Origin of the sequence: Streptomyces longwoodensis (genome assembly GCF_001514125.1) — a bacterium.
In the GTDB taxonomy this organism is placed as follows: Bacteria; Actinomycetota; Actinomycetes; order Streptomycetales; family Streptomycetaceae; genus Streptomyces; species Streptomyces longwoodensis.
Genome location: NZ_KQ948564.1, coordinates 1408 through 59078, shown reverse-complemented (window position 1 = coordinate 59078; position 57671 = coordinate 1408). Strand labels below are relative to the sequence as shown.

Annotated in this window: 47 protein-coding genes, 2 tRNA genes and 1 pseudogene (1 of these 50 running past the window's edge); 4 read left to right on the top strand and 46 right to left on the bottom strand. The window is 71.9% G+C overall.

The window, feature by feature from the left end:
* The 18 genes and pseudogenes from AQJ30_RS32695 to AQJ30_RS32615 form a co-directional block, all read right to left on the bottom strand.
* Positions 1-1277 carry the 5' portion of a glycosyltransferase family 2 protein gene (locus AQJ30_RS32695; RefSeq protein ID WP_067241145.1) on the bottom strand. Its footprint begins 418 nt before the window's first position, so the window shows 1277 of its 1695 coding nt (coding positions 1-1277); it begins with the start codon at positions 1275-1277; its stop codon lies beyond the left edge, outside the window.
* Between the two features lie 223 nt (positions 1278-1500).
* A complete protein-coding gene (locus AQJ30_RS32690; protein ID WP_067241143.1) occupies positions 1501-2523 on the bottom strand; it encodes a Gfo/Idh/MocA family protein in 1023 nt (340 codons plus the stop codon).
* Positions 2520-3635, bottom strand: a complete 1116-nt coding sequence (locus tag AQJ30_RS32685) for a DegT/DnrJ/EryC1/StrS family aminotransferase (RefSeq protein WP_107119760.1) — start codon at positions 3633-3635, stop codon at positions 2520-2522. Before AQJ30_RS32685 ends, AQJ30_RS32690 begins: the two co-directional genes overlap by 4 nt.
* A 452-nt stretch (positions 3636-4087) precedes the next feature.
* Positions 4088-8395 carry a ribonuclease E/G gene (locus AQJ30_RS32680; RefSeq protein ID WP_067241140.1) on the bottom strand — a complete coding sequence of 1436 codons (4308 nt, stop codon included), beginning with the start codon at positions 8393-8395 and terminating at the stop codon, positions 4088-4090.
* A gap of 280 nt (positions 8396-8675) precedes the next feature.
* Positions 8676-9458 (bottom strand): TIGR03936 family radical SAM-associated protein, encoded by a 783-nt coding sequence (locus tag AQJ30_RS32675; protein ID WP_067241139.1) that lies wholly within the window; start codon positions 9456-9458, stop codon positions 8676-8678.
* Between the two features lie 46 nt (positions 9459-9504).
* Positions 9505-10599 (bottom strand): hypothetical protein, encoded by a 1095-nt coding sequence (locus AQJ30_RS32670; RefSeq protein ID WP_425424176.1) that lies wholly within the window; start codon positions 10597-10599, stop codon positions 9505-9507.
* Between the two features lie 295 nt (positions 10600-10894).
* Positions 10895-11029, bottom strand: a pseudogene (locus AQJ30_RS40145) (PAS domain-containing protein); the annotation flags it as partial.
* Positions 11030-11321: 292 nt separating this feature from the next.
* Entirely contained in the window at positions 11322-13271 is a 1950-nt protein-coding gene (locus tag AQJ30_RS32665; RefSeq protein WP_067241137.1) for a TIGR03960 family B12-binding radical SAM protein, read from the bottom strand.
* A 78-nt stretch (positions 13272-13349) separates the two neighbouring features.
* Positions 13350-14879 (bottom strand): CYTH and CHAD domain-containing protein, encoded by a 1530-nt coding sequence (locus AQJ30_RS32660; protein WP_067241136.1) that lies wholly within the window; start codon positions 14877-14879, stop codon positions 13350-13352.
* A gap of 75 nt (positions 14880-14954) precedes the next feature.
* On the bottom strand, positions 14955-16154 hold the full coding sequence (rodA, locus tag AQJ30_RS32655; RefSeq protein ID WP_067241134.1) for a rod shape-determining protein RodA: 1200 nt from the start codon (positions 16152-16154) through the stop codon (positions 14955-14957).
* Positions 16151-18436, bottom strand: a complete 2286-nt coding sequence (gene mrdA / locus AQJ30_RS32650; protein WP_067241133.1) for a penicillin-binding protein 2 — start codon at positions 18434-18436, stop codon at positions 16151-16153. The genes rodA and mrdA overlap by 4 nt, the downstream gene beginning before the upstream one ends.
* 131 nt (positions 18437-18567) lie before the next feature.
* Positions 18568-19239: a rod shape-determining protein MreD gene (mreD, locus tag AQJ30_RS32645; protein ID WP_067241131.1), complete on the bottom strand. Its 672-nt coding sequence runs from the start codon at positions 19237-19239 to the stop codon at positions 18568-18570.
* Between the two features lie 15 nt (positions 19240-19254).
* The gene (gene mreC / locus AQJ30_RS32640; protein ID WP_067241130.1) at positions 19255-20211 is read right to left on the bottom strand and encodes a rod shape-determining protein MreC; all 957 of its coding nucleotides are present in this window, start codon (positions 20209-20211) and stop codon (positions 19255-19257) included.
* Between the two features lie 156 nt (positions 20212-20367).
* Positions 20368-21387 carry a rod shape-determining protein gene (locus AQJ30_RS32635; RefSeq protein WP_030779466.1) on the bottom strand — a complete coding sequence of 340 codons (1020 nt, stop codon included), beginning with the start codon at positions 21385-21387 and terminating at the stop codon, positions 20368-20370.
* Between the two features lie 374 nt (positions 21388-21761).
* Positions 21762-22175, bottom strand: a complete 414-nt coding sequence (gene ndk / locus AQJ30_RS32630) for a nucleoside-diphosphate kinase (protein ID WP_067241128.1) — start codon at positions 22173-22175, stop codon at positions 21762-21764.
* 81 nt (positions 22176-22256) lie between these two features.
* Complete coding sequence (locus AQJ30_RS32625; protein ID WP_067241126.1) at positions 22257-22613, bottom strand: DUF4233 domain-containing protein; 357 nt, start codon at positions 22611-22613, stop codon at positions 22257-22259.
* A gap of 9 nt (positions 22614-22622) precedes the next feature.
* On the bottom strand, positions 22623-24140 hold the full coding sequence (folC, locus tag AQJ30_RS32620) for a bifunctional tetrahydrofolate synthase/dihydrofolate synthase (protein ID WP_067241125.1): 1518 nt from the start codon (positions 24138-24140) through the stop codon (positions 22623-22625).
* A gap of 237 nt (positions 24141-24377) precedes the next feature.
* Positions 24378-27002: a valine--tRNA ligase gene (locus AQJ30_RS32615; RefSeq protein ID WP_067241123.1), complete on the bottom strand. Its 2625-nt coding sequence runs from the start codon at positions 27000-27002 to the stop codon at positions 24378-24380.
* A 136-nt stretch (positions 27003-27138) separates the two neighbouring features.
* Here AQJ30_RS32615 and AQJ30_RS32610 point away from each other — a divergent pair, with 136 nt between their 5' ends.
* Positions 27139-28125, top strand: coding sequence for a hypothetical protein (locus tag AQJ30_RS32610; RefSeq protein WP_067241121.1), 987 nt, complete (start codon positions 27139-27141; stop codon positions 28123-28125).
* Positions 28126-28208: 83 nt separating this feature from the next.
* Here the strand turns inward: AQJ30_RS32610 and clpX are convergent, their stop codons facing one another.
* The 5 genes from clpX to AQJ30_RS32585 form a co-directional block, all read right to left on the bottom strand.
* On the bottom strand, positions 28209-29495 hold the full coding sequence (gene clpX, locus AQJ30_RS32605) for an ATP-dependent Clp protease ATP-binding subunit ClpX (protein ID WP_067241120.1): 1287 nt from the start codon (positions 29493-29495) through the stop codon (positions 28209-28211).
* A gap of 176 nt (positions 29496-29671) precedes the next feature.
* Positions 29672-30352 (bottom strand): ATP-dependent Clp protease proteolytic subunit, encoded by a 681-nt coding sequence (locus AQJ30_RS32600; protein ID WP_067241118.1) that lies wholly within the window; start codon positions 30350-30352, stop codon positions 29672-29674.
* Positions 30353-30476: 124 nt separating this feature from the next.
* Positions 30477-31085, bottom strand: coding sequence for an ATP-dependent Clp protease proteolytic subunit (locus AQJ30_RS32595; protein ID WP_055623941.1), 609 nt, complete (start codon positions 31083-31085; stop codon positions 30477-30479).
* 299 nt (positions 31086-31384) lie between these two features.
* Positions 31385-32776, bottom strand: a complete 1392-nt coding sequence (gene tig, locus AQJ30_RS32590) for a trigger factor (protein WP_067241116.1) — start codon at positions 32774-32776, stop codon at positions 31385-31387.
* Positions 32777-32973: 197 nt separating this feature from the next.
* Positions 32974-33050 (bottom strand) — tRNA-Pro (locus AQJ30_RS32585).
* A gap of 165 nt (positions 33051-33215) precedes the next feature.
* Between AQJ30_RS32585 and AQJ30_RS32580 the strand changes: the two genes are divergently transcribed.
* Positions 33216-33289, top strand: a tRNA-Gly gene (locus AQJ30_RS32580).
* 68 nt (positions 33290-33357) lie between these two features.
* On the opposite strand, the gene AQJ30_RS32575 is transcribed toward AQJ30_RS32580, so the two are convergent.
* The 12 genes from AQJ30_RS32575 to AQJ30_RS32525 all read right to left on the bottom strand — a co-directional run bounded on the left by AQJ30_RS32575 (position 33358) and on the right by AQJ30_RS32525 (position 39966).
* The gene (locus tag AQJ30_RS32575) at positions 33358-34503 is read right to left on the bottom strand and encodes a tyrosine-type recombinase/integrase (protein ID WP_067241114.1); all 1146 of its coding nucleotides are present in this window, start codon (positions 34501-34503) and stop codon (positions 33358-33360) included.
* The gene (locus tag AQJ30_RS32570; protein ID WP_067241113.1) at positions 34503-34712 is read right to left on the bottom strand and encodes an excisionase family DNA-binding protein; all 210 of its coding nucleotides are present in this window, start codon (positions 34710-34712) and stop codon (positions 34503-34505) included. The genes AQJ30_RS32575 and AQJ30_RS32570 overlap by 1 nt, the downstream gene beginning before the upstream one ends.
* The gene (repSA, locus tag AQJ30_RS32565; protein WP_067241111.1) at positions 34705-36099 is read right to left on the bottom strand and encodes a replication initiator protein RepSA; all 1395 of its coding nucleotides are present in this window, start codon (positions 36097-36099) and stop codon (positions 34705-34707) included. Before repSA ends, AQJ30_RS32570 begins: the two co-directional genes overlap by 8 nt.
* Positions 36099-36341, bottom strand: coding sequence for a hypothetical protein (locus tag AQJ30_RS32560; RefSeq protein ID WP_067241330.1), 243 nt, complete (start codon positions 36339-36341; stop codon positions 36099-36101). Before AQJ30_RS32560 ends, repSA begins: the two co-directional genes overlap by 1 nt.
* Before the next feature lie 5 nt (positions 36342-36346).
* On the bottom strand, positions 36347-36541 hold the full coding sequence (locus AQJ30_RS32555; RefSeq protein ID WP_067241110.1) for a hypothetical protein: 195 nt from the start codon (positions 36539-36541) through the stop codon (positions 36347-36349).
* Positions 36542-36635: 94 nt separating this feature from the next.
* Entirely contained in the window at positions 36636-36953 is a 318-nt protein-coding gene (locus AQJ30_RS32550; protein WP_067241108.1) for a SpdD protein, read from the bottom strand.
* Positions 36954-36968: 15 nt separating this feature from the next.
* Positions 36969-37124, bottom strand: a complete 156-nt coding sequence (locus tag AQJ30_RS38190; RefSeq protein WP_107119753.1) for a hypothetical protein — start codon at positions 37122-37124, stop codon at positions 36969-36971.
* A gap of 17 nt (positions 37125-37141) precedes the next feature.
* Positions 37142-37330, bottom strand: a complete 189-nt coding sequence (locus tag AQJ30_RS32545) for a mobile element transfer protein (RefSeq protein WP_067241106.1) — start codon at positions 37328-37330, stop codon at positions 37142-37144.
* 17 nt (positions 37331-37347) lie between these two features.
* A complete protein-coding gene (locus AQJ30_RS32540) occupies positions 37348-38013 on the bottom strand; it encodes a DUF2637 domain-containing protein (RefSeq protein ID WP_067241104.1) in 666 nt (221 codons plus the stop codon).
* Positions 38014-38105: 92 nt separating this feature from the next.
* Positions 38106-38288 (bottom strand): hypothetical protein, encoded by a 183-nt coding sequence (locus AQJ30_RS32535; protein WP_067241102.1) that lies wholly within the window; start codon positions 38286-38288, stop codon positions 38106-38108.
* A gap of 5 nt (positions 38289-38293) precedes the next feature.
* Positions 38294-39634 carry an FtsK/SpoIIIE domain-containing protein gene (locus tag AQJ30_RS32530; RefSeq protein ID WP_067241101.1) on the bottom strand — a complete coding sequence of 447 codons (1341 nt, stop codon included), beginning with the start codon at positions 39632-39634 and terminating at the stop codon, positions 38294-38296.
* 2 nt (positions 39635-39636) lie between these two features.
* Entirely contained in the window at positions 39637-39966 is a 330-nt protein-coding gene (locus AQJ30_RS32525; protein WP_067241099.1) for an SCO3933 family regulatory protein, read from the bottom strand.
* A gap of 196 nt (positions 39967-40162) precedes the next feature.
* On the opposite strand from AQJ30_RS32525, the gene AQJ30_RS32520 reads away from it, so the two are divergent.
* A complete protein-coding gene (locus AQJ30_RS32520) occupies positions 40163-40921 on the top strand; it encodes a GntR family transcriptional regulator (RefSeq protein ID WP_067241095.1) in 759 nt (252 codons plus the stop codon).
* A 487-nt stretch (positions 40922-41408) separates the two neighbouring features.
* On the opposite strand, the gene AQJ30_RS32515 is transcribed toward AQJ30_RS32520, so the two are convergent.
* Together AQJ30_RS32515 and AQJ30_RS32510 are read right to left on the bottom strand one after the other, a co-directional pair.
* The gene (locus AQJ30_RS32515) at positions 41409-41765 is read right to left on the bottom strand and encodes a hypothetical protein (protein WP_067241093.1); all 357 of its coding nucleotides are present in this window, start codon (positions 41763-41765) and stop codon (positions 41409-41411) included.
* Positions 41766-42613: 848 nt separating this feature from the next.
* Entirely contained in the window at positions 42614-42808 is a 195-nt protein-coding gene (locus AQJ30_RS32510; protein WP_067241091.1) for a hypothetical protein, read from the bottom strand.
* 443 nt (positions 42809-43251) lie between these two features.
* Here AQJ30_RS32510 and AQJ30_RS32505 point away from each other — a divergent pair, with 443 nt between their 5' ends.
* The gene (locus AQJ30_RS32505; protein WP_067241090.1) at positions 43252-44343 is read left to right on the top strand and encodes an acyltransferase family protein; all 1092 of its coding nucleotides are present in this window, start codon (positions 43252-43254) and stop codon (positions 44341-44343) included.
* Positions 44344-44416: 73 nt separating this feature from the next.
* Here AQJ30_RS32505 and AQJ30_RS32500 read toward each other — a convergent pair whose 3' ends face one another.
* The 9 genes from AQJ30_RS32500 to AQJ30_RS32460 form a co-directional block, all read right to left on the bottom strand.
* On the bottom strand, positions 44417-45838 hold the full coding sequence (locus AQJ30_RS32500) for a DUF6177 family protein (protein ID WP_067241088.1): 1422 nt from the start codon (positions 45836-45838) through the stop codon (positions 44417-44419).
* Complete coding sequence (gene eccCa, locus AQJ30_RS32495) at positions 45835-49821, bottom strand: type VII secretion protein EccCa (RefSeq protein ID WP_067241087.1); 3987 nt, start codon at positions 49819-49821, stop codon at positions 45835-45837. Before eccCa ends, AQJ30_RS32500 begins: the two co-directional genes overlap by 4 nt.
* Before the next feature lie 34 nt (positions 49822-49855).
* The gene (locus tag AQJ30_RS39655; RefSeq protein WP_079084451.1) at positions 49856-51367 is read right to left on the bottom strand and encodes a MinD/ParA family ATP-binding protein; all 1512 of its coding nucleotides are present in this window, start codon (positions 51365-51367) and stop codon (positions 49856-49858) included.
* A 60-nt stretch (positions 51368-51427) separates the two neighbouring features.
* Positions 51428-52783 carry a type VII secretion integral membrane protein EccD gene (eccD, locus tag AQJ30_RS32485; RefSeq protein WP_067241086.1) on the bottom strand — a complete coding sequence of 452 codons (1356 nt, stop codon included), beginning with the start codon at positions 52781-52783 and terminating at the stop codon, positions 51428-51430.
* 76 nt (positions 52784-52859) lie between these two features.
* A complete protein-coding gene (locus AQJ30_RS32480; RefSeq protein WP_067241084.1) occupies positions 52860-53195 on the bottom strand; it encodes a hypothetical protein in 336 nt (111 codons plus the stop codon).
* Positions 53196-53290: 95 nt separating this feature from the next.
* Positions 53291-53734, bottom strand: coding sequence for an HD domain-containing protein (locus tag AQJ30_RS32475; RefSeq protein WP_067241327.1), 444 nt, complete (start codon positions 53732-53734; stop codon positions 53291-53293).
* A gap of 186 nt (positions 53735-53920) precedes the next feature.
* The gene (locus tag AQJ30_RS39650) at positions 53921-54601 is read right to left on the bottom strand and encodes a hypothetical protein (RefSeq protein WP_245727233.1); all 681 of its coding nucleotides are present in this window, start codon (positions 54599-54601) and stop codon (positions 53921-53923) included.
* A 126-nt stretch (positions 54602-54727) separates the two neighbouring features.
* A complete protein-coding gene (locus AQJ30_RS32465; protein ID WP_067241082.1) occupies positions 54728-55132 on the bottom strand; it encodes a hypothetical protein in 405 nt (134 codons plus the stop codon).
* Between the two features lie 46 nt (positions 55133-55178).
* Positions 55179-57671 (bottom strand): ADP-ribosyltransferase (locus tag AQJ30_RS32460; RefSeq protein ID WP_067241080.1); only part of this gene is annotated, 2493 nt, incomplete at its 5' end.

Sequence of the window (57671 nt, the reverse complement as noted above, 5' to 3'; positions counted from 1 at the left end):
GGCACGCGGCGGGCGCCGGGCTTGTCGGCCGACTTGGGCATGGCGCCCTGCACGAGCCGCAGGGTGGCGCCCCGGACGTCGCCGACGACGGGGACCCGCACGGACGCGGTGTACAGCAGGTCGTCGCCCGGCTGCTCCCAGGCGGACGCCAGCAGGTCGGTGCCCTGCGCGAGGTGCGCGGCGACCGACTCGCCGAGGACGGCGAAGGTGCGGTCGGGCAGCCCCAGGCGCGGGTCGCGGAAGCCGGGCCAGCGGACGTACGCGCCGTCGGCGTCGAGGAGCAACGGCGGTGTGCGCCCGTCGCGTTCGGCGCTGATGGCCTCGGTCAGCTCGTCGACGGCGCCGGCCTGGGCGAGCGCGATGCGCACCCGGCGCTTGACGTCCATGGCGTCACGGATGCCGTCGGTGAAGTAGGCGCCCGCGAGCTTGGCGATGCCGGCGCAGAGGTCCTCGCGCAGCGAGCGCTCCAGGCCCGGGAAGTCGTCCTGTACGAGCTTGGCCAGCTCCCAGGTGAAGTGCCGGCGCAGCACGGAGTCCCGGGTCGGGCCCGCCTCGACCAGGGAGGCCGTGAACTCCATGATCTCGGCGGTGCAGCGCAGCCGGGACAGGTGGTCGGCGCGGTAGGTGATGTTGCTGGCGTCGCCGCGCTTGACGGCGTAGTAGCAGACGTAGTCGGCGACGACGGAGATCTTCCGCGCGCGCACGCACGCCTCGATGGTGAACGGCTGGTCGCTGCCCACCGGCAGGTGCTCGGGGAAGCGCAGCTTGTGCTTCTCGACGAGTTCGCGGCGGAACAGCTTGGTGTTGGCCAGGGTGAACGGCAGCGCGGAGTCGTCCAGGGTGACGTCCCGGTTGCCGTCCTTGTACAGCGCCTGGTGCACGTAGCGCCCGTTGGTGCCGACCATCCGGCCGACGACGACATCCGCGCCGCGCCGGTCGGCCTCGGTCACCATGCGCTCCAGGGCTTCCTCGCCGAGGTAGTCGTCGGAGCCGATGAAGTACACGTACCGCCCGGTGGCGATCTCCAGCGCCCGGTTGCTGGGCGCGGCGGGGCCGCCGGAGTTGGCCTGGTGGATCACCTTGACGGTGTCCGGGTAGCGCTCGGCGAACCGGTCGAGTTCGCGGCCGCTGTCGTCGGTGGAGCCGTCGTCGACCGCGACGATCTCCAGCCGGTCGCGGCCGATGCTCTGCCCCACCAGGGAGTTCAGGCACTCCGTCAGGTAGGGCATGGTGTTGTAGACAGCGACGATCACACTGACGTCGGGAACGGCACTCATATTCCGGCTCCTGGTCGCCGACGGCCGGTCCGTGGCCGGGCGGTGAGGGGAAGGACTCGCGTGGGGGTGGAGCGCTCGGACGCGAGGTGCCGGAAGCGGGCCCTAGTCATGGGTCCCCGCCCGTCTGATGCTGCCCGGTGAACCGGTCAGCGAGCCCCCGTGCCCGCTGCCGAGGAGCGGCACAGCGCGGGTGTGCGCGGGCCGCTCCGTCGACGGGTGAATCTCAGGTACCACTGGTCGACAGGTCCTCCGGCTGAAGGCTGACACTCCTCAGGCCCATCGCCGACTCGAGCACCGCCGCCGCCACCTCGACCGTCCGCATGCCCTGGCGGAGGGTACAGATGTCGGCGGGCTTGCCGAGCACGGCGTCCCGGAACAGTTCGTGCTCGACCTGGAGCGGCTCCCGCTTCGGTATGGCGTACCGAATCATGTCACCTTCGGAGACGCCCCGGAACGCCCGGAGGGCTTCCCACTCGGTCGCGACGGCCGCGTTGGAGTGGAACGTGAGGTCGGCCGTGAGGGTGTCAGCGATGAAGCAGCCGCGCTCGCCGGTCACCGAGGTGAACCGCTCCTTGAGCGGGCTCAGCCAGTTGACCAGGTGGTTGACCATCGTGCCGTCGTCCAGGCGGCCGACCGCGGAGACCATGTCCTCGTGCTCGCGGCCGCTCTTGGAGACGGTGTGGGCGGCGATCGACACGTACTGGCGGCCCGTCACCCATCCGGTGAGGTCGATGTCGTGGGTGGCGAGGTCCTTGACCACGCCGACGTCCGCGATGCGGTGCGGGAACGGGCCCTGACGACGGGTGACGACCTGGTAGACGTCGCCCAGTTCGCCGGCCTCCAGGCGGGCGCGCAGCGAACGCAGCGCCGGGTTGCACCGCTCGATGTGGCCGACGCCGGCCACCAGACCGCGGGACTCGAACGCCTGCACGAGCCGGCGCGCACCCTCGACGGTGTCGGCGACCGGCTTCTCCACCAGCGCGCACACGCCGGCCTCGGCGAGCTGGAGGCCGACCTCCTCGTGCAGCGCGGTGGGGCAGGCCACGACCGCGTAGTCGATGCCGAGCGCGATGAGCTCCTCGACGGTGCTCAGCACGGGCGCGCCCTGCGCGGCGCCGTACTTGTCACCGAACGGGTCGACGACGCCGACGAAGTCGACGCCCTCCAGACCGGCGAGGACACGGGCGTGGTGCCGGCCCATCGATCCCAGGCCGACGAGGCCGGCCCGCAGCGGCTTGGTGGTCACAGCTGCTCCCCCAGGGCGTTCACGGCGGTGACGATGCGGTCCAGGTCCTCGCGGCTCAGGGCGGGGTGGACCGGGAGGGACACGACCTCGGCGGCGGCGCGCTCGGTCTCGGGCAGGTCCCAGGTGCGGCCGGCCTTCTGGTCCGGCTCCCAGTACGGCTTCAGCCGGTGGATCGGCGTCGGGTAGTACACCGCGTTGCCGACGCCCGCCTCGGTGAGCTTCGCCATGGCGGCGTCGCGGTCGCCGAGGATGCGCACCGTGTACTGGTGGAAGATGTGCCGGGCACCCTCGGCGATCGTGGGCGTGACCACGTTCGCCGCGGAGATGTGCTCGGTGAGGTAGGCCGCGTTGGCGTTGCGCTGCTCGGTCCAGCCGGCCAGCTTGGTCAGCTGCACCCGGCCGACGGCGGCGGACACGTCGGTCATGCGGACGTTGGCGCCGACGATCTCGTTGGCGTAGCGCTGCTCCATGCCCTGGTTGCGCAGCAGGCGCAGGGTGCGGGCGAGCTGGGCGTCGGCCGTGGTGACCATGCCGCCCTCGAGGCTGTGCATGTTCTTGGTCGGGTAGAAACTGAAGGTGCCCGCGGCGCCGAACGCGCCGACCGGGGTGCCGTTCAGCGCGGCCGCGTGCGCCTGGCAGGCGTCCTCCACGACGGCGAGGTCGTGCTGCTGCGCGATCGCCATGATGCGGTCCATCGCGGCCGGGTGGCCGTACAGGTGGACCGGCATGATCGCCGCGGTGCGCGGCGTGATGGCGGCCTCCACGGCGGCCGGGTCCAGGCAGTACGAGTCGGCCTCGATGTCCACGAAGACGACGTCGGCGCCGACCAGCCGGACCGCGTTGGCGGAGGCGGCGAAGGAGAAGGACGGGACGATGACCTCGTCACCGGGGCCGATGCCCAGGCCCAGCAGGGTCAGGTGCAGCGCGGAGGTGCCGGAGTTGACGGCCACGCAGTGGCGTCCCTCGACCAGCTCCGAGAACTCCTCCTCGAAGGCGGCGACCTCCGGGCCCTGGACGACCCTTCCGCTGCGCAGGACGCGCACGGCGGCCTCGATCTCCGCCTCGTCGATCACGGGCTTTGCGGCCGGTATGAACGCGTGGGCGTCGGTCATCGACATCCCTTCCTCTACGGCGACCTCGTAGGTGCCTCTTCATGCAGGGTCGGGAAGGGACCGTGTCGAGCACGGCACGTCCGCTCCCCTGGGGAGTCCGCCGGCACCTGTCGGGCGGCGAACGGCTTGTGCACAGACCCCGCCCCCGAAGGGTTCCTTGCGGGAAGACAGCCGTATCCGGGATTCAGGACCGGACGTGCTCAGCGGCTGCGGTCCGGGCATGCTCGACTCGGGCGGCCAGGACCGCAGTTCACGTTACCAGCACGGGCCCGCGAGTTTTCCCCGGGGTTACCACAGCGAGACCCACCGGGTGCGTGCGGTGGCTCACAGACGGAACGCATGGTGACCGCGCCATGGACGCAATGTTACGACCCCCGGACGGTCCCCGCACGGCCGGAGCGGCCGCCGCCCCCGGGCCCGGATCGAGGGATCCGGGCCCGGGGGCCGCCGGGTCAGTCCTCCGTCGAGGCGGACACCGACGGGGCGCTCTGCTCCGCCGCCACGGTCTTCTTGGCGGTCGCCTTGGCCGCCTTCTTGGCCGTGGTCTTCTTGGCGGCCGTCTTCTTCGCGGCGGTCTTGGTGGCCGTCGTCTTCTTGGTGGCGGCCTTCTTCGCCGTGGCCTTCTTGGCGGTCTTGCGGGCCGTCTTCTTGGCCGGGGCCGCCTCCGCCTCGTCGGCGGCCGGGGCCTCCGGCGCCTCGGAGGTGCCGGACGCGTCAGCCGTCCCGGACGCCGACGGGACCACCACGACCGCGGTCTCCACGGGCGCGGTGGGCGCCGTGGCCTTGCGGACCGCGCGGCGCCGCGGGCGGGCCGGGGCCGCGCTGTCGGCGACCGGCTCGGCGGCCGGCTCGGCAGCGGGGGCCTCGGCGACCGGTTCGGCCGCGGCCTGCGGCTGCTCCGCCGGGGCCTCGGGCTCCTGCGGCGCGGCGGCCGGCTCGGTGACCGTCACCACGGCGGCCTCCGCTCCCGCCGGCGAACCGGCCGGGGCGGTCGCCTTGCGGGTGGCGCGACGGCGCGTACGGCCCTTGGGCGCGGCGTCCTCGGCGGTCTGCTCCGGCGCCGCCGGGGCCTCGACGACCGGGTCCTCCACGGCGACCGGCTCGGCGTGCGCCCCGGTGGCCTCGGCCGGCACCACCGGGCGCTCGGCCTCCGCCTCGGCGGTGACGTCCTGCGCGGTGGGCGCGTCGGCCGTGGCCGGCGTGGCCGCGACCTCCGCGGTGCCCGCCCGCCTCGGCGTGCCCGCAGGGGCCGACGCGCGACGGCTCGTCCGACGGCGCGACCGGCCGCGGGAGGCGGCCGCCTCGGCCTCGGCGACGCTGCTGTACAGCTCCTCGTCCGGGGCGAAGTCCGGCGAGGGCAGCGCGACCGGCTCGCTCACGCGCTCCGTGTCGGTCTCCGCCGACGCCGACCCGGCGACCTCGAGGGCCTCGGGGGCCTCGGTCACCTCGGCGACGGCCTCGTGCTCGTGGCCGTGCTCGTGGCCGTGCTCGTGCTCGTGGTCGTGGCTGTCGCCGCCGCGCCCGCGCTTCTTGCGCTTGCCGCCGCCGCCACCGCCGGTGGTGGACGGCTGGTCGAGGTGGACGATGACCCCGCGCCCGTTGCAGTGGACGCAGGTCTCCGAGAACGACTCCAGCAGGCCCTGGCCGACCCGCTTGCGGGTCATCTGGACCAGGCCCAGCGAGGTGACCTCGGCGACCTGGTGCTTGGTGCGGTCCCGGCCCAGGCACTCCAGCAGGCGCCGCAGCACCAGGTCCCGGTTCTGCTCCAGCACCATGTCGATGAAGTCGATCACGATGATGCCGCCGAGGTCGCGCAGCCGCAGCTGGCGCACGATCTCCTCGGCCGCCTCCAGGTTGTTCCTGGTGACCGTCTCCTCGAGGTTGCCGCCCTGACCGGTGAACTTGCCGGTGTTGACGTCGACGACGACCATCGCCTCGGTCCGGTCGATCACCAGCGAACCGCCGCTGGGCAGCCAGACCTTGCGGTCGAGGGCCTTGGCCAGCTGCTCGTCGATCCGGTAGGTGGCGAAGACGTCGACGTCGGAGGTCCACCTGGACAGGCGGTCGGCGAGGTCCGGCGCGACGTGCGCGACGTACCCGTGGATCGTCTGCCAGGCCTCGTCACCGCTGACGACGACCTTGGTGAAGTCCTCGTTGAAGATGTCGCGCACGACCCGGACGGTCATGTCCGGCTCGCCGTACAGCAGCGTCGGGGCGTTGCCGTTCTTCGCCTTCTTCTGGATGTCCTCCCACTGCGCCTGCAGCCGCTCGACGTCGCGGCGCAGCTCGTCCTCGCTCGCGCCCTCGGCGGCGGTGCGCACGATGACGCCCGCGTCCTCGGGGACGATCTTCTTGAGGATCGTCTTCAACCGCGCCCGCTCGGTGTCGGGCAGCTTGCGGCTGATGCCCGTCATCGAACCCTCGGGCACGTAGACGAGGTAGCGGCCCGGCAGGGAGACCTGGCTGGTCAGCCGGGCGCCCTTGTGGCCGATCGGGTCCTTGGTCACCTGGACCAGGACCGGCTGGCCGGACTTCAGGGCGGCCTCGATGCGCCGGGGGCCGTTGGCCATGCCGAGCGCCTCGAAGTTGACCTCACCGGCGTACAGGACGGCGTTGCGGCCCTTGCCGATGTCGATGAAGGCGGCCTCCATCGACGGCAGCACGTTCTGGACCCGGCCCAGGTAGACGTTGCCGACGTACGACGTCGACTGCTCCTTGTTGACGTAGTGCTCGACGAGCACGCCGTCCTCCAGGACGCCGATCTGCGTGCGGTCGCCGTGCTGGCGGACGACCATCACGCGCTCGACGGCCTCGCGCCGGGCCAGGAACTCGGCCTCGGTGATGATCGGCACCCGGCGGCGGCCCTGCTCGCGGCCCTCGCGGCGGCGCTGCTTCTTGGCCTCCAGACGGGTCGAGCCCTTGATGGACTGGACCTCGTCGGACGGCTCGGCGGCCTTGCGCGGCTCGCGGACCTTGACGACGGTCCGCTCGGGGTCGTCGTCGGACGACTCGCCGTCGGAGCTGCCGTCACCGGCCCGGCGACGGCGGCGGCGCCGGCGCCGGCTGCCCGCGGTGGACGGGCCGGAGTCCTCGCCGTGCGCCTCCTCGGCGTCCTCTTCCTCCTGCTCGGCGGTGTCCTCGGCGTCCTGCGCGGCCTGCTCGGTGGCCTGCTCCTCGACGTCGGACTCGCCGTCCGTGCCCTCGGCGTCGCCCTCGCCCGCGTCACCGCGGCGGCGACGGCGGCCACCCCGGCGGCGGCGGCGCCGCGAACCGGTGTCCTCGTTGTCGTCGCCCTCGGCGCTGTCCTCGGCGTCGTCGGCGTCGTCGGCCTCGTCCGGCTCCTCGGTGTCGGGCTCGGGCCTGCGGGCGGTCTCCGGCGTCTGGAACGCGGGCTCGGGGGTCTCGTCACCCTGGGCCGCGCCGCGGCGACGGCGGCGGCGCCGGGAGCCGGCGGCCTGCTCCTCGGGCAGCTCCTCGGCCTCGGGGGCCTCGGGCTCGGTCACGGCGGCAGCGGCCTCGGCGGCAGCCCGCTCGGGCGTCTGGAAGCTCGGCTCGGCGAACACCGGCTGCTGGAACACGGCCACGGCGGGCCGGGCGGGCCTGCGCGGCGCGTCGTCCTCGCCGCCGCGCTCCCGGGCGCCCCGGGCGGGCTCGGAGAAGCCGACGGCGGCCTTGCGGACGACCCGGCGGCGGCCGCGGCGTCCGGTGGTCTCCTCGGCGGCCTGCTCCCGCTCGGCGGGGGCCTCGTCGGCGACGGGCGCCTGCGCGGCGGTGCCGGCGGCCTGCGCGGGGGTCGCGGAGGTGTCGGCGGGCACGTCGACGGCGGCCTCGGCGGCCTCCGCCTCGTCGGCGCGGGCGGCGGCGGTGTCCGGCGCGGACACGCGGCGGGTGGCCCGGCGGCGGGCACGGCGCGGAGCGGCGTCCTCGGCGGTGTCGGTGACGGCGGGGGCGGCGGGCGCCTCGGCGGTCTCCGGGGCGGCGGTCTCCGGGACGGCGGGCGCCTCCGGGGTGTCGACGGACTCGACGGCCTCGGCAGCCTTCGGCGCACCGGCGGGCGCGGACGCCCGGCGGGCGGCGCGACGGCGCGTGCGGGCCGGGGGCGCCGCCTCGTCGGCGGGGGTGGCCTCGGTGGACGGCGTCTCCGCCACGGCGGGCGCCTCGGTCCCGGCGGCCGCGGGCACGACCGTCTCTGCGGCCTCGGCGGCCTCGGCCGCTGCCGGGGCTCCGGCGGGCGCGGAGGCGCGGCGGGTGGCCCGGCGGCGCGAACGGCCGGCGGGTGCGGGCTCCTCGACGGGCTCGTCCGCGGGCCCGGAGGCCGCGACGGCCGGGGTCCCGGCGGCGGGGGCGCTCACCTCGGCGGTGGGGGCCGCCGCGGGCTCCACGGTCTCGGCGGACTCGGCGGCGGCCGGCCCGGTGGGCGCGGAGGCCCGGCGGGTGACCCGGCGCCGGGCGCGGCGCGGCGCCGCCTCCTCGTCGGAGGCGGCGGGGGCCGCGGCGTCGGCGGCCTGCGGCGTGTCGGCGGGTGCGGAGGTGTCCGGCACCGCGGCGGTCACGGAGGCCTCCTCGGCCTCGTCCGTCTCGGTGTCCCCCTCGGCGGCCACGGCCGGCAGGGCGGTCTCCGCGGGTGCCCCGGAGCCCCCGGCCGGCGGACCGGCCGGGCGCGAAGCGGCCCTGCGCCGACGACGCGGCGGCAGGGTGTCGCTGGGGGTGTTGTCCTCGGAGCCCGTGGTGGACTCGGTGGGTTCGGTCGGCTCGAGCATGCGGGCGTTTCTCCCGTCAGGCTCCCGGGCGCCGCACCTGGTCCGGCGTCGATCCTGGGATCGACCACCGGTGACGTCCGCGGCTCGCGCGATGCGCGGTGCCGCCGTCCGGGGCGCGGGCGCCGCACGGGAGCTCTCTGTGTCCTGTCTCGCCGGTTCCGTACGCCGATTTGCGTACGGCCTGGCGAAAGTCTTCAAGTCTTCTGTCGGTGCGCTGCCCGACCCAGGTGGCTCCCGAGTCCGAGGGCGGCGCTACGACGTCCGTCCTTCGCGGGACCTTCTACGCCGGCACCGACGCGGCGGCGGCGCGATCGGCCGTGTTCAGGGCCGTCGCCGCCTCGCGGTCGGGCGCGAGCGGGTCGGTCACCGTGCCGGTCTCTTCATCGAGCAGCCCCTGCGCCAGCCTGGTCACCGCTGCGGGGACCGGCGGCGCCAGGTCGGCCACGGCGCGGAGACCGGACAGGACGTCGTCGGGTCGAACGGCAGGCGTCACGTGCCGAACAACCAGCCGCAGTATCGCACAGGGCTGGTCGCTCGGCCTATCAGCCCGCGAACTGTGCGTTTCCGTCGCGGGCAGGCTCTGCAGGTCCACCACGGCGGAACGGGCGTCGAACGTGCGGACGCCGTTCTTGGTGAGGCGCTGCACCTCGACGGTCCCGGCCGCCCGGAAGGCGGCCACCGCGCGGTCGGCGTCGGCCGGGTCCACGCCGTCGAGCCGCAGCTCCCACACGGAAGCCGTCAGCCGGTCGGCGAGCCCCGACGTGTGCGCCTCGACCGCCTCGACCACGTCGAGCCCGGGGGGCAGCGACTCGTCGAGGAGGACGCGCAGCGTCTCGGGGTCACGCGCCGCGGTGAGCGCGATCTCCAGGTACTCCGCCTCACTGCCCGTGCCGGTGGGTGCGGCATTGGCGTACGACACCTTCGGGTGCGGCGTGAAGCCGGCCGAGTAGGCCATCGGCACCTCGGCACGGCGCAACGCACGCTCGAAGGCGCGCTGGAAGTCACGGTGGCTGGTGAACCGGAGGCGGCCGCGCTTGGTGTAGCGCAGTCGGATGCGCTGCACCGCGGGTGCGGGCGGCGGGCCTTCGGGCTGTCGCTTGCCCAGTGTCCTAGTCCTTCGTGAGATGCGTGAGTGCGGTGGTACTGCCATCAAGAGTACGTCCCGCGGGCCGCCGGGGTTCCCGGGAGGCCGGGGCGTCCCCCTGCGGGTGTTCCCCGAACAGCGCGCGACGAACATCGGCGCGGGCCTGCCGGACGGTCTCCCGGGCCGCGGCGACGGCCTGCCGGGCGGCCCGTCCGGCACCGCGCGCGGCCTCCGCGACGGGCCGCAGCACGGCGTCCCGCACGACGTGGCCCAGCGGGGTGAGCACGCCGCGGTACACCCACCGCACCGGTTCCACGACGACCCACCGGAAGAGGGCCGCCAGGAACCGGCCGACGGCCACCGAGACGTACCCGGCGACCCGCCAGGCGTGCCCGAGGGCCTCCCCCACCTCGCGCCCCACGACCAGGAGGGCCCGTCCGACGGGCACGAGCACCCACCGCCAGACCGCCACCGCGGGCACGATCACGAGGATGCGGCCGACCCGGAGGAGCGCTGTCACGCCCCCGGCGACGATCACCGCCGCGAGCCAGGCCACGCCCCGCGCGCACCGTGCGAGGGCACGACCGGCCGGGGTGAGCACGCGGGCGTACAGCCAGACGGCGGGCACGACGACGAGGTACCGCACGAGCCACCGCACCGGCACGACGACGAGGTACCGGACCGCCCACGCCACCGGTACGACCACCAGGTACCGCACGAGCCACACGGTGCCGGTCCACAGGCCGGCCCCGACGGCGGCGAGGACGGCGCCGACGCTCCCGAGCAGCCACAGCGCGCCCCGCCCCACGGGCGTGAGCACGCGCGCGTACAACCACGCCAGCCCCCGCCCCAGGGGTGCGAGCAGGTACCGCCGGACCCACCCGGCCGGCACCACGACGAGCACCCGCGCCAGCCACGCGAGCCCGCGCCCGGCCGGTACCAGCCCCCACCGCCACAGCGCGACGAACGGCCACACGCACACCCCCCGCGCCAGCCACGCCAGCGCCCGCCCGGCCGGACGGCCCACCGTGCGGTACAGGAACCGCCCGGCGGCGGCCAGCGCGTCCCAGGCCATCCGCACCGGCACGACCAGCACCAGCGCGACGATCCGCACGGGCATCCGGATCGCGACGACGAGACAGCCTCCGGACGCCCCGGACGCCCCGGCCCCGCCCGGCCCCCGACCGGACGGCTGCGCCGGCCGCTTCTCCCGCTCCACGTGGTCCATACCGACGTAGACGCGGCGGGGGGCGGGACGGATGCAGGCCGGCGGAGCCGTCCGGTCGGGGGCCGGCTCGCGGCGCGCGCGTCGGCCTCAGGCCGGTGCCCCGGGGGTCGTCGGGCGGAGGGCGAGGAGGGCGACGTCGTCCGTGGTGTCGGCGCCGAACGCGATGACCAGCACCGAGGATGCGGGACTCGCCGGTCAGCAGCAGCGAGGTGAAGGCGGTCAGGTGGCGGTGGCGCAGGTGCTCGGGCATCAGCACGGTCAGGCGCTGGCCGACGAGCTCGTGCGGCTGCCAGCCGACCAGGGCCGCCGCAGCCTCGTTCACCGCGATGATCCGGTTGCGGTCGTCGGCGGTCCGGCCGCCGGTCGGCGACCCCCATGTGGGTCCAGCCGTCGACCGTGCAGGACCGGACCTCCGCCTCGGTCCGCGCGTGCAGGACCACGTTGGTCACCAGCTCACCGGCCAGCGGCGCGGCGGTCTCCACCAGGTCCGGGTCGGCACCGTCGAGCGCCGACCGTACGAACGAGCGGGCCGCCGCGACGTTCTCCGGCTCGGGAGCCGGACGCCACGACGGCACGCCGGGGGGCGGACGAACGCCTCAGTCGAGGCGCGTCCCTCAGTGCGTGTGCCCGCTGCCCGCCGGCTGCTTCACCGTCAGCGGCAGCAGCTTCTTGCCCGTCGGGCCGATCTGGATCTGGGTGTCCATCGCCGGGCAGACACCGCAGTCGAAGCACGGCGTCCAGCGGCAGTCGTCGACCTCGGTCTCGTCGAGGGCGTCCTGCCAGTCCTCCCAGAGCCAGTCCTTGTCCAGACCGGAGTCGAGGTGGTCCCAGGGCAGGACCTCCTCGTAGCCGCGCTCGCGGGTGGTGTACCAGTCGACGTCCACGCCGAACGGGACCAGCGCCTTCCCGGCGCACGCCATCCAGCGGTCGTACGAGAAGTGCTCGCGCCAGCCGTCGAAGCGGCCGCCGTCCTCGTAGACCGCCCGGATGACCGCGCCGATCCGGCGGTCGCCCCGGGACAGCAGGCCCTCGACGATGCCGGGCTTGCCGTCGTGGTAGCGGAAGCCGATCGAGCGGCCGTACTTCTTGTCGCCGCGGATCTTGTCGCGCAGCTTGGCCAGGCGGGCGTCGGTCTCCTCGGCGGAGAGCTGGGGCGCCCACTGGAACGGCGTGTGCGGCTTGGGCACGAACCCGCCGATGGAGACCGTGCAGCGGATGTCGTTGGCGCCGGAGACCTCGCGGCCCTTCTGGATCACGCGGGTCGCCATGTCGGCGATCTGCAGGACGTCCTCGTCGGTCTCGGTGGGCAGGCCGCACATGAAGTACAGCTTCACCTGGCGCCAGCCGTTGCCGTAGGCCGTGGCGACCGTCCTGATCAGGTCCTCTTCCGAGACCATCTTGTTGATGACCTTGCGCATGCGCTCCGAGCCGCCCTCGGGGGCGAACGTCAGGCCGGAGCGGCGGCCGTTGCGGGTCAGCTCGTTGGCCAGGTCGACGTTGAAGGCGTCGACCCGCGTGGACGGCAGGGACAGGCCGATCTTGTCGTCCTCGTAGCGGTCCGCGAGGCCCTTGGCGATGTCGCCGATCTCCGAGTGGTCCGCGGAGGACAGGGAGAGCAGGCCGACCTCCTCGAAGCCGGTCGCCTTGAGGCCCTTCTCGACCATGTCGCCGATGCCCGTGATGGAGCGCTCGCGCACCGGGCGGGTGATCATGCCGGCCTGGCAGAAGCGGCAGCCGCGGGTGCAGCCGCGGAAGATCTCCACCGACATCCGCTCGTGCACCGTCTCGGCCAGCGGCACCAGGGGCTGCTTGGGGTAGGGCCACTCGTCGAGGTCCATCACCGTGTGCTTGGACACCCGCCACGGCACGCCCGACCGGTTCGGCACGACACGGGCGATCCGGCCGTCCGGCAGGTACTCCACGTCGTAGAAGCGCGGGATGTACACCCCGCCCGTGCGCGCCAGGCGGAACAGGACCTCCTCGCGGCCGCCGGGCCGGCCCTCGGCCTTCCACTCCCGCACGATCCGCGTGATGTCGAGGACGGCCTGCTCGCCGTCGCCGATCACGGCCGCGTCGATGAAGTCGGCGATCGGCTCCGGGTTGAACGCGGCGTGCCCGCCGGCCAGGACGATCGGGTCGTCGACCGTGCGCTCGCGGGCCTCGAGCGGGATGCCCGCGAGGTCCAGCGCGGCCAGCATGTTCGTGTAGCCCAGCTCGGTCGAGAAGGACAGGCCGAACACGTCGAAGGCCTTCACCGGGCGGTGGCTGTCCACGGTGAACTGCGGGACGCCGTGCTCCCGCATGAGGGCCTCCAGGTCCGGCCACACGCTGTAGGTGCGCTCGGCGAGGACGCCCTCCTGCTCGTTGAGGACCTCGTAGAGGATCATGACGCCCTGGTTGGGCAGACCGACCTCGTAGGCGTCCGGGTACATCAGCGCCCAGCGGACGTCGCAGCCGTCCCAGTCCTTGACGGTGGAGTTGAGCTCGCCGCCCACGTACTGGATCGGCTTCTGCACATGCGGGAGCAAGGCTTCGAGCTGCGGGAAGACCGACTCGACAGACATCGCGGGATTACCTTCGTGAGCTGACAGGAGTGACCATCCAGCCTAACCCGCCCACGGGGCCCGCCCGACCGCCAGGCGTCACACCGCCGTCGTCCGCCGGACCTTCTCCCACCGCCCGGGCAGCGCCGCCTCGCTCACGGCCGCCCGGTGCTCCTCCCGGCCGTACAGCACGCCGTACGTGAACGCGCTCTCCCCCGCCGCGTGCGCGACGGCGGCCAGCTCGCCCAGGGTCGTCCGGGCCATCACGCTGTCCTGGTGCTCGCCCAGCACCTTCTGCACGGACTTGACGGCCTTCACCAGCTTCCTGGCCGGCGCACCGAGCGCCGGTTCGGCCGCCTCGGCCGCGTACCGGGTGCGCTTGGCCCGCTTGCGGGCCTCGTGCAGCGCCACGTCGCGGTCCTGGCCCGGGGGGAGCCACAGGGCCTCTTCGACCAGCACCGACAGCTTCCGTACGTCCTTGCGGACCGCCTTGGCGGCCACCTTCCGGGGCTTCGCGGCCGCCGCCCGGCGCAGCGGTGGGTCGGCGAGCAGGGCGTCCAGGGTGTCGAGCAGGGTCAGGTAGCGGCGGGAGTCGAGAACGGCGATCAGGTGCCGTCGGGAGCCGCCGTGCCGTTCCCGGGCCCAGCCGTGCAGCCGGTCGTGGACCGGGCCGGCGACGAGCGTGGCGGGCAGGTCGTCCAGGGCGGCGGTGAGGTGCGCGGTCAGCACCTCGCGGTCGCGGTCCACGCCCAGCTCACCGGCCAGCCACTTCAGCTCCGCGCCGACCGGGTCGGTGACGGCGCGGTCGAGGACCTTGGCGTAGCTGCGGAAGGCGCTGCGCGTGCGGCGGGTGGCGACCCGCATCCGGTGCACGGCGTCGGGCAGCTCCTGGCGGACGGCCGGGTCGAGCGCGACGATCGCGTCCCGCTGTTCGCGCAGGTAGGCCAGGACGTACTCACCGGCCGTGAGGTCACCGTCGGACGACTTCTTCTTCCGGCCGCCGCCCTTGCCGGAGCCGGCGTCGCGCGGGGCGGGGTCCGTCTCCTCCAACGCCCGCGCCAGCTTCGACGGGGACGACGCGGGCCGTACGCCCGCCTTGCGCAGCCGCTTGTCGACCTGGTCCAGGAAGGCCGGGTCGCCGCCGTCGGCCAGCTCGACCTCGATCTCGGTCCACTGCGCCGTGCCGCTGCCCCCGCTCAGCCGCTCGGCCCGCACCGTGTCCAGGCTGACCTCGGCGAGCAGCGCCCCGGAGGCGTCCACGAGGTGGCGCACGTCGCGCGCGGAGCGCAGCCGCACCACGGGCACCGGCTCGCCGTCCCGGACGCGGGAGCGCACGAGCGCGGCCAGGGCGGGCGGGAGGGTGTCGGACAGCGGGGCTCGGATCTCGTCCCGGACGCCCGGGGAGACGGGGAGCTTGAGGTGCCAGCCGGCGTCGGAGCCGCCGGTGCGGCGGCGCAGGGTGACGGAGGCGGCGGCGAGCCGCAGGTCGGGGGTGTCGTAGTAGGTGGCGTCCAGTTCGGCGACGCCCTGGTCGAGGACGGCCGCCACCCCCGCGACCCCGGTCAGGTCCGGGAGTCCGTTGTCGTCGGCTGCGTACTTGCGTTCGATCTCGCGCTTCGTCTCCGCCATGAGCCGACTCTAGTTCCGGCCGGCGCGCGACGGCAGTGCGCGGGCGGTGCGCCGGGCGTCTCCGGCGCACCGGCGTCACGCCGACAGGGGTCGCTGCACCTTGATCGACTGCAGCAGTCCGACCGCCACCCACACCGCGAACATCGACGTACCGCCGTACGACACGAACGGCAGCGGCAGGCCCGTGACCGGCATGATGCCGAGGGTCATGCCGACGTTCTCGAAGGACTGGAAGGCGAACCAGGCCACGATCCCCGCGGCGACCACCGTGCCGTACAGGTCGCTGGAGTCGCGGGCGATCCGGCAGGCCCGCCACAGCACCACACCGAGCAGCACGATGATCAGGCCGGCGCCGACGAAGCCCAGCTCCTCGCCCGCGACCGTGAAGACGAAGTCGGTCTGCTGCTCCGGCACGAACTGCCCGGTGGTCTGCGAGCCGTGGAACAGCCCGGCGCCGGTCAGCCCGCCCGAGCCGATGGCGATCCGGGCCTGGTTGGTGTTGTAGCCGACGCCCGCCGGGTCGAGCTCGGGGTTGGCGAAGGCGGCGAAGCGGGCGATCTGGTACTCGTCCAGGACGTGCAGCTGCCAGACCGCGATCGCGCCCAGGGCGCCCGCGCCGAGCAGGCCGAAGACCCAGCGGTTGGAGGCGCCGGAGGCCAGCAGCACGCCCAGCACGATGATCACCATGACCATGACCGAGCCCAGGTCGGGCATCAGCATCACGATCAGCATGGGCACCGCGGCCAGGCCCAGCGCCTGGAGCACCGTGCGGTGGTCGGGGTAGGGCTTGTCGCCCGCGTCGACCCGCGCCGACAGCAGCATCGCCATGCCGAGGATGATCGTGATCTTCACGAACTCCGAGGGCTGGAGCGAGAAGCCGCCGCCGAGCACGATCCAGGAGTGGGCGCCGTTGACGGTGGAGCCCAGCGGGGTGAGCACCAGCAGGATGCCGAGGACCGACAGGCCGTACAGGACCGGCACCGCGTTGCGCAGGGTGCGGTGGCCGAGCCAGATCGTGCCGATCATCAGGGCCAGCCCGATGCCGGTGTTCATGGCGTGCCGGATCAGGAAGTAGTACGGGTCGCCCTGGTTGATCTCGGTGCGGTTGCGGGTCGCGGAGAACACCAGCAGCGAGCCGATGGCGGACAGGGCGATCGCCGCGAGCAGTATCGGCCAGTCCAGCCGCCGGGCCATCGCGTCCCGGGCGAAGACCCGGGTCCAGCCGGCCCGCTCCGGGCCGTACCCCGAGACGGAGAATCCGTTCGCGCCGGTCATGTGCAGGCCCTCCGGCTTCCTCGCCCGCGTCCTCGTCGGCGCTGCCGGCGCCGGGTGTCGCGGTTGGTCGTCCCGGTCGACCCGGTGGTCGCCGCGGGCTGGGTCCCGTCGGGTGCGGCGGTCCCCTGCGAGGTGGCCTTCTGGGCGGCCTCCTCGTCGGCCAGGGCGTCCTTCGCCGGGTCCTTGGAGATCTTCGGCGAGGTGATCGAACCGTCCGCCTGGATCTTCGGCAGGGCGGTCTGCGGCGTGGGGAGCAGCGCCCTCTTCTGGTCGATCGAACCGTCCGCCTGGACGCCGTACATCGCGCTGTAGATGTTGCGCACGGCCTCACCGGAGGCGCCCGAACCCGTACCGGCCTGGGCGATGGTCATGATGACCGTGTAGTCCTTGGTGTAGGTGGCCAGCCACGACGTGGTCTGCTTGCCGTAGACCTCGGCCGTACCGGTCTTGGCGTGCAGCGGGATCTGCTCCTGCGGCCAGCCCGTGAACTTCCAGGCGGCCGTACCGCGCGTCACCACGCCCGCCAGGGCGGCGTCCATGCCCTTCAGGGTGGCCTTGGTGATCGGCAGCCTGCCCTGCTTCCGCGGCTTGATCTCGCTGACCGTCTTCCCGTCGGCGCTGACGATCGCCTTGCCGATGGTCGGGTGGTACATGGTGCCGCCGTTGGCGAGGGCGCCGTAGATCACGGCCTCCTGGATCGGCGTGACGAGGGTGTCGCCCTGGCCGATGGAGTAGTTGATCTCGTCACCGGCGCGCATCTTGTTGCCCTCGAGGCAGTTCTCGTACGCGATCTTCTCGACGTAGCTGCCGTCCTTCTTGCCGGTCCGGCACCAGGCGTCCTTGTTGGCCTTCCAGTAGCTCTCCTTCCACTGGCGGTCCGGGACGCGGCCGGTGACCTCGTTGGGCAGGTCGACGCCGGTCTCCTTGCCGAGGCCGAACTGGTGCGCCGCCTTGTAGAAGAAGTCCTTCGGCTCGCCCTTCTTCGGGTTGATGCCGCCGTCCTTCTTCCACTCGTTGTGCGCGAGGCCGTAGAAGACGGTGTCGCAGGACACCTCCAGGGCGCGGCCCAGCGAGATGGGGCCGAAGCTCTCGCCCTCGAAGTTGTTGAAGACCTGGCCGCCCACCGAGTAGGCGCTGGTGCAGGGGTAGTGGCCGTCGAACTCGTAGCCGGCCTCGACCGCGGCGGCCGTGGAGACCACCTTGAACGTCGAACCGGGCGCCGCCTGACCCTGTATGGCGCGGTTGAGCAGCGGGTAGTCGGACTTCTTGCCGGTGAGCTGGGCGTAGTCCTTGGCGGAGATGCCGCCCACCCACACGTTCGGGTCGTAGGTCGGTGCCGAGGCCATGGCCACGACCCGGCCCGTCTTGGCCTCCATCACCACGACCGCGCCGGAGTCCGCCTTGTAGTTGGTCCCGGTGATCTTGTCGAACTGCTGCCGGGCCTTCTTCATGGCGGTGTTGAGCTCGTACTCCGCGACCCGCTGCACGCGCGCGTCGATGCTGGTGACGAGGTTGGAGCCGGGCTCGGCCGGGGTCGCCTCGGCCTCGCCGATGACCCGGCCGAGGTTGTCCACCTCGTAGCGGGTGACGCCGGCCTTGCCGCGCAGCTGCTTGTCGTACTGGCGCTCCAGGCCGGAGCGGCCCACCTGGTCCGAGCGCAGGTACGGCGAGTCGGTGTCCTGCGCCTGCTGGATCTCGTCGTCGGTGACCGGCGAGAGGTAGCCGAGGACCTGCGCGGCGTTGGACTTGCCGGGTGCCGCGTACCGGCGCACGGCCTGCGGCTCGGCGCTGATGCCGGGGAAGTCCTCGGCGCGCTCGCGGATCTGCAGGGCCTGCTTGGGCGTGGCCTCGTCGGTGATGGGGATGGGCTGGTACGGCGAGCCGTTCCAGCAGGGCTGGGGGGTCTTGGCGTCGCACAGCCGGACCTTCATCATGACGTCGGCCGGGGCCATGCCGAGGACGCCGGCCAGCTTGGTCAGCACCGCCTTGCCGTCGTCCTTCTGCTTCAGCAGGTCGGTGCGGGAGGCGGAGACCACGAGCCGTGTCTCGTTGTCGGCGAGGGGCACTCCGCGCGCGTCCAGGATCGAGCCGCGCACGGCGGGGTCGACGACCTGCTGGACGTGGTTGCCCGAAGCCTCCTTGGCGTACGCCGCGCCCTCACGGATCTGGAGGTACCACAGGCGGCCGCCGAGGGTGCCGAGGAGGGAGAGGACGAGGATCTGGATCACGATGAGCCGGATCTGGACGCGTGGCGTCCGGCCGGTCTCGGGAATGTTGGTCACTGCGGCTGCCTCCCCCTCTCAACGCCGGTACGGATGTGCGGCCACTCGCGACCGCGTACGAATCATGAACGACGGGCCCGTGCGGCCCGGTTCCGGCCGGGGCTCCCCCGTCCGGGTGAACTCCTCGCACCTCACAGCCGCTTGACCCCCTTGATGCGCCCGGCCCGGGCCGTGCGCGAGCGGGCCGTCTTCATGCGCAGGCCGCCGCGCTGGCCGCCGATGCGCAGTCCCGTGCCGGAGGCGAGCCAGCCGGAGGAGATGTCGGTGGCCTTGGCGGCGGAGGTGGTCTCGGCCAGCGGGTCGTTCTCGGCGCGGCGGGCCAGCGCCATCACGGCGGGCACCACGAACGGCGCGAGCAGCAGGTCGTACAGGGCGGCGCTGAACAGCAGCCCGGGCAGGCCCACGTGGCGGGCGGCGGTGTCGCCGACCAGGGCGCCCACCCCGGCGTACAGCAGCGTGGAGCCGACGGCGGCGCCGACCACCACGAGCATCGGGCCGGTCGCGGACTTCAGGCGGCCGTTCTCCGGCTTGACCAGCCCGGCCGCGTAGCCGATGACGCACAGCACCAGGGCGTAGCGGCCGGCCGCGTGGTCGGCGGGCGGGGCGAGGTCGGCCAGCAGGCCCGCGCCGAAGCCGACGAGGGCGCCGCCGACGTGGCCGTAGACCATCGCGAGGGCGAGGACGGTGAGGAGCAGCAGGTCGGGGACGGCGCCGGGCAGGTGGAGGCGGGCGAGGACGCTCACCTGGACCACCAGGGCGACGACGACCAGCGCCGTGGAGAGCAGGATCCGGTTGACGCGCATGGGGGAAGTCAGCTCCTACTGCTGCTCTGGCCGGCCGTCTTGCTGCCCGCCCGCGGGCGTCCCGGCGCCCGGGGTGACCGTGACGGTGACCGTCGGGACGGGCGTCGGCTTCGGCTTGGCGGGCAGGACCGTGTCGCGCGGGTCCTTCTTCGGGGCCTGGACGACGACGCCGACGACGTCGAGCTGGGTGAAGCTGACGTACGGCGTGACGTAGAGGGTGCGGGTGAGGTCGCCGCCGGAGGGGTCGACGCGGGAGACGACGCCGACCGGGACGCCGGGCACGAAGGGCTTGTCGGCCTGCGAGCCGAAGGTGACGAGCCGGTCGCCCTTCTTCACCTCGGCCTTGCCGTTGAGGAGTTCGACGCGCAGCGGGCGGTCGCCCTGCCCGGAGGCGAAGCCGAGTTCGTCGGTGGACTCCATGCGGGTGCCCACGGTGAAGTCGGGGTCGTTGGCGAGGAGCACGGTGGCGGTGTGCGGGCCGACGGTGGTGACCCGGCCGACCAGCCCGTCGCCGTTGAGGACGGTCATGTCGCGCCGGATGCCGTCGTCGGCGCCGACGTCGATGGTGAGGGTCCAGGAGAAGCCCTGGGCCGCTCCTATCGCGATGACCTGGGCGCCCTTGATGCCGTACTGGCCGTCGCCGGCGATCTTGAGCATCCTGTCGAGCTGGGCGAGACGGCTGCGGTTGCGGTCGTCGCTGCCGAGCTTCGCCTTGAGCGCGGCGTTCTCCTTCTCCAGCGCGGCGAGCCGGTCGTGGCGCTCCCCGGAGTCGCGCACCGCGGAGACGGCGTTGCCGACCGGGTCGACCGCGGAGGACACGCCGTTCTCGATGGGACCGAAGGCCGCGGCCGCGGCCTGCCGGGCACCGTCGACCGGCGAGTCCTGCCCGCCGCGGATGTCCACCGTGATCAGCGCGAACGCGACGGCGACCAGCAGCACCAGCAGCAGCCGGCTCTCTTTCGTGTCCCTCACGTGCGGCGGCCGTGCCCTTCCCTCTAGGAATTTCGGGTGACCCGGTCGGCGCGACGCCGACGGGTCCGCGGGGTCTTGCGTGGGAGCTTATGCCTCGGGAGCGACGATCCGCCGCACGAGGGAAGTGCTCCCGTGCGGCGGAATCGAAGCGTTACCTCATCTGCGCGGCGCGGCGTCCAGGACCTGCTGGAGGGCCTCGAACTCCTCGACGCACTTGCCGGAGCCGAGCGCCACGCTGTCCAGCGGGTCCTCGGCGATGTGGATCGGCATGCCGGTCTCGCGCCGCAGCCGCTCGTCCAGACCGCGCAGCAGGGCGCCGCCGCCGGTGAGCACGATCCCGCGGTCCATGATGTCGCCGGACAGCTCGGGCGGGCACTTGTCGAGCGTGGTCTTCACGGCGTCCACGATGGCGTTGACCGGCTCCTCGATCGCCTTGCGGACCTCCGCGGCGGAGATGACGACCGTCTTGGGCAGTCCCGAGACGAGGTCCCGGCCGCGGATCTCGGTGTGCTCGTCGGAGTCGAGGTCGTACGCCGAGCCGATGGTGATCTTGATCTGCTCGGCCGTCCGCTCACCCAGGAGGAGGGAGTACTCCTTCTTGATGTGCTGGATGATCGCGTTGTCCAGCTCGTCGCCCGCGACGCGGATGGACTGGGCGGTGACGATGCCGCCGAGCGAGATGACCGCGACCTCCGTGGTGCCGCCGCCGATGTCCACCACCATGTTGCCCGTGGCCTCGTGGACCGGCAGGCCGGAACCGATGGCCGCGGCCATGGGCTCCTCGATGATGTGCACCTGGCGGGCGCCGGCCTGGGTCGACGCCTCGATGACGGCGCGGCGCTCGACGCCGGTGATGCCGGAGGGCACGCACACGACGACGCGCGGCCGGGCGAGATACCGCCGCTTGTGGATCTTCAGGATGAAGTAGCGGAGCATTCGCTCGGTGATCTCGAAGTCGGCGATCACGCCGTCCTTCAGCGGGCGCACGGCGACGATGTTGCCCGGCGTGCGCCCGATCATCTTCTTCGCTTCGGCGCCGACCGCGAGGATGCCACCGGTGTTGGTGTTGATCGCGACGACGGACGGCTCGTTCAGTACGATCCCGCGACCCCTGACGTACACCAGCGTGTTGGCGGTCCCGAGGTCGACAGCCATGTCACGGCCGATGAACGACATTGAGTTCCCCATCAGGATTCGTCTGGCCTTCCCACGAGCTTTTGAGGGCTTTTCAGGTCGGCGAGGTGGGTGCTGTGACGTGAAGGCTTCCATCGTAAACGCGCCTGCACGAACACTGCGCGAGGGTCCTGGCCATTGTCAGCAGATGACCGGCCGGGCCGCTTGGTGAGACGACCCATCGGGGGCACGCGTTCCCCCGATCGGCACCGCATATGCCGAGCCACGGCCGAAAACGCACGCTCACCGCAGGTCAGACCGGCCACCGATCTGACGGACCCTCAGAAAGATCCACGAAAAATCCGTCCGGGGAGTGGGACGGCCCGGCCGTGTCGCGGGGACGGGGGCACCTGGGGGCACCCCCGGGGGGAGCAAGGTCAGGCGTGGTGCGGGAAGAAGAGCTTGACCTCGCGCTCCGCGGACTGTTCCGAGTCCGAGGCGTGGATCAGGTTCTCGCGGACGATCACGCCGTAGTCTCCCCGGATGGAGCCCGGCGCCGCGGCGATCGGGTCGGTCGGGCCGGCCAGCTGGCGGACGCCCTCGATGACCCGCTCACCCTCGACGATCAGCGCCACCACCGGGCCGGAGGACATGAACTCCACCAGCGGCTCGTAGAACGGCTTGCCGACGTGCTCGCCGTAGTGCTGCTCCAGCGTGGCCCGGTCCAGCGTGCGCAGCTCCAGCGCGGTGATCCGCCAGTCCGCCTTGCGCTCGATACGGCCGATGATCTCGCCGGTCAGGCCACGACGGACGGCGTCGGGCTTGAGGAGGACGAGGGTGCGCTGGGTCACGGGGGGACTCCTTCTTCCTGCCAGGTGTGCGGTGGGACGACACGACTGGCCCTGAGGTTACAGGGCGTGTCGGGGCGGCTGTCACACAGCGTCAGGGCTGCCGGAGCCGCTCTGCGCCGCGAACCTCGCCTTGGCCTCCTCGACCTTGCGGCCGAAGTGCACCGAGGCCCACCACAGGGCCGCGAACACCACACCCAGGAAGAACATCATCGGCACGAAGAACCCGGACGCGACCAGCGCGATCTGCAGCGCCCAGCCCAGCACGACGCCCGCGGGCCGGGTGACCACCCCGCACAGCGCGACGCACAGGAACATGGCGATCCCGCACACCGTCCACACCGTGCCCGTGGACAGGTCGGGGTCCTTCATGGCGACCAGACCGGCGAACCCGACGACGAAGAACTCGCCGATCAGCGTCGAGGAGCAAAGCGTACGCACTGTCGGACCTCAGCCCTTTCCCAGCAGCAGGCGTGCCTCGCCCACCGTGATGACGGAACCGGTGACGAGCACGCCCCCGCCGGCGAACTCGCCCTCCTCCTCGGCGAGCGTGATCGCCGCCTCCAGCGCGTCCGGCAGCCGCGGCTCGACCTGGACGCGCTCCTCGCCGAACACCTCGACGGCCAGCGCGGCCAGCTCGTCGGCGTCCATGGCGCGCTGGCTGGAGTTCTGCGTGACGACGACCTCCGCGAAGATCGGCTCGAACGCCTCCAGCAGGCCCCGCACGTCCTTGTCGCCGCTCGCGCCCACCACGCCGATCAGCCGGCTGAAGTCGAACGCCTCGCCGACCGCCTCCGCGGTGACGCGGGCGCCCGCCGGGTTGTGGGCGGCGTCCAGGACGACGGTCGGCGACCGCCTTACGACCTCCAGGCGGCCCGGGGAGGAGACGGCCGCGAACGCCTTGCGCACGGTGTCGACGTCGAGCTGCTCGGCGCGCTGGGCGCCGACGCCGAAGAACGCCTCCACGGCGGCGAGGGCGACGGCCGCGTTGTGCGCCTGGTGGGCGCCGTGCAGCGGCAGGTACACCTCGGGGTACTCGCCGCCCAGGCCGCGCAGCGTGACCAGCTGCCCGCCGACGGCCACCTGCCGGGCGACGACGCCGAACTCCAGCCCCTCGCGGGCCACGGTGGCGTTCACCTCGACGGCCTTCTTCAGCAGCACCTGTGCGGCGTCGACCGGCTGCTGGGCCAGGACGACCGTGGCGTCCTGCTTGACGATGCCGGCCTTCTCCCCCGCGATCGCCGCGTGCGTGTCGCCCAGCCGGTCGGTGTGGTCCAGGTCGATGGGCGTCACGACGGCCACGTCACCGTCGATGACGTTGGTGGCGTCCCAGGAGCCGCCCATGCCCACCTCGACGACGGCGACGTCCACGGGCGCGTCCGCGAACGCGGCGTACGCCATGCCGGTCAGCACCTCGAAGAACGACAGCCGGTACTCCTGCTGCGCGTCGACCATCTCGACGTACGGCTGGACGTCCCGGTACGTCTCGATGAAGCGCTCGGCCGAGATCGGGGCGCCGTCGAGGCTGATGCGCTCGGTGATCGACTGCACGTGAGGGCTGGTGTAGCGGCCGGTGCGCAGCTCGAAGGCGCCGAGCAGGGCCTCGATCATGCGGGCCGTGGAGGTCTTGCCGTTGGTGCCGGTGATGTGGATCGAGGGGTACGACCGCTGCGGCTCGCCGAGGACGTCCATCAGCGCGGCGATCCGGCTGACCGACGGCTCCAGCTTGGTCTCGCCCCAGCGGGAGGCCAGCTCCGCCTCGACCTCGCGCAGGGCGCGGTCGACCTCGGGGTCCTCCGGGCGGGCCGGCACGTCGGCCTGCTGCGCGCCGCCCTGGGTGCGCAGGGTGCGGCTGCCGGCCTCGATCACCGCCAGGTCGGGGTCGCGGGTGGTCTCCTCCGCGATGAGGTCCTCGAAGGCGTCGAGGGGGTCGACGGGGTCGGGCTGGTCGTCGGTGGGGTGGCTCACGGGGCCCAGTCTACGGACGTGGCGGCGGTGTGCGTGCCGCGGCCCGGGGGTGCGCGGTGCGGGTGGGAGCTCGTCGCCGTGGGCGGCTGCGGGTCCGTCGTGGCTGGTCGCGCGGTTCCCCGCGCCCCTGAGGTCGGCACGACCTGGCTCCGTGAGCAGTGCACCGGTTCTCCAGCGGGACTCGAGAAGGCCCCCGGCGCCTCAGGGGGCCGGGGGCCTTCTCGGGGGTGCTGTCGGCTACGCCTGGGGCAGCCTCTCCAACTGGGACTGGATGCGGGCGATGTCCTCCTCCGCCTTGGCGAGGCGGGTGCGGATCTTGTCGACCACCTGGTCCGGGGCCTTCGCCAGGAACGCCTCGTTGCCCAGCTTGGCCGTCGCCTGGGCCTTCTCCTTCTCCGCGGCGGCCAGGTCCTTCGCGAGGCGCTTGCGCTCGGCGGCCACGTCGATCGTGCCGGAGAGGTCCAGCGCGACCTCGGCGCCCGCGACCGGGAGGGTCGCCGTCGCCGTGAAGGAGTCGCCCTCCGGCTGCAGGCGCAACAGCTGGCGGATGGCGGCCTCGTGCGGCGCGAGCGAGGTGCCGTCGAGGGTCAGCCGGGCCGGGACCCGCTGGCCGGGCTGCAGGCCCTGGTCGGCGCGGAAGCGGCGGACCTCGGTGATGACCGACTGGAGGGAGGAGATCTCCCGCTCGGCCGCCGCGTCACGGAAGCCGCTGTCGGCCGGCCAGTCGGCGATCACGACCGACTCGCCGCCGGTCAGCGTCGTCCACAGGGTCTCCGTGACGAACGGGACGACCGGGTGGAGCAGCCTCAGCGTGACGTCGAGAACCTCGCCGAGGACCCGCTGGGAGACCTTCGCGGGCTCGCCGCCGGCCTGGAAGACCGTCTTGGACAGCTCGACGTACCAGTCGAACACCTCGTCCCACGCGAAGTGGAACAGCGTGTCGGACAGCTTAGCGAACTGGTAGTCGTCGTAGTACGCGTCCACCTCGGCGACGACCGAGTTGAGGCGGGAGAGGATCCAGCGGTCGGTGGAGGACATCGCCGAGGGCTCCGGCAGCGGCCCCTCGACCGTCGCGCCGTTCATCAGCGCGAAACGGGTGGCGTTCCAGATCTTGTTGGCGAAGTTGCGCGAGCCCTGGACCCAGTCCTCGCCGATCGGCACGTCGACGCCCGGGTTGGCGCCGCGGGCCAGGGTGAAGCGCAGGGCGTCGGAGCCGTACTTGTCCATCCAGTCCAGCGGGTTGACCGCGTTGCCGAAGGACTTGGACATCTTCTTGCCGAACTGGTCGCGGACCATGCCGTGCAGGGCGATGGTGTGGAACGGCGGGGTGCCGTCCATCGCGTACAGGCCGAACATCATCATCCGGGCGACCCAGAAGAAGAGGATGTCGTAGCCGGTGACCAGGACGGAGTTCGGGTAGAACTTCGCGAGCGACTCGGTCCGTTCGGGCCAGCCGAGCGTGGAGAAGGGCCACAGGCCGGAGGAGAACCAGGTGTCGAGGACGTCGGTGTCCTGGCGCCAGCCCTCGCCGGTGGGCGGCTGCTCGTCGGGGCCGACGCAGACGACCTCGCCGTCGGGGCCGTACCAGACGGGGATGCGGTGGCCCCACCACAGCTGGCGTGAGATGCACCAGTCGTGGAGGTTGTCGACCCAGTCGAAGTAGCGCTTCTCCATCTCCTGCGGGTGGATCCTGACGCGGCCGTCGCGGACCGCGTCGCCGGCGGCCTTGGCGAGCGGGCCGACCTTGACCCACCACTGCATGGACAGGCGCGGCTCGATGGTGGTCTTGCAGCGCGAGCAGTGGCCGACGGAGTGGACGTAGGGCCGCTTCTCGGCGACGATCCGGCCCTCGGCGCGCAGCGCGGCGACGATGGCGGAGCGGGCCTCCAGGCGGTCCAGGCCCTGGAAGGGACCGTGGGCCGTGATCACGGCGTGCTCGTCCATGATCGTCAGGGACGGCAGGCCGTGGCGCTGGCCGATGTCGAAGTCGTTCGGGTCGTGGGCCGGGGTGACCTTGACGGCGCCGGTGCCGAACTCGGGGTCGACGTGCTCGTCGGCGACGACCGGGATGGAGCGGTCGGTCAGCGGGAGCTTGACCAGCGTGCCGACGAGGTGCCGGTAGCGCTCGTCGTCGGGGTGGACGGCGACGGCGGTGTCGCCGAGCATCGTCTCCGCGCGCGTGGTGGCGACGACGATGGAGTCGTCCCCGTCGCCGTAGCGCATGGAGACCAGCTCGCCGTCGTCGTCCTGGTACTCGACCTCGATGTCCGAGATGGCCGTCAGACAGCGCGGGCACCAGTTGATGATGCGCTCGGCGCGGTAGATCAGCTCGTCGTCGTAGAGCCGCTTGAAGATGGTCTGGACGGCCTGGGACAGGCCCTCGTCCATGGTGAAGCGCTCACGGGACCAGGCGACGCCGTCGCCGAGGCGGCGCATCTGGCCGCTGATCTGGCCGCCGGACTCGGCCTTCCACTGCCAGACGCGCTCGACGAACGCCTCCCGGCCGAGGTCGTGCCGCGACTTGCCCTCCTTGGCCAGCTCGCGCTCGACGACGTTCTGGGTGGCGATGCCCGCGTGGTCCATGCCGGGCTGCCACAGCGTCTCGTGGCCCTGCATGCGCTTGCGGCGGGTGAGGGCGTCGATCAGCGTGTGCTCGAAGGCGTGCCCGAGGTGCAGGCTGCCGGTGACGTTCGGCGGCGGGATGACGACGGTGTACGGGGGCTTGTCGCTCTTGGCGTCCGCCTCGAAGTAACCGCGCTCCACCCAGCGCTCGTACAGCGGCCCCTCTACGTCGGCCGGCGCGTACTGGGTCGGCAGTTCTGTGGTGGGCGCTGGCGGCTGCTGCGATGCGTTCTCGGTCACGGGGCTCAGTTTAGAGGTGTCACGACCCCGTCCCGAAACGCGTTTGTTCTGTAACGGTGGGCCCCCCGCCGCTTCGTGCCGCCTGTGCCTGGGTGAGGATGTCAGGAACACATAAGCTCTGGAGGGGAACGCAGGAATGAGTCACAACCAGCCGGGCCCGTACGGCGGGCAGCCCCAGCAGCCCGGGCCGTACGGTCAGCCGGGCCCCTACGGCCAGCAGCAGCCGCAGGCCCCCCAGCCCGGTTACGGCTACCCCCAGCAGCCGCAGGCCCCCCAGCAGCCGGGTTACGGCTACCCGCAGCAGGCGCCGCAGGGCGTGCCGCCGCAGCCGGGTCCGTACGGCCAGCAGCCCGGCACCCAGCCGATGGGCCAGCCCCCGTACGGCCAGCAGCCGCCCTACGGCCAGGCCCCCTACGGTGCCCCGCAGCCGCCGGCGTCCGGCGGCGGCAAGAAGAAGGCCGCGATCATCGTGGCCGCGGTGGCGGTCGTCGCCGCGATCGCCGTCGGCGCGACCCTGCTGCTGGGCAACAGCTCCGGCTCCGGCTCGGACATCGCCGACGACGGCCCGCACAAGCTGACCACGCCTGCGACGGTGCTCAGCGAGTACAAGAAGTCCGACGACGTGGACTCCGGGGGCTTCGACGACAGCGACATCGAGGACGCCGAGAAGCACGGCGTGAAGAACGCCGAGGGCGTGCACGCCGGTTACCAGGCGGGCGACGAGAACAACCCGCTGGCCATGAAGATGATCAACTTCATGGGCGTGTACGGCGACATCGACGACCCCGAGGCGGTCGTGGACGGCGTGTTCGCCGACACCAAGAAGGAGGCCCTCAAGGACGGCGACGGCGAAGTCGTGGGCCAGCCGAAGGAGTTCAAGCCGGCCGGGCTGAAGGACGCGGTCCTCAAGTGCCAGGAGATGAAGGTCAAGGACGACTCGTCGTCCTCGTCCTCCGGGCCGAGCGAGATCAGCATGCCAGTGTGCATCTGGGGCGACCACAGCACGATCGGCGTGATCCTGCACGTCGACCTCGCGGACGCCATGGGCGGCAAGTCGGCCGACCTGGCGGCGGCGGCCGACCTGACGGCCAAGTTCCGCAACGAGGTGCGCGTCAAGGCGTGACGCGGGACGGGCCGCAGGCCCGGAACGCGTGAACGTGAAGGGGCCCCGGTCGGTCGACCGGGGCCCCTTTCGTGCGGGCTTCGCTACGCCGTCTTCTGCTCGCCCGGGCCGCGGCCGCGGGCGTCCCTCGGGATGAGGGTCGGGTTCACGTTGGAGTGGACGACGTCGGCCGTGATGACCACGCGGGCCACGTCCTTGCGGGAGGGCACCTCGTACATCACCGACATCAGCACCTCCTCCATGATGGCGCGCAGGCCGCGGGCGCCGGTCTGGCGCAGGATGGCCTGGTCGGCGATGGCCTCCAGCGCCTCGCGCTCGAAGTCCAGCTCCACACCGTCGAGTTCGAACAGCCGCTGGTACTGCTTGACCAGCGCGTTGCGCGGCTCGACCAGGATCTGCAGCAGGGCCTCGCGGTCGAGGTTGTGCACGCTGGTGATGACCGGCAGACGGCCGATGAACTCCGGGATCATGCCGAACTTGACCAGGTCCTCCGGCATGACCTCCTCGAACTGGTCCTTGGACTCCAGCTCCCGCTTGGAGCGGATCGTCGCGCCGAAGCCGATGCCCTTGGCGCCGGCCCGGGTCTCGATGATCTTCTCCAGGCCCGCGAAGGCACCGCCCACGATGAACAGCACGTTCGTCGTGTCGATCTGGATGAACTCCTGGTGCGGGTGCTTGCGGCCGCCCTGCGGCGGGACCGAGGCCGTGGTGCCCTCGAGGATCTTCAGCAGGGCCTGCTGGACGCCCTCGCCGCTGACGTCCCGGGTGATCGACGGGTTCTCGCTCTTGCGGGCGACCTTGTCGATCTCGTCGATGTAGATGATCCCGGTCTCGGCCTTCTTGACGTCGTAGTCCGCGGCTTGGATCAGCTTCAGCAGGATGTTCTCGACGTCCTCGCCGACGTAGCCGGCCTCCGTCAGCGCCGTCGCGTCCGCGATGGCGAACGGGACGTTCAGCATGCGGGCCAGGGTCTGCGCCAGCAGCGTCTTGCCGGAGCCCGTGGGCCCGAGGAGCAGGATGTTGGACTTCGCCAGCTCGATGGCGTCCTCGCGGCTCTGGCCGCCGCCGTTCTCACCGGCCTGGACGCGCTTGTAGTGGTTGTACACCGCGACCGACAGGGCCTTCTTCGCGGCCTCCTGCCCGACCACGTAGCCCTCGAGGAACTCGTAGATCTCGCGCGGCTTCGGGAGTTCCTCCCAGCGGACCTCGCTGGTCTCCGCCAGCTCTTCCTCGATGATCTCGTTGCAGAGGTCGATGCACTCGTCGCAGATGTACACACCGGGCCCTGCGATGAGCTTCTTGACCTGCTTCTGGCTCTTGCCGCAGAACGAGCACTTGAGCAGATCGCCGCCGTCACCGATGCGTGCCACGGTGTGCTTCCCCTTCGCCTGGGAGACGCCTGGACGTCAGTCCAGCGGCTCCTGGTGCTGCCTTATGTCGACGGTACCTTGCCGGGCCCCCCGTTCGGGCCCCCCTTGGCACGGTTCGCTTTGACGTGATCCGTGTCAAACCGTGCCAAGGGGCGGCAGACGCTTCGGTCTGCGCGTCAACGCAGGGACGCGTTGTTCATCTTCCGGGTGGAGATGATCTGGTCGATCAGCCCGTACGACAGGGCGTCCTCGGCCGTGAGGATCTTGTCGCGCTCGATGTCCTCGCGGATCTTCTCGATCGGCGTGGTGGAGTGCTTGGCCAGCAGGTCCTCCAGCTGGGCCCGCATCCGCAGGATCTCGTTGGCGGCGATCTCCAGGTCGGAGACCTGGCCCCGGCCGGTCTCGCTGTACGGCTGGTGGATCAGGACACGGGCGTTCGGCAGCGCCATGCGCTTGCCCGGCGTACCGGCGGCCAGCAGGATGGCGGCGGCCGAGGCCGCCTGGCCCATGCAGACCGTCTGGATGTCGGGCTTGACGAACTGCATCGTGTCGTAGATCGCCGTCAGCGCGGTGAAGGAGCCGCCGGGGCTGTTGATGTAGACCGAGATGTCCCGGTCGGGGTCCATCGACTCCAGGCACAGCAGCTGCGCCATGACGTCGTTGGCCGAGGCGTCGTCGATCTGCACGCCGAGGAAGATCACGCGCTCCTCGAAGAGCTTCGCGTACGGGTCGTACTCGCGGATGCCCTGGGAGGTGCGCTCGACGAAGCGCGGGATGACGTAGCGGGACTCGGCCGTCGGGCCGGTGTACTCGGCGCGGGTGCGGTCGTAGAGGCCGGCGCCGGGGAAGTCGTTCACGGTGTCTCCTGGAAAAGGCTGGGGCGGTGACTGGGGGGCTGCTGGAGCGCTGCGGGCCGTGCGGGGCCCTGCGGGGACCCGTCGGGCCCCTGGGGGCCCGTCAGGCCCGCTGGGCCGTGCGGCCTCAGGCCGCCCCGGTGCCGCCGCCGCCCGGCATGCCGGCGGCCGTCGGGATGACGTCGTCGATGAGGCCGTACTCCTTGGCCTCGAAGGCGTCGAACCAGCGGTCGCGGTCCGAGTCGCGGGTGATCTGCTCGACCGACTGGCCGGTGTGCTGAGCCGTGAGCTCGGCCATGCGCTTCTTGGTGTGCAGCAGCCGCTCGGCGTGGATCTTGATGTCGGAGGCCGAGCCCGCCAGGCCCGCGGAGGGCTGGTGGATCAGGATCTCGGCGTTCGGCAGCGCGAAGCGCTTGCCGGGGGTGCCCGCGCTGAGCAGGAACTGGCCCATCGAGGCCGCGAGGCCCATGGCGATGGTCACCACGTCGTTCTTGATGAACTGCATGGTGTCGTAGATCGCCATGCCGGCCGTGATCGAACCGCCCGGGCTGTTGATGTACAGGTAGATGTCCTTGTCCGGGTCGGCGGCAAGGAGCAGCAGCTGTGCGGTGATCTTGTTCGCGATGTCGTCGTCGACCGGCTGGCCGAGGAAGATGATCCGCTCGTTGAGCAGCCGGTTGTAGACCTGGTCGCCGAGGCCACCACCGATGGAAGGCTCGCCGGCGGCTGAGGGCATCAGATTCGTCACGTATCCACCTGCTCGTCTTACGACGGCGCCGGGCCGTCTCACATTGTTCTGCCTTTCATGGACCCTAACGCGCGGGTCCCTTCGGCGAGTCCCGCAGAGTGAGGTGTTCGCCGGGGGCGTAGCGCAGCGCCGTGGGGCGGGTGGCGGGCCCCCGGGGCCGGGGACGCGAACGGGCCCCCGGTGGGGTCCGGGGGCCCGTTCTGCGTGCCGTCGTGCCTGGCTCCGTGGCCGTCCCGCGGCCCGCGGGGCGGGCGTCAGGGGTGCCGGGGGGCCGGTGCGTGGGCTGTTCAGCCCTCGGTCTTCTCCTCGGCGGCGTCGGCCGCCTCGGTGTCGGCGTCGGCCGCCTCGGCGGTGGCCTCGTCCTCTTCGTCGTCGAGGTCGACGACCTCGCCGTTGGTGTCCTTCACCGTGGCGGACTCCACGACCAGGGCCAGGGCCTTGCCGCGGGCGACCTCGCCGACCAGGAGCGGAACCTGGCCGCCCTCGACGACGGCCTGGGCGAACTGGTCGGGCGACATGCCGGAGGAGGCGGCACGTCGCATGAGGTGCTCGGTGAGCTCCTCCTGGTTGACGTTGAGCTTCTCGCGCTTGACGAGCTCGTCCAGGACGAACTGGGTCTTGATGCCCTTGACCGCGGCCTCGCGGGTCTCGGTCTCGAACTCCTCGGCGGTCTTGCCCTGGAGCTCCAGGTACTTGTCGAGGGTCAGGCCCATCTGGCCGAGCTGGTGGTGCTCGAGGTTGTGCTTGCGGGTGTTGATCTCGTCCTCGAGCAGCTTCTCGGGGACCGGGACCTCGACCAGCTCGAGGAGCTTGTCCAGGACGCGCTCCTGGGCCTGCGTGGCCTGGTCGAACTGCTTCATGTTCGCGAGGCGCTTGGTGCTGTCGGCCTTCAGCTCGTCCAGGGTGTCGAACTCGGAGGCGAGCTGCGCGAACTCGTCGTCCAGCTCGGGCAGTTCGCGCGCGGCGACCTGGGTGACCTTGACGGTGACCTCGGCCTCCTTGCCGGCCGCGGAGCCGCCCTTCAGCTCGGAGGTGAAGGTGGCCTCCTCACCGGCGGACAGGCCCTTGACGGCGTCGTCGATGCCGTCGAGCAGCTCGCCGGAGCCGATGGTGTAGGAGACGCCCTGGGCGACGCCGTCCTCGAGGACCTCGCCGTCGACCTTGGCCTCCAGGTCCACCGTGACGACGTCGCCGTCCTCGGCGGCCCGTTCGACCGGGGAGGTGGAGGCGAAGCGCTCGCGCAGCTGCTCGACCGACTTCTCGACGTCCTCGTCGGTGACCTCGACGGCGTCGACCTCGACCTCGATGGAGGAGAAGTCCTCGGGGAGCTCCAGGGACGGGCGGACGTCGACCTCGGCGGTGAAGTTCAGCGTCTCGCCGTCCTTCAGCTCGGTGATGTCGACCTCGGGCTGGCCCAGGACGTTCAGCTCGGCCTCGTTGACCGCCTCGGTGTAGAACTTCGGCAGCGCGTCGTTGACGGCCTCCTCCAGCACGGCACCGCGGCCGAACCGCTGGTCGATGACCCGGGCGGGGATCTTGCCCTTGCGGAAGCCCTTCACCGTGACCTGCTGGTTGATCTTCTTGTACGCCGCGTCGAGGCTGTCCTTGAGCTCCTCGAAGGGCACCTCGACAGTGAGCCGAACCCGGGTCGGGTTCAGGGTCTCCACGGCGCTCTTCACGGTTAGGTCTCCTTGTGGCTGACTGCTTGGGTTCTGCCGGGGCCAGACTGGTCCGGCGGATCGCCGCCCGGAGGAGTTCGTGGCCGATGAGGCCGGGACACACGGGCGCGCAGCTTGCATAGTAACCGCAGGGCGTGGGCCACCCAAAAGACGATCAGCGCGGCGCCGCACGGTCCGATCCGAGAGGCACGGCCTGGTGGTCGGGGTGGCGGGATTTGAACCCACGGCCTTCCGCTCCCAAAGCGGACGCGCTACCAAGCTGCGCCACACCCCGTCTGGTGCGACACGTAGGGTACATGCCCGCGGGCGCGCCGACGGCCGGGTTTCCACGGGCGTCCGGGGACGCGCCCCGTGGCCGGTCCTCGGGGTGTGCGACGAGGGGCACCGACCCGCTACGATGCCTGAGGCGCCGCGGTCCACCGACCTGCGGCCCACGTGTGCGGGCGTAGCTCAATGGTAGAGCCCCAGTCTTCCAAACTGGCTACGCGGGTTCGATTCCCGTCGCCCGCTCCAGCACGACACAGGCCCAGGTGAGCGGGTGCTTTCCCGCTTCCTGGGCCTATGTCGTTCCTAGGGCCGGATCAGTCGTTCGTGTCCCCCGCGTGCCCCTTCCGGCCGGAACCGCGCTTGAACGCCTCCAGGATCAAGCCGTCCACCGCGTCGGCGATCTCCCGTTCCCGGTCGTAGTTGGCGTGTTGGTAGATCAATGCCGCCCGTGCGGTGCTGTGCCCGAGACGCGTCATCAGCTCCTTGGTACTGGCGTTCGTTCGAGACGCCAGCGTGTTGCCCGTGTGCCGAAGATCATGGAACCGGAGCCCTTCGACGCCGGCAGCCGCGCACGCCCTGTGCCACAGCCGGTTGAAGTGATTCCGGCGCGGCGTGGCCTTCTTGGCTCCGACGAACACACGACCCGCCGCACCGCCTTCTGCGTAGATCTTCATGTGCGCGTCGAGCACGGGCAGGAGCGAGGCGGGAACGGCCACCACCCGCTTGCCGGCCGCGCTCTTGGGGGCCTTGTAGACCCGCTTACCGCTGGTCAGTTCGGACACCGCGCCGCGCACCCGGATCATGCCGTGGTCCAGGTCGACGTCCGACCGGTGCAGCGCGACCAGCTCACCCCAGCGCAACCCGCAGAACGCGGCCAGGAGGACGAGCGCCTTGTAGCGCGGCTGAATCTTGTCGGCGATCGCGAACGCCTCCGGGATGGTCGCTGTGGGACGCTCCGGGGTGACCACCGTGCCGCCGTTCTTGATCTGGCACGGGTTCCGCCGGATCAACTCGTCCTGCACGGCCGTTCCCATGATCGTGCGCAGCAGGGCGTACGCCTTGGCGACCGTGGACGCTCCGACGCCCGCGTCCAGCCGGGCACGGCGCCAGGTCCGCACGGCAGCCGGCGTCACGTCGGCGACCGCCACGTCCGCGAAGGTGGGCGCCAGATGCAGCCGAAGCAGCGAGGCGTACAGCTCCGCCGTCCGGGGCGCCAGCGGCCGTTCCTTGACCCAGGCAGCCGCGTAGTCGCCGAACGGCACCTTGCCGGCGTCGGGGTCCCGCCAGTCGCCACGCCGCAACTCTGTCTGCTTGTCGGCCAGCCAGGCGTCCGCGTCCTTTTTCGTGCGGAAGGTCTCGGGGGCCGGTCGCAGGAGCCCGTCAGGGCCGACGTACCGCGCCTGGTAGCGACCAGACGGCAGCTTGCGGACCCGTCCGAACTGACGACGCTTGCCGGCCATCAGGCAGCCACCCCCCGCAGCGCGGAACCCCTACGAGGCTGCACCGTGTTGGCGGCGATGAAGTCCCGTACCGCGCTTTCCGGGATGCGCACGTGTCGCCCCACCTTCACGTAGGTGATGCGCCGTTCCTCGATCAGCCGCCGGGGGAAGCGCACCGTCGTGCCGAGAACTTCGGCGACCTGCTCGACGCTGAGGTACCGCTCATTCATGGTCGTGCTCTCCTTCCTGGCGCAGCTCAGCCAGCGCCTCACGTGAGATCTCGCGGTTGTGCTCGATGTCCCGGCGGACGTTCGCGGCGAGCCAGGATTCGCCGGGGGTGTAGCCGTGGCCGGCGTAGGCCCAGTGGGCGACGGTCAGCGTGGTTGCCTCCGAATCGTCCGGGTCGGGTAGGCCGAGGGCTTCGCGTTGTTGGGCTGCGCGGTAGTCGGCGCGGGTCTGGCGGAGGGCGCCGAGGGTGGTGGAGTAGCGGCGGGACTTGGTGGAGAAGTGGCCGCGGAAGCCGAGCATGTGGGCCCAGTCGCGCAGCTTGCGGTCGGGATAGAGCGGGTGCAGGTCGAGGCAGGCGGCGATGAGCCGCGCCGGGTGCTCAGGGATGCCGAGCAGGGTCAGGGCTTCCTTGTTGCCGATGCGGCGGTCGACGGTGCCGGTGGTCTCGGCCGCCTTGGTTGCGTACTTGGCGACGTAGGAGGCCACGGCCTGTTCGGTGATCTCCTCACCGTCGCCGAATGCCCGGATGGTGCGGACGTCGAGCTGTGTTCCCCAGCGCAGGGTCCGGGCAGGCTGGTCACCGGCCGGGGGCACGTCGACCGCAACGCGGACAGCGGCGGCCCGGATCGAGTCGGTCAGCAGGTCGAGGGTCGCCCACGTCGGAGGCGGGTCGTCGGGTCCCTCGGGACCGTCGAAGCGGATCACGGCGTGGAAGTGGACAGCTCCGCGCTTCTGGTACTCCGCGACCTTGCCGAAGGAGACGCGGGACTCCTCCCGGGCCGCCTTCTGCGTGAGCCCCGCGCGCTTGGCGATCTCGCGGCGCAGGTAGATCGTGAAGTACCGCCACAGCTCCGAGGCGTGGTTGTTCCACAGCACCGCGCCCGCGTAGTCGTAGGTGCCCGGGTCCAGGGGCGTGCCCAGCTCCGGTGCGTCCTCGGCGTGGCGGGCCCCACAGCGGCACGGCCGGTTGCCGGGACGGTTGTGCACCGGGCCGAACGACGGAGCGGTGAGGGTCGCGAACACCCGAGGGTGATCACGGACCGTGGGCGGGGTGCCTTTGGCGGGGTCGCCGACGAGGCCCGCACGGATGAGGTGGTACGTGTCGCCGGCGTAGGTCCAGGCGCAGGCCGGGCAGCGGGACGCGCGGCGGTTCCCGCAGGCCACCCGCAGGACTCCGCCCGGTTCGGTGTCGGTGGAGTAGGAGTGCAGGACGTGTCCCGTCTTGCGGTCGCGGATGACGGTGGAGCCTTGCAGGCGGATCGGGTCGGAGCAGCCGCCGGTGCGGCGGATCTGCTCTTGGATGCGGTCGAGGCCGGTTGACCCGGCCAGCCTCAGCACGTCGGCGAGGGTGGCCGGGTCCAGGCCCGCCGTAGTGGCGGCAGTGGTCATCAGGCACCGTCCCGGCGCTTCTTGCGCGGGTGGTCGGAGTGGTAGCGGGTGGTGCCCAGGTCGTGGCCGTTGTGCTCGTAGCGGGGGGCGCCGGGGTTGCGGTCGTTCCAGTCCTCCGCGCACACCTTGTGGACGGGTTCGCCGGCGTGGGAGCGCATCGGGGTGGGCTTGCCGCACTGGGTGCAGGAGCAGTTCTCGCCGTGGTCGAAGTGCTGACCGGAGGTCCAGTTCAGGAGTCCCACGGCGATCACGTGCCGGCGTGCGTGTGAGCGGGGGCGACCAGCCAGAGGGGGGCGTAGCCGCGTCCGGCGCAGGAGGGGCAGGAGACGGTGACCGTCTCGCGGGTGCCGTCCGGGCGGCGCAGGCCGGTGGTGATGGCGACGACGGGGAAGCCGTCGCAGGTGGGGCAGACACGCGCGCCCGCAGGGGTGTGCTGAGGCATGATGGGACTTCCCTTTCGGGTCCGTTGGATCTGGAGGGGTGCAGGCGCCCGGAGCGGACGAAACTTGGCGGTAGAGGCCGCTCCGGGGGCCGTTTCAGCGGTGGTTGTGCAAGTCCTTGATGAGCAGGCGCAGCACGACGGCGACCACGGCGACGGAGACGCCCGTGATGGCGACCGCGAGCAGCAGCGAGACCAGGACCGCGCCGACGACGAGGACCACGGCACCGCCGCCGGCAGCGAGGGCGAGCGCACTGCCCGGGGTGAGCTGGACCGTGGGCCGGTGGGAGACCGGCACGACCGGGGCCGGGGCCGTGATCTGCGTCGGCTGGATCGGCGCCGGGGTGTGCACGGTCGGCGTGGTGTCGGTGGCGGGCGGGGCGGTGTCCTGGGGCGGGTACTTGGGGGTGAACACGAGGGCGGGTCCCTTCTACTTGATGACGGTGTCCAGGGCGGGGGCGAGGAAGCTGTCGGCGACGAGGTAGCCGCCCAGCAGCAGCACGGCCACCAGCCACCAGGGCGGGCGGACAAGCTTGATGCCAAGCCAGCCGACCGCGAGGAGGGCGAGCCAGAGCGGGACGTCCATGGCGATCCCCTTTCGGGTCAGGCCCGGCAGCGGTGGGTGCGGGCGGCGAGTTCGGCGGCGGAGCGGTCGGCGTAGTCGCTGGAGAAGCCGCAGCCGGGGGCGGTGCAGGCGGCGGTGTGCCGGTCGCGGCCACGGCCGTCGTGGTAGGTGGCCACCTCGACGGGGCCGATGCGGATGCGGTCGCGGAAGCGTCGGTGCACAGGCACGGTGGAACTCCTCTCTGTCAGGCGAGTTGGAGTTGCGTGGTGATGGCGTCGGCCATCGGGGCGGGCAGGCCGAGGCGGGCGGTCAAGGCTTCGGCGGGCATTGGTGTGCCGGTCGAGGCCCGGTGCGCGTCGGCGATCTTGCGGGCGTGGTCCAGCAGCGCGGCCGGCACCACGGGCGCAGCGGCAGGCGGGGTGGGGTCGGCCGCCGGGGCGAGTTCCGGCGCGGTCGGTGGGGCGGGTGCCGGTTCGGGTGCGTCAGCACGGTGGACGTCGACTTCCGCAGCCGGCACCTGCTCCACGGCTTGCGCCGGGGTGGGGGGTTGGGTGGGTGAGTGGACCAGGAGGGTTCCGCCGAGGAAGGCCAGGGCGGGCCAGCCAGCGACGAGGATGCGCAGCCAGGCGGGAACGTCGTGCAGGTCGAGCAGACCCGCCGTGGCGACGTTGGCGCCGAGGGATGCGGCCAGGGCGATCACGAACCAGGTCCAGGCGGAGCTGTCCCGGCGGGCCGTGCGCAGCCGCCGCCAGGCAGCGACCAGCAGCAGGTCCACGGAGATCGGGTAGGCCCAGGCTTTCCAGCCGGACTGTCCGGTGGCTTCGGCCAGGTCGTGCAGGTGGGCGAAGGACAGGGCGCCGGCGATGACGGCTTGGATCAGGACGGCATCGGGGCGGATCGAGCGGGACATGTCGTCATCCCCCTTGCGGCTGTTCTCCGGAGCCCAGGCAGGTCAGGCACACGGCCGCCTGGGCATCGGGGCGGATCGAGCGGGACATGTCGTCATCCCCCTTGCGGCTGTTCTCCGGAGCCCAGGCAGGTCAGGCACACGGCCGCCTGCCGGTGGTCGGTGGCGCGGCCCTTGCGGGCGCCGACGCGGACGGTTTCGGTGGTCTCGCCGGTGCCGTCGCAGTCCGGGCACGTCACGACCGCGGGCGTACGGCGGGCGGGTTTGCGGGTGGCCATGGCGATCACTCCGTCACGGGTCGGGGCTTGACCAGGGACCGGCCGGGCGCCGGCGTCTCGACGGGCACGGGCGGGCGGAACGGGGCCAGGAACGGCAGGTCCGGGACCAGGTGGGCGAACTCGCGGCAGACCGCCGCCACCTCGCTCTTGGAGATCTCCGGGGTGCGGATCTTCGACCAGCCGCCCGAGGTGTCCGCCGCAACCGCCGTACCGGGGCGTTCGATCGGGATCAGGCACGCCACCTGCACGGCGTCCGGGGCGACGTCGGCCAGGCCCATTTCGGCGGTCTGCTTGTCGTTGACGCGGTGCACGATCCGGGCAGTGAGCTGCGCGCGGAGCATCGTGGCGCCCTTGCCCAGATCGGAGCCGAAGCGCTGCCCGCAGATCTCCAGGTAGATCCCCGCCGCACGGGCCATCTGCGCCAGCCGGATCAACGCCGTCACGATCCGCTCCCGGCGCTCTTCGTTCTTGCGGGAGGAGATCAGGAACAGTTCCGCGATCTCATCGACCAGGACCACGACCGGCACCGGCCGCACCTTCTCCGACAGCTCCCACACGTCCGAGGCGCCGTGCCGGCTCAACAGGTCGAAGCGCTCTTCCATCTCCCCGACCAGGGCGCCGAGCAGTGCGGCCGCTTCGTCCGGGGTGGTCGCCAGCGCCGACAGCCGGGGCGCGAAGGCGGACTGTTCCACCCCGCGCTTGCAGTCGATCCCGACCAGGGCCACCGGCAGCGTGGCCAGCCCCTTGATCAGGTTGCGTTGCAGCATGGACTTGCCCGAGAAGTTCGCGCCCAGCGTCAGCGCCATCGGAGCCTTGCGGTAGTCCCGCTCGAACGCGGTCCCGTCCTGGCGCAGCGCCACCGGCACGACCAGGCCGTGCGGTCGGGCCGAACGCGGCATCCGCACCCGCTTGAGCACGTCATGCCCGGCCATCCGCAGTTCCACGAAGCCCGGCTTGGTCTCCACCACGGTCACCGAATGCACGCCCCAGGCGTGACGCAGCCGCTCCGTGGAGGCCATCAGGTCCGCCGGCTCCAGTCCGGCCGGCAGACGCAGGGTCACCCGCAGCCCGGTCGCGGTCGGCCGCACCCGGCGGATCTTCGGAGGGACCGGCTGCACCTCGCGGCGGGCCACGTTGCGGGTCATGAACGCCCGCAGACCCGATGGCTGCACCGTCAGCCCGCATACATCCATGGTCGAGCGGTACGAGAGGGTGAACCGCCCCCAGGTGACCGGCAGACCCACCAGCGACCAGTACACGCGCGGCGCACGGTACTTGGCGTAGCCAAGACCGCCGGCACCCGCTAAGACGCCCGCGCTCTCCAGCATCATCGTCAGGTCGGCCACGATCAGGCCGCCGGGGTGATCGCGACCGCGCGGAATGAGATCCCGTGCCGCTTCTGGCCGTTGAACTCGTTCTCCCAGTCCCGCGCCTTCAGGCCGATCACCTTGACCGGCATGCCCGGCGCCAGACCCTCCGGGTAGCCCGTCTCGGGGATCGTGACCTGGTAGAGGTTGCCCTCTCCCTCGTCGGAGACCAGCAGGCCCACCGTCGACAGGGCCGCACCGGTCTCCCGGTCCATTGCCCGCTCACCGGTCTTGGCGTTGGCCAGCTTCGGCACGGGCGCAGTCGCCACGAACACCACAGCGGTCTGAAGGTCGATCTTGAAAGACGGCATGAGCGCATCCCTCGTTCAGGAGGCCACCCAGTGTGACCTCTCTAGACATCTCCACTTTGACTGTAGGTCTCTAGAGATGTCAAGCAAGATGTCTAGAGATGTTGAGAGGCGCTTATGCGGGCTACACGCAGGAGGCGAGGCAACACGTGTTGCCCTAGAGTGGGGTGTCTAGAGAAGTAGGAGGGAGGGCTCCGGAATGGCCAGCACCGGCGACGACCGTCGTCCGAAGTACCAGCGGATCGCGGACTCTCTACGTGAAGCGATCCAGTCGGGCGAGTACGGTCCTGGTGATCGGCTTCCGGGGGAGAACGACCTCATCGCCGAGCACGGCGTAGCGCGCATGACGGCCCGCCAGGCTCTGGGTGTGCTCAAGGACGAAGGTCTAGCCGAGTCCCGTAAAGGCGCCGGCGTGTTCGTTCGGTCATTTAGACCCTTGAGGCGCCGAGGCATCCAGCGGCTCTCTCAGGAACAGTGGGGAAGCGGTCGATCCATCTGGTCAGCGGACATCGAGACCCGCACACTTACAGTCGATCAAGTGGCGGTGTCGGAGGAGGCTGCACCAGAACACGTCGACCGGGTCCTGGATCTAGGACAGGGTGAGACCGTGTGCGTGCGTCGCCGACGGTTCGTCTTGGATGAGAAACCCGTCATGTTCGCTACCAGCTACCTCCCCACATCGGTCGTGGCAGGTTCAGCGATCACACAGAAGGACACCGGCCCGGGTGGAACGTACGCCCGCCTCGCAGAGCTTGGGTACAAGCCTGTGCACTTCCGCGAGGAGATCCGCTCACGCATGCCTACGAGGGATGAGGCACAGCAGCTTGGCATCTCAGCGGGTACACCCGTGATCCTCATCTGCCGGACGGCGTTCGCCGACGAGGGGCGCCCCGTCGAGATCAACGAGATGACGCTTGACGCAGCTTCGTACGTCCTGGAGTACGACTTCGACGCGTGATGCGCCGGCTGTTACAGGTTTCTCTACCTCATCAAGCCCCGGCTGCGCTCCGCTCCGCCGGGCGCGCTTCCCGGCTCCGCTGCGCGCTGCGCTCCTGCCTTCGGCCCGCTCCGCGCACGCTGCGCCGACGCGCGCCCACATGTGGGTAGGGCCGGTAGCCATGAGTCGATCACCTCATAAAGCGGCATACGGTCAAGGCAATTCCTCCGGCGGGGGATCAGCCGGCACCGGGATGGAGGGGGCGCCGTTCCCGCCCGCGGGCTCGTAGTGGCGTGCGTGGGGGAGCTCCCATCCCGTCCACCGACAACCCAGGCAGAGCCGAGCAGACGCGGCCCAGGGCGTCCAGGTCGTTCGTACAGTGGCGCGCTCCACCTGGACGCCCTGAACCACGCCCGCTCCACGGTGTGTGGGTCGACGGCGGACGGGATGGGAGCTGGGGCGAGTGGTGGGCTGAGGTTGCAATCGGGCGCGAAGCGGTCATGTTCGCTCAGACCCAAATTGACCAAACTCCAGCAACCGTAGCTAGCACGAGACCACCAGCAGCCAGCCACGCCGGGCCTCGAAGATCGTTCATAGCCTGTGCCCAGACCAGCCGCTGGCTCCACTCGTAGGTGTAGGTAAGGCGCCCACCGTTGAACTTCGGCTCTCGGATGGCGTACATGGCAGCGCTCTGCGCCTCGGACGATGCGTAGGTGCCCTCCGGAGCTTCGATGACTAGATCGATTGCGTCCAGGTCGCTGACCAACTTGCGGTAGTCCTCCCGAAGGGCCAGCCCGCCCCAGACGATGGCTGCCAACGGGAGCAGGCCCCCCAAAGCTGTCATCAAGGTCAGCATCAACTTCATGAGCGGACCCTAGAGGCACGTCGACTGTTGCGACACCCCGGGACGCTGACAGCAGCATGCGTCTGTTCCAGCCAACCTTGGTGGTCCCTGGAAGCTGATGAACACCCCGCCAACGCCCCACCAAGGCCACAGCAACGCCCCGCCAAGGCGACGCGCGACAGCAAGCGCTTCGTTGCCGGAAGCGATCGACTAACGAGCCGCCCAGATAGGGGGGTAGTCCTTGCGCTGCTACGGTCTCCGACCAGGGCAGCGCTACGGGACAGGGCAAGAGCCAGAGATGGACGGCTAGTTGGCAGCCCACCTGCTAGGGTGCCCAATTGCACACTGAAGACCCGCATGGCGATGAGTCTTGGCGGACACGCCGTGCGGGTCACTCGACACTCGAAAGGAGATCGTGCCTGTGCACGACGACCCTCCGAAGCCTGCGACAAGAGACAACTGTCTCTCGTCGCAGAATAGTACACCCTGGGCAATGAGCAGAGCGCCTGAGGCTTCCAACATGGCCGCGCTCATTTCGGCGTTCGCGAATCTGATCATGGCCCTGACAGGTCTCGCAGCCCTTCTGCTGTATCGAGGCTGACCGACCGGCCACCGTGCCCCCTGCGTGCCCCGCACCGAGGTGCGCAGGGGGGAACCACGGGAAACGGCGGCGACCTCCGGAAGAAACGGCAGGTCGCCGTCTCGCCAGGTCAGACACCATCCACGTACGCGATCTTCCAAACTGGCTACGCGGGTTCGATTCCCGTCGCCCGCTCCAGCACGACACAGGCCCAGGTGAGCGGGTGCTTTCCCGCTTCCTGGGCCTGGGTCGTTCCCGGGGGGCTCCGCGCGCCCCCGTCCCGGTCCGGTCAGAAGCTGATCGAGTTGATCGTCTCCGCCAGGGAGTTCAGGAACCTGTTGATCGACGGGGCCATGCCCGTGGAGGCGAGGAAGAAGCCGAAGAGGATGGCGACGATCGCCGGGCCCGCCTTGATGGAGCCGCCCCGCATCAACACCACCAGGATGATCGCCAACAGCAGCACCACAGACAGTGAAATGGCCACAACTGATCACACCCTCGGTCGTCCGCTCTCCCGGCCCGGGGACGCACCCCCGCATGGACCATCGTGCCACCAACAGGGCCGCGCCATGCGGGTCATGGGACATCAGTCGTGGGTGATGCCGGACCAAGCGCCCCGCACGGCAATTCGACAGCCGTACGGGGGAGGCCGTCCGGGGGACTTCGGCGTCGTATCGACGTCCTATCCGCACAACGTATTCGCGGGAAATGCGAATTGCCGTCGGGCGGTGGGAGGCGTGGGGCTTTTTGTGGTGATTTCGCGGGGACTTGGAGGGATGTAGCGGGGCATACCGGATGCCGGTGTGGTTCGTATGACACGTGTCCTTGTCGGAATTCCGGGTAGTCGGGAAGGGCTCGCTCCGCCGCCAACCCGGAATGACGTCAGGGGTTTTACGCAAACCCACGGACACCGCTAGGGTGCCTCAGATGTTCCACGCCGCCTCGTCCCCGGTCCCGAGTCCCCGCCCGCCGCGCCCCGGTCGTGACGCGTTCTTCGACAACGCCAAGTACCTCGCGATCGTGCTGGTGGCCGTGGCCCACTCCTGGGAGCCGCTCAAGGGCGACAGCCGGACGCTGCAGGCCGCGTACCTGTTCGTGTACGCCTTCCACATGCCGGCGTTCATCGTCGTCTCCGGGTTCTTCTCCCGCAGCTTCGACGGCAGCCCCGACCGGCTGAGACGGCTGATCACCGGCGTGGCGGTGCCCTACGTGGTGTTCGAGACGGCGTACCCGCTGTTCCGGCAGGCGGTCGACGGGCAGCCCATGGACATCACCCTGCTGGACCCCTGGTACCTGACCTGGTTCCTGGTCGCCCTGTTCATCTGGCGGCTCACCACCCCCGTCTGGAAGCTCGTGCGGTGGCCCCTGCCGATCGCGCTGGTCCTGGCCATGCTGGCCTCCGTCACCCCCGGCATCGGGGACGACCTCGACCTCCAGCGGGTCCTGCAGTTCCTGCCGTTCTTCGTCCTCGGCCTGTGCCTGAAGCCCGAGCACTTCCGGCTGGTGCGGCGCGCGTCCGTGCGGATCGCCGCCGTCCCCGTGTTCGCCCTGGCGCTGGCGTTCGCGTACTGGGCCGTGCCGCGGATGAACACCGCCTGGTTCTACCACCGCGACGCCGCGCAGGAGCTGGCCGCGCCCTGGTGGGTGGGGCCCGTCATGCAGCTCGCGCTGTTCGGCTGCTCCCTGCTGCTCACCGCGTGCTTCTTCGCGTGGGTGCCGGGACGGACCCTGTGGTTCACCGCGCTGGGCGCCGGCACCCTGTACGGCTACCTGCTGCACGGCTTCCTGATCAAGGCCGCCGACTACCGGGGCGTGTTCGCCCGCCCGTTCTTCCACACCCACCTCGGCATGCTCACGGTGAGCCTGGCCGTCGCGGCCGCCGTCACCGTGCTGTGCAGCGCCCCCGTGCGGCGGGTGTTCCGGTGCGTCGTGGAGCCCCGCATGGACTGGGCGTTCCGCAAGGACCCGGTGCGGGCCGCGCAGGAGCGCGAGCCCCGGCGGGAGAAGGTCTCCGCCTGAGGCCTCCGTCCCGCGCGGGGTCCGCGCTCCGTCGGCTCCACCTGGTCGGCTGCCCCTGGTCGGCCGCCCCCGGTCAGCTGCCCTTGAGGTGCCGCATCAGGCGCTCGAAGTCCTGCCAGCCCGACAGGTCCGACGGGTCGCCCGGGAACGGGTAGTACAGCGCCGGGCGGGTCCTCGGGCCCAGCTCCCGCGGCTTCTCGCGCAGCGGCGTGCGGCGGGCCCGGTCGCCGGGCATCGTTCGGACCTCCTCGGCGCCCAGCACGAAGGCGTACGGCACGCCCGGGCCCTCGAAGTGCGGCGGGACGGAGAGGTCGCGGCGGGCCCTGCGGACCTGGACCAGCATCGACTGGAGGTCGTGGCGGGTGGCCAGCGCCTCCGCGGCCCGCTGCACCGCCTCGGTCGGCGGCTCCTCGGCGGCGCCGTAGCCGAACGCCAGCGTGACGTCCTCCTCGACGCCCGCCGTCGTCCGGGTGATCCGCACCGTCGCGAGGCCGGGCCGCTCCGGGGTGCCGACCACGACCACCCACGTCGGCTCCGGCGACCGCTCGAACGCCACGTCGGTGAGCTGACGCAGCGACCAGGGCAGGTTGGCGGGCTCCTCGGTGCCCCAGCCGGCCGGGGGCTCGCCGGTGATCTCGCGCCAGACCGACTCCACGGCGCCGCCGAGCACCAGCCGGTCGTCGGCGGGGTGCACGCAGCGGAAGGAGACCGCCAGCTGGCGCTCCCCGGTGTCCGCGGCCCCCTGGGCGAAGGTCTCCGCGATGGGGGTGCGCGGGTCCTCGGCCGTCGCGTCGGGCGACTCCAGCGTGACGAACAGGCCGTTCGCCCACTGCAGGATCGCGCCGGACAGGCCGTCGTAGTAGCCGCACTTCTCGTCCTGGACGACCCAGCGCGACGGCCAGCCCGGCAGCGCGCCGCGCACCGCCGGCGACAGCCGGGTGCCCGCCGGGGTGACGATCTGCAGGCCCAACTCGGCCTCGGCGGCGGCCCGGAAGGTGTCCGCGAGCCAGGAGGTCATCGCGACGACCGGCCGGTCCTGGATGACCACGGCGACCTTGTCGGTGAGCACGTCCACGGCGGGCTGCGCGGCCGCCGGCACCGGCACCGCCGTCATGCCGTCGGTGTTCACCACCCCGATCGAGGTGGCCGCCCCGCGCGGCCAGGCGGTGCCGCCGACCAGCGTGGCGATGCGCCCCACGAAGGTCCCGGCGAGCGCCTCGGCCTCCTTCACGCCGGTGGTGGCGCGCGCCTCGGTCCACCAGTACGGCACCTCCGGCTCGCTCGCGCCGAGCAGCCGCTGCGCCTCGCCCCTGACCTGCACGAGGAGCGGGGCCTCCACGGACAGCAGCGGGCGGCCCTGCTCGTCGTGCAGCCGGACGAGCGCCCCCTCCGCCTCGGCGCCGACCAGCAGGTCGGGGCCGCCGGAGAGCAGGCCCGCGATCACGCTCAGCGGGTCCGGCATCTTCTTCGTGAGCGCGACGACGTCCTTCGTCATGGGTTCACCCTCTCCCCCGCGTAGACGGTCTGGATCAGCCGGTTCGGCTCGCCCCGGCGCACCAGCACGCCCCGGCCGGGCGGCTGCTGGGAGGCGTAGACGCCGGTGAAGAGCTGGCCCTCGCTGCGGTCGCCGGTCATCACCAGCGCGGCGGCGCCCGACTCGCGCAGGCCCATCATCAACGGCTCGTACAGCCCGCGTGAGGCGCCCGCGACGCGGCGGGTCAGCACGAAGTGCAGCCCGATGTCCTGCGCCGAGGGGATGTACGGCACGAACGGCGCGAGCGGCTGCTGGCCGGCGGTGGTCAGCACGTCGTAGTCGTCGACCAGGATCACGATGCGCGGGCCGGAGAAGCTGCCCGGCTCCAGGTCGGAGCCGTCGGCGCCGTCGTCGGGCAGCCGCTTGTCCAGTTCGGTGGCGATGCCCGCCGCGAGCGCGCCGCACAGCTTGGCGTTGTAGGCGTAACCGCCCCGGTACTCCTCGGGGATGGCGCCGCGCAGGCCGCGGCGGGGGTCCATCACGCCGAAGACCAGCTCGTCGTCGCCGTAGCGCTCGATGAGGCCCTGGGCGATCACCTTGAGCAGGTTGGTCTTGCCGCACTCGCTGTCGCCGAGGACCAGCAGGTGCTGGTCGTGCCGGAACAGGTCGAGCATGACCGGCGCGAGGTGGGTCTGGTCCAGGGCGATGGGCACCCGGCGCGGTTCGGCGGCCGGGCCGGGCAGCAGCTGCGGCTCCAGGACGTGCGGCAGGACCCGCACCGGCTGGGCGACCTCGCCGGTCCAGGTGGCGCGGATCGTGCGGGCGGTGCGCTCCAGGACCGCGCCCAGGTCGGAGGTGTCGGCGAGGCCGTCGGTGCGGGGCAGCGCGACCTGCGCGAACAGCTTGCGGTCGGTGAGGACGCGGCCCTTCTCCTCCGGGGCGAGGGTCTGGGCGAGCTTGCGCTCGATGCTGGACTCGCTCGGGTCGTTCAGCCGCAGCTCGACGCGGGTGCCGAACTGCGACTGGGTCGCGATCCGCACGTCGTTCCAGCGCAGCATGCCCGCGACGACGTGGATGCCGTAGCCGCTGCCGCGCTTGAGGATGTCGACGACCGCGTCGTCCAGTTCCTCGAAGTCGTCGCGCAGGGCGCCGAACCCGTCGATCAGCAGCACGATCTCCGTGGACGCCAGCTCGGACAGCCGGCCCGCCGCGCGCAGGGTGCGCAGCTGCTCCAGGGAGTCGATGTTGTGGACGCGGAACAGCTCCTCGCGCTGGTCGAGCATGCCGCGCACCGAGTCGATGGTGCGGGCGGCCCGCTCCCGGTCGGCGCGGCCGGCGACGCCGCCGACGTGCGGCAGCCCGGCCAGGGCCTGGAGGCCGCCGCCGACCAGGTCGAGGCCGTAGACGCCGACCTCCTGCGGGGTGTGGGTGAGCGCGAGGGACAGGGCGAGGGTGCGCAGCAGGGTGGTCTTGCCGGACTGGGGTCCGCCGATGACGGCCGCGTGGCCGCCGGCGACCGTGAGGTCCAGGTACCACTGGCCCTGCCACTGCCGGGTCGGGTCGTCCAGGAGGCCCAGCGGCACCTGGAGCGGTCCGCGCCGCGCGGCCAGCTGCATGCCGCGCGCGCCGACCTCCAGGGGGCCCGCGACCTTGTCGAGGGCGACGGCGTCGGGCAGCGGGGGCAGCCAGATCTGGCGCACGGGGCGGGCGCCCGCGTTCTCCAGCTGCTGGACCATGACGCCCATCTCGGTGGGCCCGGTCTCCCGGCGCCGCATCTGCGGCTCCTGGGGCGCGGCGCTCTCCTCCTGGCCGAGGGTGTTGTACGCCTCGTACTCCAGGGCGAGCGGTCCGGTGTCCTCCTCCTCGCGGCGCACGGGGCCGCGGTAGGCGCCGGAGACGTAGCCGGCCTTGAACCGCTCGTAGTGGCTGGTGTCGACCTTGAGGTAGCCGAAGCCGGGCAGCGGCGGCAGGTGGAAGGCGTCGGTGGTGTCCAGGACGGTGCGCGACTCGTCGGCGGAGAAGGTGCGCAGGCCGAGCCGGTACGACAGGTAGGTGTCCAGGCCCTTGAGCTTGCCGCCCTCGATGCGCTGGCTGGACAGCAGCAGGTGCACGCCGATGGAGCGGCCGATGCGGCCGATGGACAGGAACAGGTCGATGAAGTCCGGCTTGGCGGTGAGGAGTTCACCGAACTCGTCGATCACCACGAACAGGTGCGGCAGCGGGTCGAGGTCGGGGCGCTTCTCGGCGCGCAGGGCCGCGTAGTGGCCGATGTCGGCGACGTTGCCCGCGTCCTTGAGGACCTGCTGGCGGCGCTTGACCTCGCCGGCCAGCGAGGCGTGGACGCGCTCGACGAGGCCGGCCTGGTTCTCCAGGTTGGTGATCACGCCGGCCACGTGCGGGAGGTCGGCGAAGGGCGCGAAGGTGGCGCCGCCCTTGTAGTCGACCAGGACCAGCGCGAGGTCCTCCGGCGGGTGGGTGGCGACCAGGGCGAGGACCAGGGTGCGCAGCAGCTCGGACTTGCCGGAGCCGGTGGCGCCGACGCACAGGCCGTGCGGGCCCATGCCGAGCTCGGAGGACTCCTTCAGGTCGAGCAGGACCGGGTCGTGGGAGTCGCTGACGCCGATCGGCACGCGCAGGAAGGCGCGTTCGCCGCGCGGCGCCCACAGCCGGGCCAGGTCGAGGTCGGCGACGTCGTCGATGCCGAGGAGGTCGGCGAAGTCGACCGGACCGCTCAGCGGGGTGTCGGCGGCCATCGAGTCGGCGGACAGGCGCAGCGGGGCGAGCATGCGGGCGAAGCCCTCGGCGAACGGCACGCCGACCTCGTCGACGGTGCCGTGGGCGCCGATCGGCTCCTCCTCGCGCAGGTCCTCGATGGCGATGCGCTCGCCGTCGACGGTGATCCGCACGCCGACGCTGCCGGGTTCCTGGATCCGCTCGTCGAGCAGGTGCAGCACCGTGACGCCCATGTCGCGCAGCCCGACCGCGTCGTCGGGCCGGGGCAGGTCGACCGCGTCGTCGCCGTGCGCGTCGGCGACGACGAGCAGCCGCGAGGTCATCGCGAGGGCGTCCCGCCCGGACAGGCCGCGGCGCACCTCGGCCGCGTAGGAGGCGCGGCGGCGCAGCTCCGGGCCGATCTGGCGGGCCAGTTGGGGCATCGAGGGGGCGATGCGGCGGGCGCTGACCGGCCCGTCGAACTGCTCGGGGTCGAGCAGGTGGGGCAGCCACTTGGCCCACTCCCAGTCGGCGACGCGGTCACCGGGCGCGGCCAGCGCCAGCGCCACGTCGTCGGGGGCGTGCATGGCGGCGGCCTGCACGAGCAGGGCGCGGGCGACGCGGAGGGTGTCCTCGCGGCGGCCGATGACGCTGACGTTGCCGACCCGGTCGAGCGGCACGGTCAGCGGCAGGTCGGTGCCGGTGCGGAAGCGGGCCATCAGCGCGGACGCCTCGTTCAGCATGAACTGGTCCGGCGGGGTCAGCACGGACGAGCCCTGCTGGCCGACCTTGAGGTCCCGCACGGGCATCTCGCCGGTGCCGACCCGCACGCGCAGGAAGTCGCCGTCCAGGCGCCGCCGTTCCCACAGTCGGGCCGGGTCGCGCACGACGTCGTAGAGGGCGTCCGGCGGCGGGTTGAGCACCTGGGCGGTCTCCGCGCGCTCGCGCTCCTCCCGGGACAGCTCCTCGCGCAGGTCCTCCAGGTAGGCGAGGTAGGCCTCGCGCTGGGTGCGGCGGGTGCGCTGGGCCTTGCCGCGCTGGGAGAACACCAGGGTGAGCGAGCCCACCAGGGTGACGACCAGGATGATCGCGCCGAGCCCCGCGAACTGGCTGTTGCGCACGACCGTCATCATCACGACGGACGACATCACGCCGGCCACGGGCAGCAGCGACGTGGCGATCGAACCCGCCTTGCCCTCGGGCAGGTTGGGCGGCGCCTCTATGGTGCGCGGTTCGCTGGCGGCCGGCGGCCGGGTGGTGCGCGCCGGGCGGTGGATCAGTCGGGTACTCATCGTCGTGGCCTCTGTGGGGTCCCTCGGAGGGGGCTCAACGGCGCTTCTGGGACAGTTCGAAGACGTCCGCGGCGAGCCGGGTCACGGCCTGCCGGGTGGCGCGGGCGAGCAGGTCGGTGCGGATGGCGCCGCCGGCCGCGAGGTGCCGGTCGTAGGGCAGGGTCAGCACGCTCGCCCCGGTCGCCTTGAGCTGCTCGGCGGCCTTGTCCAGGTCGAGCCCGCGGTGCGGGACGGTCTCGGTGAGGACGACGACGGTCGAGGTGGTGATGTCCCGGGGCAGGCCGCGCATCCACTCCAGCACCGAGCGGGTGCTGGCGATGCCCTCCAGGGTGGCGGGCACGGTGAGCACCCGGGCCTGCGCGGCGGACAGCGCGGTACGGGCCACCTCGGCGGGCAGCGTCTCGCAGTCGACGACGGTCACGCCGAAGTAGCGGCGCAGCGACACCATCACCCGCTCGTAGCCGCGGGTGTCGAGCATCGCGCCCACCTGCCCCTGGCTGCCCGGCAACAGCCAGGCGTTCTCGGGGAGTTGGACGAGGTAGCCGGTGATGTCCAGCAGCGACATCTGCGGTTCGACGAGGGCGGCGAGGTCACCGGTGGTCCAGCGCAGGCTCTCCGCGCCGAGCCGCACCGGCAGCGAGCCGAGCGCCGGGTCGGCCTCGACGATCAGCACCGGGTCCTGCCGGTAGTGCGCGTAGGTGGCGCCGAGCAGCGCGGCGACGGTGGTCTTGCCGGAGCCGCCGCGGATGGAGGTGACCGCGATCTGCCGCCCGGTGGTGACGGGCCGCTGCAGCACCTCGGCGGTCGCGGTGGCCCCGGCGACCTCGCGCGCGGCGGACGACGACACGGTACGGCGCACCGCGCGCAGCGCCCGGGCGGCGAACGGCTCGCCTCGGCGCGGCTTGAGGGCGGCGGCGGACAGCCGCTTGTCCAGGACGGGGCGGGTGTCGGGCACGGAGCCCCGGCGCGCGGCGGCACCGGCGCCCCGGGCGGGGGGCTGCGGCTGTGCGGGCGGCTGCGGGGCCGGGGCGGCGTGCCGGTCCGGCTGCGGGGCCTGGTGTCCGGGGTGGGGCTGCTGCTGGGCGTAGGGGGCGGCGGGTACGGGGCCCTGGTCGCCGTAGGGCTGCTGGTGGCCCGGGGCGGCGGCGCCCTGGTCACCGTACGGCTGCTGGGGGTACGACGCGGCGGGCGCGCCCTGCTCGCCGTACGGCTGCTGCGGGTAGCCGTAGGCGGGGGCGGGCTGCTGCGGGTAGCCGTACGACGGCTGCTGCTGGGGGTAGCCGTAGCCGGGGCCGGCCTGCGGGGACGGGTCGGGACGGCCCGGGCCCGGGGCGTTCTGCGCGGGCACGCCGGGGTGGGCCGAGGGCCGGGGTGCGGGGGCGCCCCCGTCGGGGGCGGGCTGCTGCGCGGCAGCGTGCTGCTCCGGGGCAGCGTGCTGCGACGGGGGCTGCTGGCCCGCGGGCTGCTGTGACGCGGCCTGCTGGGGGGCCGCGCCGGCCCTCAGGTCGCGCAGCACGTCGTTCTGCCAGTTCTCACCGCTCGGCATGTCGCCCTTCTCCCCTTGCGTCGGCCTCCCCCGGAGCACCGCCGCGTCGTCCCTCGGAACTCAGAACTTGTCGAGCAACTGCCCGTAGATGCCGAACACACCGACGGCCAGCGGGAACAGCCCGATCACGCCGAAGGACTCGATGAGATCGGCGAGCCTGCGCAGCCGTACCCGCACGTGCTCGGGCGGTTCGATCGCGAGGACCAGCAGCGGCAGCACCGCGGCCGCCGCCAGCAGCGCCAGCGCACCGGCCCCGCCGGAGTGGTCCAGCCACAGCACCGCGAGGCGCACGACGAGCACGGCCGCCGCGCCGAACAGCGCCACGACCTCCGCGACCAGCGGGAACGCGCGGGCCCGCGACAGCAGCACCACGGCGGTGAGCGAGGCGAGGACCACCGTCCACACGCTCGGCTCGTCGGCGGTCGTCAGCAGCCAGCCGCCGCCGGCGGCCGAGGCGGCCGCGACCACGGTGGCCAGGGCGAGCCCGCGGTGCGTGGCGGCGAGCGCGTTGGAGACCTGGTGGCGGCTGACGGAGACGCCCGAGGACCGCCGGTCGTCGAGACCGGTGAGCCCGGAGGCCATCAGCGCGAGCCGCGGCAGCAGGCCGAGCAGCACCACGGAGAACACGGCCATCACGGCACCGAGCCGGTCCGGGCGGTCCTGCAGCGCGGCGACGGCCTCCCAGACGAGCGCGACGGCGACGGCGGCGACGGCGCCGATCAGCCCGCCGCGGCCGAGCGGTGAGAAGTAGGCGAGCGCGACCAGCGTGAGCACCAGCGCGCCGACGACGCCGGCCAGCCGGGCTTCGCCGGACCAGTCGTAGGCGTCGGCGGCGGTCCACGCGGCGAGCAGGCCGAGCCCGCCGGCGGCGAACAGCAGCGCGGTGGCGAGCCCCAGATTGCCCTCGCCGACCTTCGCCACGACGGCACCGGCCAGCAGGAAGACCACGGTGGCCGCCAGCAGCGCGGTGGTGACGGACTCCAACGCGAACTCGTGCCGCGCCAGCACCGCCGCGGACACGGCGAACACGACGGTGGCGACCCCGGCGCTGACCCGGCGCGCGGCCGGACGCCAGCGCCAGGCACGCAGGTCGAGGTCGTCGGCGACCTGGTCGGTGACGTCGTGCACGACCGGCGCGGGGGGCGCGGCGTGCGCCCGCACGAGCTGGAGGACGGCGCCGTCGGCGACCTCGGCCGAGGACAGCGTGGCGTCGTTCGGCAGCACCGAGCCGTCGGAGGTGACCAGTTGCCGGGTGGTGGGCCGCGTGGCGACCCGGTCGTCGAGCAACCGCAGTATGTCGGGCAGCAGTTGACCGATCGGCGTGTCCGACGGCAGGACGAGGTCGGCGCGCCGCCGTTCACCGATCAGGGTGACTCGGCTCAGCTGGGTCCGAGACGTCGTTGCAGTGCTCACCACTCACCGGAACCTATCATCGCGTCATTTCGGCCACGGGCCCCGTTCGAGGGGGTCCCGTCACCCCTGTCGGTCGTCTTCACCGCTTCTCCCCACTCGCGCCGGAGGCGCTGCCGGACGGGCCGCCCGACGGAGTGCCCGAGGGGCTGCTGCCGGAGGGGTTGTACAACTGCTCCTGCTGCTGCCGCTGCTTGTCCTGCTCGGCCTTCTGCTTGGCCAGGGTGGCCTGGAGGAAGGACCAGCCGACGCAGCCGGCGCACAGCACGGCCGCGATCGCGATGCCCGCGAACACCTTGCCGAGCCGCTCGTCCAGCGTGCGGCGGCCGCGCTGGGTGCCGAACAGCAGCGCGTCGCGCATCCGCCGCCGGCGTACCGCGACCGACTCGAGCAGTTGGCTGTCGTAGTCCCGTGCCATTCAGTCGTCGTCCCGTGCTGGTGTCGTCTGGTGTCGTCCGCCGGTGTGGTCCGCCGGTGTGGTCCTGGCGTGCCGGTCCGGTCGGTCGGTGCCGGTCAGTCGTCCGGGGTGAGGCCCAAGTACTGCCTCATGGCGCTGTACTTCCGCTCCAGGCGCCGCGCGGTGGCCTCGTCGAGGACGGCGAGCCGGTCCGGGTCGGCGTTGTGCGCGAGGTCCGCCGCCTTGACCAACCGGGCGCCCGGGGTGGCGAGGATCCGCCGCGCGTACTCCTGTGGTGCCTCGCCGGGCCGCTTGGTCACCGCGCGGACGACGTCCTTGGTACGCCGGTCCAGGTCGGCCGTGCGCAGCCAGTCCTCGCTCAGCGCGCCGTCCTCCACGGCGTCGTGCAGCCAGGCCGCGGCGACGAGTTCGTCATCGCCGCCCCGGGCGCGGACGCCCTCGGCGACGGCGCGCAGGTGCTCGGCGTACGGCCGGCCCGCCTTGTCCGTCTGCCCGGCGTGCGCGGCGCGCGCGAGGGCCTCGACCTCGGCGAGACCCAGGCTCACGACGCGCGCCTTCCATCGTGCCCGTGCCCGTACTGCGGCATGCAAGCTCCCCCTTACTTTGCCCGTGCAACATAAGGCACGGGAGGGCGGGGAGTACACCCGGGGGTGCGGATCGGGGGGTGGAGGCGTGGGTGCCGTGGATGCCATGGATGCCGTGGGTGTCGTCGGCTGGTCCGTCGGTCAGGGGTTCTGCGTCAGCCCGGAGACGATCATGAACAGGAGCCACAGGACCGGGACCAGGCCGACGTAGGCGAGGGGCCTGCGGTGCACGGGAACGCCCGGGTCGACCTGCCGCCCGTGCTGCCCCGGCGCCGGGGGCTGGAGCTTCTTCACCTTGCGCGAGACCACGAGGTTGTGGATCAGCGTGAACGGGGTGAACACGAACAGCGAGACGGGACTCCACCAGCCCTGCCAGAGGGTCTCCGTGGTGAGCGCCCGGTACACGGCCACGCCGCACGTCCCGCACATCGGCCCGTCCAGCTTCCGGAAGGTCATGACGACCAACAGCCCACGGTGGGCCCGGAAGGTGACGGGGACGGCGGGGGAACCTCCACAGAACCTGCACGCGGGGGTGAGGGGTTGGGGGTGGGCGGGGTGGGCTTGGTAGCCGGGATGGGGAGAGGGCTGACCGGGGTAGGCGTGGGGTGGTGCGGGGGCGTAGGGGGTGCCGGGGTGCCCGTAGGGCTGACCGGGGTGGGCCTGGGGTGGCCCGAAGGTGCCTGGCCGGGCGAACGGGTTGCCGGTCGGCTGCTGCGGCGGGACGGCGGGCGCCTGGGGGTGACCGCCCGGCTGGGCATACGGGTGGGGACCGCCGGCCTGGGGGGCGGTGGCGTACGGGTTGCCCTGGGGCGGGGTGGCCATGGGTGAGTGACTCTCCGTGGATGACGTCTTCCGGACGGTCATGCATATCGTGGGGGACCCGGGGGACGTCAACCGGGTTGTCCGGCAGAGGGGTTGCCCCGCCGGGGGCGCCGCGACCGGGCGGGGTCAGGAGTCGCTCGCGGCCAAGGCCTTGACCGCGTCAGAGTTCGGGGCGTCGGCGAGCGAGCCGGGCAGGACGCGCCCCCGGTTGCTCTCCGAGGACGACAGCTCCGCGAGCGCCTGAGACGGCGGAATGCCCCGTCCCTTGGCATCCTGCAGCCGGGTGTGCCAGTGCCCCCCCTCGGCGAGGCCCCGGCCCCCGGCGTCGCTGCGGGAAACCCATGCGGCGGCGTCGTCCTCGTCGCACGCCCATACGTAGCCGAGAACGGCGCCGCTCTCCTTGTCCACCACCGTGAGGTACCGCACCGGCTTGTCGGTCCGCCTCTTGTACCGCGACGGCCCCGACCCCACCTGATTGAAATGCACGTCCTCGGCGAAGCGGGGATTGATCGGTCGTTCACTGCTGCTCATGTATCAAAGACTTCCTTGACTGGCTCGGCTCTCAACGCAGCTGATGCTAGGGCTTCGGCCGCGGCAGCACCTCGCCATAGATGTGCCACTTGCCTTGCGTCTCGTCGTAGAACACGCGCGTCACCTTGTACTCGGAACCGCGGGCAAGCAGCAACTCGCGTTCGCCGGGATACTCAGAAAGGTGGTCGATCCAGAGAGCGGGAGTGTCTTTCGGCACTCGGAGGTGCATCCACACGGGCTTCCCGTCGAACGGGGGCGGCGGCGTCTTGCCCAGTGCCGTCGAAGTGAAGGCCTTGTCGTCGAAGGTTTCGCCGAGCATGTCGATGGGACTGTCGATCGGCAGCCCGTCGACCTGGATGTGATCGACCGCGGTGCCACGCACCACCATCAAGTCCTCGGGCACTGGACGGGTGCCCATCACGCGGTCCATCTCAGCGATGGTGTGCTTGAGCGTGTCGCTCAGCGGGCTGTTGATGCGAAGGTGGTTGTTGATGAGCCCGTACTCATTGCCGCTGTACGTCCTGAGCGCGTCCCGAGACTCGGGGGACAAGTCGTCCAGGAAGTCGTTCCAATACGCGTTGCCGTAATTCAGTCCTGCTTCATTACTGACACTGGGCGCAGGATTCGTGCCGTGTGCCAGCTCGGCTTGGGCGACTGCGTGCTTTTCGGCGTCCGTAAGTGCATTGAAGTCGTCCGCGGACACGAGCGGCTTGTACTCGAACGGCTCCATGACCCCGGGGTGCCCCGGGACGTCCACGTCCGGGTGGCCCGGGGTGACGGGCACGTCGGTGCCGTGGTGGGCGCCGGCGTCCGCGGCGCCGTCCCCGACGTCCACGTGGTCCCACGTGCCCGCGTGGTCGCCGGCGTGGGCGTGGTCGTCCCCGGCGTGGGCGGCGTCGTCCGTGTGGCCGGGGCCGTGGGAGCCGTCGTGCGGGTGGCCGTTGGGGGCGTCGTGGCCCGGCGTGTGCGGTGCGTCGGGGGTGTGGCCGCCCGTGTGCGGGGTGGTCGTCGGCGTCTCGTGCGGCGTGGTCGTCGGGACGTCGTGGGTCGCGCCGCCCGCCGGGGTGTCGTGGTACCAGGCCGACGGCGTCGTACCGGAGTGCGCGCCCGCCGAGACCGCGTCACCCGTGCTGTGCGGGATCCCGCCCTGGATGCCGTGGGACACGGGCGCCCCGCCGGTGTACGTCCCACCGCCCCCGGTGGAGTGCGGTACGCCGCCGTGGATTCCGTCGGACGGCGTATGCGCGACAGGGGTGTGCACGCCACTGTCCGCCGTGTGCGGAACGCCCGCGTAGGCCGGGGTGTCGGGGGTCTGGATGGTCCAGTGCTCGGGGAGGCCCGAGGGCGTCTGGTACGACGCCGGAGCCGTCTCGTGCGGGACCGGCGTCGTGTCGATGGTGCCGTCGGGCGAGACGAGGTTGCCGTTCGGCTCCAGGAGCCGGCCGTCGGGGAGGTGGACGGAACCGTCCGGGAGGGTCGGGACCTCGATCTTGCCGATGCCCTTGAGGCCCTTCGCGATGTCGCCGATCTTCGAGAGGCCCGCGCCCGCGCCCTTGGCGATGTACGTCATCGGGTCGATGACCTTGCCGGCCTTGCCCGCCACGGAGAGGACCTTGGCGACCGCGCCGGCCTTGCCCGCGCCCGCCGCGGCACCGCCCGCGCCGCCCGTGAACACCGTCGTCAGGACGTTGAAGGTGACGGCGCCCGCCGCCCGGCCGGGGTTCTTGCCCCACTCGTCCCACGCCACCAGCGCCTTGCCCGTCTCCTTCATCGCGGTGCGCGAATCACGGATCCAGGAGGGCAACTTGTCGTCGGGGACCAGCCAAAAGGCCGTACCGACACCGGGGATGGACGCCAGGGCGAGACCGGTGGCGAGTTGCGCGAGGCCCTTCCAGGCCTGGCCCATCGCGTCCCAGCCGCCGAAGCCGACCAGGGTGCCCAGGCCCTTGATCGTGCCCCATACCCCGTCCACGATCAGCCCGTCCCAGACGAAGGACTTCACCCAGTGGCCCACCTCGTACCAGTGGTGCTTCTCGTCCACCGGGTCACCCCAGGGCAGCTTCGCGTTCTTCAAATCCTCCGCGTTGAAGCCGTACTGGTCCTTACGGTCCGAACCGTCACCGGCCACCATCTGGGTGCCGTTCCAGATCGCGGTGATCTTGTTGTGACACGTCCGCTCCGCCGCCCAGAACGCCGCCACCGTCGCCGTGATGTCGTCCCGCAACTGGTTGTGCTCGTCGACCTTGTCGCCGTCGTACTCCCAGTCGTCGTCGTCCTTCACGGAGTTGACGAACGTCTGCGCCTTGGTCTTGAGCTCCTTGAGCTTCGACACCAGGGGACGGATCTCGGTGGCGTACGACGACAGCGCGCCGGAGACGGTCTCCAGGTGGGTGGCGAAGTCGTCGGCGCGGTCCTGGACCGGCTTGGTGGTGGCGAACAGCTGCTCGGCCTCGGGCGCCGTGTAGAACGCGGACAGCCCCTGGAACTGGGTGTGGACGTCCTTGCCCGTGTCCCGGACGTTCCCGGCATCCTTCTTCAA

Excerpts from the sequence above, each read along its gene's own strand:
- AQJ30_RS32685 (WP_107119760.1), bottom strand. The coding sequence starts at position 3,635 with ATGACCGACGCCCACGCGTTCATACCGGCCGCAAAGCCCGTGATCGAC.
- AQJ30_RS32680 (WP_067241140.1), bottom strand. The coding sequence starts at position 8,395 with ATGCTCGAGCCGACCGAACCCACCGAGTCCACCACGGGCTCCGAGGAC.
- AQJ30_RS32670 (WP_425424176.1), bottom strand. The coding sequence starts at position 10,599 with ATGCCCGTGCGGATCGTCGCGCTGGTGCTGGTCGTGCCGGTGCGGATG.
- AQJ30_RS32665 (WP_067241137.1), bottom strand. The coding sequence starts at position 13,271 with ATGTCTGTCGAGTCGGTCTTCCCGCAGCTCGAAGCCTTGCTCCCGCAT.
- AQJ30_RS32660 (WP_067241136.1), bottom strand. The coding sequence starts at position 14,879 with ATGGCGGAGACGAAGCGCGAGATCGAACGCAAGTACGCAGCCGACGAC.
- rodA (WP_067241134.1), bottom strand. The coding sequence starts at position 16,154 with ATGACCGGCGCGAACGGATTCTCCGTCTCGGGGTACGGCCCGGAGCGG.
- mreD (WP_067241131.1), bottom strand. The coding sequence starts at position 19,239 with ATGCGCGTCAACCGGATCCTGCTCTCCACGGCGCTGGTCGTCGTCGCC.
- AQJ30_RS32635 (WP_030779466.1), bottom strand. The coding sequence starts at position 21,387 with ATGTCGTTCATCGGCCGTGACATGGCTGTCGACCTCGGGACCGCCAAC.
- AQJ30_RS32610 (WP_067241121.1), top strand. The coding sequence starts at position 27,139 with ATGAGTCACAACCAGCCGGGCCCGTACGGCGGGCAGCCCCAGCAGCCC.
- AQJ30_RS32595 (WP_055623941.1), bottom strand. The coding sequence starts at position 31,085 with ATGCCCTCAGCCGCCGGCGAGCCTTCCATCGGTGGTGGCCTCGGCGAC.
- AQJ30_RS32575 (WP_067241114.1), bottom strand. The coding sequence starts at position 34,503 with ATGGCCGGCAAGCGTCGTCAGTTCGGACGGGTCCGCAAGCTGCCGTCT.
- AQJ30_RS32570 (WP_067241113.1), bottom strand. The coding sequence starts at position 34,712 with ATGAATGAGCGGTACCTCAGCGTCGAGCAGGTCGCCGAAGTTCTCGGC.
- repSA (WP_067241111.1), bottom strand. The coding sequence starts at position 36,099 with ATGACCACTGCCGCCACTACGGCGGGCCTGGACCCGGCCACCCTCGCC.
- AQJ30_RS32555 (WP_067241110.1), bottom strand. The coding sequence starts at position 36,541 with ATGCCTCAGCACACCCCTGCGGGCGCGCGTGTCTGCCCCACCTGCGAC.
- AQJ30_RS38190 (WP_107119753.1), bottom strand. The coding sequence starts at position 37,124 with ATGGACGTCCCGCTCTGGCTCGCCCTCCTCGCGGTCGGCTGGCTTGGC.
- AQJ30_RS32540 (WP_067241104.1), bottom strand. The coding sequence starts at position 38,013 with ATGTCCCGCTCGATCCGCCCCGATGCCGTCCTGATCCAAGCCGTCATC.
- AQJ30_RS32535 (WP_067241102.1), bottom strand. The coding sequence starts at position 38,288 with ATGGCCACCCGCAAACCCGCCCGCCGTACGCCCGCGGTCGTGACGTGC.
- AQJ30_RS32525 (WP_067241099.1), bottom strand. The coding sequence starts at position 39,966 with ATGCCGTCTTTCAAGATCGACCTTCAGACCGCTGTGGTGTTCGTGGCG.
- AQJ30_RS32520 (WP_067241095.1), top strand. The coding sequence starts at position 40,163 with ATGGCCAGCACCGGCGACGACCGTCGTCCGAAGTACCAGCGGATCGCG.
- AQJ30_RS32515 (WP_067241093.1), bottom strand. The coding sequence starts at position 41,765 with ATGAAGTTGATGCTGACCTTGATGACAGCTTTGGGGGGCCTGCTCCCG.
- AQJ30_RS32505 (WP_067241090.1), top strand. The coding sequence starts at position 43,252 with ATGTTCCACGCCGCCTCGTCCCCGGTCCCGAGTCCCCGCCCGCCGCGC.
- AQJ30_RS32500 (WP_067241088.1), bottom strand. The coding sequence starts at position 45,838 with ATGACGAAGGACGTCGTCGCGCTCACGAAGAAGATGCCGGACCCGCTG.
- eccCa (WP_067241087.1), bottom strand. The coding sequence starts at position 49,821 with ATGAGTACCCGACTGATCCACCGCCCGGCGCGCACCACCCGGCCGCCG.
- AQJ30_RS39655 (WP_079084451.1), bottom strand. The coding sequence starts at position 51,367 with ATGCCGAGCGGTGAGAACTGGCAGAACGACGTGCTGCGCGACCTGAGG.
- AQJ30_RS32480 (WP_067241084.1), bottom strand. The coding sequence starts at position 53,195 with ATGGCACGGGACTACGACAGCCAACTGCTCGAGTCGGTCGCGGTACGC.
- AQJ30_RS39650 (WP_245727233.1), bottom strand. The coding sequence starts at position 54,601 with ATGGCCACCCCGCCCCAGGGCAACCCGTACGCCACCGCCCCCCAGGCC.
- AQJ30_RS32465 (WP_067241082.1), bottom strand. The coding sequence starts at position 55,132 with ATGAGCAGCAGTGAACGACCGATCAATCCCCGCTTCGCCGAGGACGTG.